The 56482-nt window shown below is 72.4% G+C and carries 52 protein-coding genes and 1 pseudogene (1 of these 53 cut by a window edge); 31 read left to right on the top strand and 22 right to left on the bottom strand.

Annotated features, from left to right (window positions below):
• On the top strand, nucleotides 1-531 hold the 3' end of the coding sequence (locus ACFW6B_RS19770; RefSeq protein WP_386597737.1) for a hypothetical protein. Its footprint begins 879 nt before the window's first position; 531 of the gene's 1410 nt are visible here — the last part of the coding sequence; its start codon lies off the left edge, out of view; its stop codon occupies nucleotides 529-531.
• 70 nt (nucleotides 532-601) lie between these two features.
• On the opposite strand, the gene ACFW6B_RS19765 is transcribed toward ACFW6B_RS19770, so the two are convergent.
• Nucleotides 602-1012, bottom strand: a complete 411-nt coding sequence (locus ACFW6B_RS19765) for a VOC family protein (RefSeq protein ID WP_386597736.1) — start codon at nucleotides 1010-1012, stop codon at nucleotides 602-604.
• A 276-nt stretch (nucleotides 1013-1288) separates the two neighbouring features.
• Here ACFW6B_RS19765 and ACFW6B_RS19760 point away from each other — a divergent pair, with 276 nt between their 5' ends.
• The 3 genes from ACFW6B_RS19760 (at nucleotide 1289) to ACFW6B_RS19750 (ending at nucleotide 4430) form a co-directional block, all read left to right on the top strand.
• Entirely contained in the window at nucleotides 1289-2887 is a 1599-nt protein-coding gene (locus tag ACFW6B_RS19760; RefSeq protein ID WP_386597735.1) for an ABC-F family ATP-binding cassette domain-containing protein, read from the top strand.
• Nucleotides 2888-3259: 372 nt separating this feature from the next.
• Nucleotides 3260-3481: a helix-turn-helix domain-containing protein gene (locus ACFW6B_RS19755; RefSeq protein WP_006123601.1), complete on the top strand. Its 222-nt coding sequence runs from the start codon at nucleotides 3260-3262 to the stop codon at nucleotides 3479-3481.
• 145 nt (nucleotides 3482-3626) lie between these two features.
• Nucleotides 3627-4430 (top strand): enoyl-CoA hydratase/isomerase family protein, encoded by an 804-nt coding sequence (locus tag ACFW6B_RS19750; protein ID WP_386597734.1) that lies wholly within the window; start codon nucleotides 3627-3629, stop codon nucleotides 4428-4430.
• A gap of 260 nt (nucleotides 4431-4690) precedes the next feature.
• Here the strand turns inward: ACFW6B_RS19750 and ACFW6B_RS19745 are convergent, their stop codons facing one another.
• Nucleotides 4691-5542 carry a nucleopolyhedrovirus P10 family protein gene (locus tag ACFW6B_RS19745; protein WP_386597733.1) on the bottom strand — a complete coding sequence of 284 codons (852 nt, stop codon included), beginning with the start codon at nucleotides 5540-5542 and terminating at the stop codon, nucleotides 4691-4693.
• Between the two features lie 87 nt (nucleotides 5543-5629).
• Here ACFW6B_RS19745 and ACFW6B_RS19740 point away from each other — a divergent pair, with 87 nt between their 5' ends.
• The 5 genes from ACFW6B_RS19740 to amaP all read left to right on the top strand — a co-directional run bounded on the left by ACFW6B_RS19740 (nucleotide 5630) and on the right by amaP (nucleotide 8111).
• The gene (locus ACFW6B_RS19740) at nucleotides 5630-6115 is read left to right on the top strand and encodes an Asp23/Gls24 family envelope stress response protein (RefSeq protein WP_386597732.1); all 486 of its coding nucleotides are present in this window, start codon (nucleotides 5630-5632) and stop codon (nucleotides 6113-6115) included.
• Between the two features lie 108 nt (nucleotides 6116-6223).
• The gene (locus ACFW6B_RS19735; RefSeq protein ID WP_386597731.1) at nucleotides 6224-6409 is read left to right on the top strand and encodes a hypothetical protein; all 186 of its coding nucleotides are present in this window, start codon (nucleotides 6224-6226) and stop codon (nucleotides 6407-6409) included.
• A 3-nt stretch (nucleotides 6410-6412) separates the two neighbouring features.
• Nucleotides 6413-6835 (top strand): Asp23/Gls24 family envelope stress response protein, encoded by a 423-nt coding sequence (locus ACFW6B_RS19730; protein ID WP_386597730.1) that lies wholly within the window; start codon nucleotides 6413-6415, stop codon nucleotides 6833-6835.
• Entirely contained in the window at nucleotides 6832-7527 is a 696-nt protein-coding gene (locus tag ACFW6B_RS19725) for a DUF6286 domain-containing protein (protein WP_386597729.1), read from the top strand. The genes ACFW6B_RS19730 and ACFW6B_RS19725 overlap by 4 nt, the downstream gene beginning before the upstream one ends.
• Nucleotides 7524-8111 (top strand): alkaline shock response membrane anchor protein AmaP, encoded by a 588-nt coding sequence (amaP, locus tag ACFW6B_RS19720; RefSeq protein ID WP_386597728.1) that lies wholly within the window; start codon nucleotides 7524-7526, stop codon nucleotides 8109-8111. Before ACFW6B_RS19725 ends, amaP begins: the two co-directional genes overlap by 4 nt.
• 143 nt (nucleotides 8112-8254) lie before the next feature.
• Here the strand turns inward: amaP and ACFW6B_RS19715 are convergent, their stop codons facing one another.
• The 7 genes from ACFW6B_RS19715 to ACFW6B_RS19685 all read right to left on the bottom strand — a co-directional run bounded on the left by ACFW6B_RS19715 (nucleotide 8255) and on the right by ACFW6B_RS19685 (nucleotide 17525).
• Nucleotides 8255-9010, bottom strand: a complete 756-nt coding sequence (locus ACFW6B_RS19715) for an SDR family oxidoreductase (protein ID WP_386597726.1) — start codon at nucleotides 9008-9010, stop codon at nucleotides 8255-8257.
• Nucleotides 9011-9024: 14 nt separating this feature from the next.
• Nucleotides 9025-10842: a glycoside hydrolase family 15 protein gene (locus ACFW6B_RS19710; RefSeq protein ID WP_386597725.1), complete on the bottom strand. Its 1818-nt coding sequence runs from the start codon at nucleotides 10840-10842 to the stop codon at nucleotides 9025-9027.
• A gap of 19 nt (nucleotides 10843-10861) precedes the next feature.
• Nucleotides 10862-12163, bottom strand: a complete 1302-nt coding sequence (locus tag ACFW6B_RS19705) for an RNA-guided endonuclease InsQ/TnpB family protein (RefSeq protein ID WP_386597724.1) — start codon at nucleotides 12161-12163, stop codon at nucleotides 10862-10864.
• A 407-nt stretch (nucleotides 12164-12570) separates the two neighbouring features.
• The gene (locus ACFW6B_RS19700; RefSeq protein ID WP_386597723.1) at nucleotides 12571-13362 is read right to left on the bottom strand and encodes an SURF1 family protein; all 792 of its coding nucleotides are present in this window, start codon (nucleotides 13360-13362) and stop codon (nucleotides 12571-12573) included.
• Between the two features lie 95 nt (nucleotides 13363-13457).
• A complete protein-coding gene (locus ACFW6B_RS19695; protein WP_151470430.1) occupies nucleotides 13458-13691 on the bottom strand; it encodes a hypothetical protein in 234 nt (77 codons plus the stop codon).
• A 78-nt stretch (nucleotides 13692-13769) separates the two neighbouring features.
• Nucleotides 13770-14768 carry a DEDDh family exonuclease gene (locus tag ACFW6B_RS19690; RefSeq protein ID WP_386597722.1) on the bottom strand — a complete coding sequence of 333 codons (999 nt, stop codon included), beginning with the start codon at nucleotides 14766-14768 and terminating at the stop codon, nucleotides 13770-13772.
• 177 nt (nucleotides 14769-14945) lie between these two features.
• Nucleotides 14946-17525 carry an MXAN_6230/SCO0854 family RING domain-containing protein gene (locus ACFW6B_RS19685; RefSeq protein WP_386597721.1) on the bottom strand — a complete coding sequence of 860 codons (2580 nt, stop codon included), beginning with the start codon at nucleotides 17523-17525 and terminating at the stop codon, nucleotides 14946-14948.
• Nucleotides 17526-17925: 400 nt separating this feature from the next.
• Here ACFW6B_RS19685 and ACFW6B_RS19680 point away from each other — a divergent pair, with 400 nt between their 5' ends.
• The 7 genes from ACFW6B_RS19680 to ACFW6B_RS19650 all read left to right on the top strand — a co-directional run bounded on the left by ACFW6B_RS19680 (nucleotide 17926) and on the right by ACFW6B_RS19650 (nucleotide 25014).
• Nucleotides 17926-18723: an acetoacetate decarboxylase family protein gene (locus ACFW6B_RS19680; protein ID WP_386597720.1), complete on the top strand. Its 798-nt coding sequence runs from the start codon at nucleotides 17926-17928 to the stop codon at nucleotides 18721-18723.
• The gene (locus ACFW6B_RS19675) at nucleotides 18723-19607 is read left to right on the top strand and encodes an SDR family NAD(P)-dependent oxidoreductase (protein ID WP_386597719.1); all 885 of its coding nucleotides are present in this window, start codon (nucleotides 18723-18725) and stop codon (nucleotides 19605-19607) included. Before ACFW6B_RS19680 ends, ACFW6B_RS19675 begins: the two co-directional genes overlap by 1 nt.
• Nucleotides 19608-19634: 27 nt before the next feature.
• A complete protein-coding gene (locus ACFW6B_RS19670) occupies nucleotides 19635-20918 on the top strand; it encodes an amidohydrolase family protein (RefSeq protein WP_386597718.1) in 1284 nt (427 codons plus the stop codon).
• Nucleotides 20915-22183, top strand: coding sequence for an amidohydrolase family protein (locus tag ACFW6B_RS19665; RefSeq protein WP_386597716.1), 1269 nt, complete (start codon nucleotides 20915-20917; stop codon nucleotides 22181-22183). Before ACFW6B_RS19670 ends, ACFW6B_RS19665 begins: the two co-directional genes overlap by 4 nt.
• Before the next feature lie 208 nt (nucleotides 22184-22391).
• The gene (locus ACFW6B_RS19660) at nucleotides 22392-23264 is read left to right on the top strand and encodes a sterol desaturase family protein (protein WP_386597713.1); all 873 of its coding nucleotides are present in this window, start codon (nucleotides 22392-22394) and stop codon (nucleotides 23262-23264) included.
• The gene (locus ACFW6B_RS19655; RefSeq protein WP_386597711.1) at nucleotides 23261-23932 is read left to right on the top strand and encodes a lysoplasmalogenase; all 672 of its coding nucleotides are present in this window, start codon (nucleotides 23261-23263) and stop codon (nucleotides 23930-23932) included. The genes ACFW6B_RS19660 and ACFW6B_RS19655 overlap by 4 nt, the downstream gene beginning before the upstream one ends.
• A gap of 38 nt (nucleotides 23933-23970) precedes the next feature.
• Nucleotides 23971-25014: a zinc-dependent alcohol dehydrogenase family protein gene (locus tag ACFW6B_RS19650; RefSeq protein ID WP_386597709.1), complete on the top strand. Its 1044-nt coding sequence runs from the start codon at nucleotides 23971-23973 to the stop codon at nucleotides 25012-25014.
• Nucleotides 25015-25083: 69 nt separating this feature from the next.
• On the opposite strand, the gene ACFW6B_RS19645 is transcribed toward ACFW6B_RS19650, so the two are convergent.
• A complete protein-coding gene (locus ACFW6B_RS19645) occupies nucleotides 25084-26613 on the bottom strand; it encodes a CoA transferase (RefSeq protein WP_386597816.1) in 1530 nt (509 codons plus the stop codon).
• 117 nt (nucleotides 26614-26730) lie between these two features.
• Nucleotides 26731-28248: pseudogene (locus ACFW6B_RS19640) on the bottom strand (S8 family serine peptidase); the annotation flags it as partial.
• 375 nt (nucleotides 28249-28623) lie between these two features.
• On the opposite strand from ACFW6B_RS19640, the gene ACFW6B_RS19635 reads away from it, so the two are divergent.
• The 3 genes from ACFW6B_RS19635 (at nucleotide 28624) to moaA (ending at nucleotide 31772) form a co-directional block, all read left to right on the top strand.
• Entirely contained in the window at nucleotides 28624-28980 is a 357-nt protein-coding gene (locus ACFW6B_RS19635) for a DUF485 domain-containing protein (RefSeq protein WP_386597706.1), read from the top strand.
• Nucleotides 28977-30614, top strand: a complete 1638-nt coding sequence (locus ACFW6B_RS19630; RefSeq protein ID WP_386597704.1) for a cation acetate symporter — start codon at nucleotides 28977-28979, stop codon at nucleotides 30612-30614. Before ACFW6B_RS19635 ends, ACFW6B_RS19630 begins: the two co-directional genes overlap by 4 nt.
• A gap of 168 nt (nucleotides 30615-30782) precedes the next feature.
• Complete coding sequence (gene moaA / locus ACFW6B_RS19625) at nucleotides 30783-31772, top strand: GTP 3',8-cyclase MoaA (RefSeq protein WP_386597702.1); 990 nt, start codon at nucleotides 30783-30785, stop codon at nucleotides 31770-31772.
• A 98-nt stretch (nucleotides 31773-31870) separates the two neighbouring features.
• Here the strand turns inward: moaA and ACFW6B_RS19620 are convergent, their stop codons facing one another.
• Nucleotides 31871-32125, bottom strand: coding sequence for a hypothetical protein (locus ACFW6B_RS19620; RefSeq protein ID WP_386597700.1), 255 nt, complete (start codon nucleotides 32123-32125; stop codon nucleotides 31871-31873).
• A gap of 351 nt (nucleotides 32126-32476) precedes the next feature.
• Nucleotides 32477-32866 (bottom strand): DUF3099 domain-containing protein, encoded by a 390-nt coding sequence (locus tag ACFW6B_RS19615; RefSeq protein ID WP_386597698.1) that lies wholly within the window; start codon nucleotides 32864-32866, stop codon nucleotides 32477-32479.
• Between the two features lie 240 nt (nucleotides 32867-33106).
• On the opposite strand from ACFW6B_RS19615, the gene ACFW6B_RS19610 reads away from it, so the two are divergent.
• Complete coding sequence (locus ACFW6B_RS19610; protein ID WP_386597696.1) at nucleotides 33107-33382, top strand: GlsB/YeaQ/YmgE family stress response membrane protein; 276 nt, start codon at nucleotides 33107-33109, stop codon at nucleotides 33380-33382.
• Between the two features lie 107 nt (nucleotides 33383-33489).
• Here ACFW6B_RS19610 and tyrS read toward each other — a convergent pair whose 3' ends face one another.
• From tyrS to ACFW6B_RS19595, 3 genes are read right to left on the bottom strand one after another with little or no spacing between them, the layout of a single operon-like run.
• Nucleotides 33490-34758 carry a tyrosine--tRNA ligase gene (gene tyrS / locus ACFW6B_RS19605; protein ID WP_386597695.1) on the bottom strand — a complete coding sequence of 423 codons (1269 nt, stop codon included), beginning with the start codon at nucleotides 34756-34758 and terminating at the stop codon, nucleotides 33490-33492.
• Nucleotides 34759-34802: 44 nt separating this feature from the next.
• Complete coding sequence (locus ACFW6B_RS19600; RefSeq protein ID WP_386597693.1) at nucleotides 34803-36197, bottom strand: metallopeptidase TldD-related protein; 1395 nt, start codon at nucleotides 36195-36197, stop codon at nucleotides 34803-34805.
• Nucleotides 36194-37717, bottom strand: coding sequence for a TldD/PmbA family protein (locus tag ACFW6B_RS19595; protein WP_386597690.1), 1524 nt, complete (start codon nucleotides 37715-37717; stop codon nucleotides 36194-36196). Before ACFW6B_RS19595 ends, ACFW6B_RS19600 begins: the two co-directional genes overlap by 4 nt.
• Before the next feature lie 272 nt (nucleotides 37718-37989).
• Between ACFW6B_RS19595 and fabG the strand changes: the two genes are divergently transcribed.
• From fabG to ACFW6B_RS19580, 3 genes are all read left to right on the top strand, one after another.
• Nucleotides 37990-38709, top strand: a complete 720-nt coding sequence (gene fabG / locus ACFW6B_RS19590; protein WP_386597688.1) for a 3-oxoacyl-[acyl-carrier-protein] reductase — start codon at nucleotides 37990-37992, stop codon at nucleotides 38707-38709.
• A 5-nt stretch (nucleotides 38710-38714) separates the two neighbouring features.
• Complete coding sequence (gene fabI / locus ACFW6B_RS19585; RefSeq protein WP_386597686.1) at nucleotides 38715-39482, top strand: enoyl-ACP reductase FabI; 768 nt, start codon at nucleotides 38715-38717, stop codon at nucleotides 39480-39482.
• 158 nt (nucleotides 39483-39640) lie between these two features.
• A complete protein-coding gene (locus tag ACFW6B_RS19580; protein ID WP_386597684.1) occupies nucleotides 39641-40027 on the top strand; it encodes a hypothetical protein in 387 nt (128 codons plus the stop codon).
• A gap of 46 nt (nucleotides 40028-40073) precedes the next feature.
• Here the strand turns inward: ACFW6B_RS19580 and ACFW6B_RS19575 are convergent, their stop codons facing one another.
• Nucleotides 40074-40760 (bottom strand): FadR/GntR family transcriptional regulator, encoded by a 687-nt coding sequence (locus ACFW6B_RS19575; protein WP_386597683.1) that lies wholly within the window; start codon nucleotides 40758-40760, stop codon nucleotides 40074-40076.
• 112 nt (nucleotides 40761-40872) lie between these two features.
• Here ACFW6B_RS19575 and ACFW6B_RS19570 point away from each other — a divergent pair, with 112 nt between their 5' ends.
• From ACFW6B_RS19570 to ACFW6B_RS19560, 3 genes are all read left to right on the top strand, one after another.
• On the top strand, nucleotides 40873-42714 hold the full coding sequence (locus tag ACFW6B_RS19570) for an SGM_5486 family transporter-associated protein (RefSeq protein WP_386597682.1): 1842 nt from the start codon (nucleotides 40873-40875) through the stop codon (nucleotides 42712-42714).
• 404 nt (nucleotides 42715-43118) lie between these two features.
• Nucleotides 43119-43334: a hypothetical protein gene (locus ACFW6B_RS19565; RefSeq protein ID WP_386597680.1), complete on the top strand. Its 216-nt coding sequence runs from the start codon at nucleotides 43119-43121 to the stop codon at nucleotides 43332-43334.
• A gap of 164 nt (nucleotides 43335-43498) precedes the next feature.
• Nucleotides 43499-44017, top strand: coding sequence for a SixA phosphatase family protein (locus ACFW6B_RS19560; protein ID WP_386597678.1), 519 nt, complete (start codon nucleotides 43499-43501; stop codon nucleotides 44015-44017).
• A 25-nt stretch (nucleotides 44018-44042) separates the two neighbouring features.
• On the opposite strand, the gene serB is transcribed toward ACFW6B_RS19560, so the two are convergent.
• Both serB and ACFW6B_RS19550 read right to left on the bottom strand, forming a co-directional pair.
• Complete coding sequence (gene serB, locus ACFW6B_RS19555) at nucleotides 44043-45260, bottom strand: phosphoserine phosphatase SerB (RefSeq protein ID WP_386597676.1); 1218 nt, start codon at nucleotides 45258-45260, stop codon at nucleotides 44043-44045.
• A gap of 554 nt (nucleotides 45261-45814) precedes the next feature.
• Nucleotides 45815-47623, bottom strand: a complete 1809-nt coding sequence (locus ACFW6B_RS19550) for a streptophobe family protein (protein ID WP_386597674.1) — start codon at nucleotides 47621-47623, stop codon at nucleotides 45815-45817.
• Between the two features lie 239 nt (nucleotides 47624-47862).
• On the opposite strand from ACFW6B_RS19550, the gene ACFW6B_RS19545 reads away from it, so the two are divergent.
• Nucleotides 47863-50322, top strand: coding sequence for an FHA domain-containing protein (locus ACFW6B_RS19545; RefSeq protein WP_386597670.1), 2460 nt, complete (start codon nucleotides 47863-47865; stop codon nucleotides 50320-50322).
• Between the two features lie 81 nt (nucleotides 50323-50403).
• On the opposite strand, the gene ACFW6B_RS19540 is transcribed toward ACFW6B_RS19545, so the two are convergent.
• From ACFW6B_RS19540 to ACFW6B_RS19530, 3 genes are all read right to left on the bottom strand, one after another.
• Nucleotides 50404-51216, bottom strand: a complete 813-nt coding sequence (locus tag ACFW6B_RS19540; protein ID WP_386597668.1) for a transglycosylase SLT domain-containing protein — start codon at nucleotides 51214-51216, stop codon at nucleotides 50404-50406.
• 323 nt (nucleotides 51217-51539) lie between these two features.
• Nucleotides 51540-52634, bottom strand: a complete 1095-nt coding sequence (locus tag ACFW6B_RS19535) for an S-adenosylmethionine:tRNA ribosyltransferase-isomerase (protein ID WP_386597815.1) — start codon at nucleotides 52632-52634, stop codon at nucleotides 51540-51542.
• An 8-nt stretch (nucleotides 52635-52642) separates the two neighbouring features.
• Entirely contained in the window at nucleotides 52643-53338 is a 696-nt protein-coding gene (locus ACFW6B_RS19530; RefSeq protein WP_386597666.1) for an SDR family NAD(P)-dependent oxidoreductase, read from the bottom strand.
• Nucleotides 53339-53522: 184 nt separating this feature from the next.
• Here ACFW6B_RS19530 and ACFW6B_RS19525 point away from each other — a divergent pair, with 184 nt between their 5' ends.
• The 4 genes from ACFW6B_RS19525 (at nucleotide 53523) to ACFW6B_RS19510 (ending at nucleotide 56150) form a co-directional block, all read left to right on the top strand.
• Entirely contained in the window at nucleotides 53523-54689 is a 1167-nt protein-coding gene (locus ACFW6B_RS19525; RefSeq protein WP_386597664.1) for a GAF domain-containing sensor histidine kinase, read from the top strand.
• Entirely contained in the window at nucleotides 54682-55323 is a 642-nt protein-coding gene (locus ACFW6B_RS19520) for a response regulator (protein WP_386597662.1), read from the top strand. The genes ACFW6B_RS19525 and ACFW6B_RS19520 overlap by 8 nt, the downstream gene beginning before the upstream one ends.
• 145 nt (nucleotides 55324-55468) lie before the next feature.
• Nucleotides 55469-55714, top strand: a complete 246-nt coding sequence (locus ACFW6B_RS19515; protein WP_386597660.1) for a chaplin family protein — start codon at nucleotides 55469-55471, stop codon at nucleotides 55712-55714.
• Nucleotides 55715-55910: 196 nt separating this feature from the next.
• The gene (locus tag ACFW6B_RS19510; RefSeq protein WP_386597658.1) at nucleotides 55911-56150 is read left to right on the top strand and encodes a chaplin family protein; all 240 of its coding nucleotides are present in this window, start codon (nucleotides 55911-55913) and stop codon (nucleotides 56148-56150) included.
• Nucleotides 56151-56482: the final 332 nt, after the last annotated feature.

Below are 56482 nucleotides of genomic sequence, written 5' to 3'. Positions count from 1 at the left end.
GGCTGCGCCCAGCTCCGCCCCAACGCCGCCCGCGCCGAGTACCGCGCCTGGCTCGCCGCCCGCCCGGTCGGCGCCGCCGTCACCGAACTCATCGGGGCGGCCCGCGGCGAGGACGCCCTCACCCGCGGTCTCGCCTTCGAGGCGCTGCGCGTGGTCGGTGCCCCCGCGGAACCGGACGTCCGCGCCGTGGTCGAGGAGACCCCGCTGCGGCCCTACGCCCTGCTGTGGCTCGCCGAGCACGACGGCTACGACCCCGAGGACGCCCACGAGGTCCTCACCCGCGCCGAGTCCACCTGGCTGTGGGTCGACACCGCGGCCGCCGTCGCCGACCACGGCGAGGCCCCGCTCCTGGTCCGCCACCTGGAGTCCGCGGTGCAGCCCACCGTGCCCGCGCTGCTCGACGAGGTGCGCTCGGTCGGGCACCCGCGCACGGTGCAGGTGCTGGTCGCGCTCGCCGCCGCCCACCCGGACCCGGCGCTCGCCAAGGCCGTACGCAGGGCCGCCTTCCAGGTGCACACCGGAGGGAGCTGACCGGCCCGGCCGGGACCCGCCGAGGGCCGGCCCCTGCGGGCCGGCCCCGGAACTCCGTCCCGGAGCGGTGCTACCCGCCTATCTCCGGGGCGTAGGTGCCGAAGCTCCAGATGTTGCCCTCCAGGTCGCGGGCCATGTAGTCCCGTGAGCCGTAGTCCTGGTCGGTCGGGGCCATCAGGATCTCCGCGCCGTGCTCCACGGCCCGCCGGTGGTGCGCGTCGACGTCGTCCACGACGACGTACACCCCGCACGGGCCGGCGCTCTTCATCGCCTCGTCGAAGCGGCCGCCGCGGCCCTTGGAACCGAGCATCACCGCGCCGTTGCCCTGCACCAGCTCGGCGTGCGTCACCGAGCCGTCCTCCCCTTCGTAGACGGCCAGTTCGGTGAAGCCGAAGGCCTCCGTGAGCTGTCTGATCGCCGCCTTCGCGTCGCCGTACAGCACGGAGGGGTAGATGCTGGGACGCTCGTTCGTGCCGGCCATGCCGATCACTCCGTCTCGTCGTGAACCGCCGGATTCCGATCCGCTGCCCAGTCTGGCACCGGCCACTGACAACGCCCCCGGCCGCCGGACCGCGTGATCCGGACGTCCGGCGCATCCCGCGAGGGGGCGAGCGTCACAGTGCCGGACGTCCGCACACCGGAAAAGTGCTTGCACCGCCCCGTTAGACTTGGCCCATGGCCATACTCCTCGCGCATTAGACGGCGTGAACGTCCTCGGCCGTCCACCCCGCCATCAATCCCGCTCTGGAGTCTGACCGTGATCTCCGCCTCCGGTATCGAGCTGCGCGCCGGCGCCCGCATCCTCATCGAGTCCGCCACCTTCCGCATCACCAAGGGCGACCGCATCGGCCTGGTCGGCCGCAACGGCGCGGGCAAGACGACCCTGACCAAGGTGCTCGCGGGCGAGGGCCAGCCCGCCGGCGGAACCGTCGCCCGCTCCGGCGAGGTCGGCTACCTCCCGCAGGACCCGCGCACCGGCGACCTCGACGTCCTCGCCCGCGACCGCGTCCTGTCGGCCCGCGGCCTGGACGTGCTGATCCGCAAGATGCGCGAGAACGAACAGCGCATCGCCAACGGCTCCGGCGCCACCCGCGAGAAGGCCCTGCGCCAGTACGAGCGCCAGGAGACGGAGTTCCTCACCAAGGGCGGGTACTCCGCCGAGGCCGAGGCCGCGACCATCGCCGCCGCGCTCAACCTGCCCGACCGCGTGCTCGGCCAGCCCCTGCACACGCTCTCCGGCGGTCAGCGCCGCCGCATCGAGCTGGCCCGCATCCTCTTCTCGGACGCCGACACCCTGCTGCTCGACGAGCCGACGAACCACCTCGACGCCGACTCCATCGTCTGGCTCCGCGATTACCTGAAGACCTACCGCGGCGGCTTCATCGTGATCTCCCACGATGTCGACCTCGTCGAGACGGTCGTCAACAAGGTGTTCTACCTGGACGCCAACCGCGCCACGATCGACGTCTACAACATGGGCTGGAAGCTCTACCAGCAGCAGCGCGAGGCCGACGAGAAGCGCCGCAAGCGCGAGCGCCAGAACGCCGAGAAGAAGGCCGCCGCCCTCAACGCCCAGGCCGACAAGATGCGCGCCAAGGCCACCAAGACGGTCGCCGCGCAGAACATGGCCAAGCGCGCCGACCGGCTGCTCTCCGGCCTGGAGTCCGTCCGCGTCTCCGACAAGGTCGCCAAGCTGCGCTTCCCCGAGCCCGCGCCCTGCGGCAAGACGCCGCTCATGGCCGAGGGCCTGTCGAAGTCGTACGGCTCGCTGGAGATCTTCACCGACGTCGACCTGGCCATCGACAAGGGCTCCCGCGTCGTCATCCTCGGCCTGAACGGCGCCGGCAAGACGACCCTCCTGCGTCTCCTCGGCGGTGCCGAGAAGCCCGACACCGGAGAGGTCGTCGAGGGCCACGGACTCAAGCTCGGCTACTACGCGCAGGAGCACGAGACCCTCGACCCCGAGCGCACGGTCCTGGAGAACATGCGCTCCGCCGCCCCCGACCTGGACCTGGTCGAGGTCCGCAAGACGCTCGGCTCGTTCCTGTTCTCCGGCGACGACGTCGACAAGCCCGCCGGTGTGCTCTCCGGCGGAGAGAAGACCCGTCTCGCGCTCGCGACCCTCGTGGTCTCCTCCGCGAACGTGCTGCTGCTCGACGAGCCGACGAACAACCTCGACCCGGCCAGCCGTGAGGAGATCCTCGGCGCGCTGCGCACCTACAAGGGCGCCGTCGTCCTCGTCACCCACGACGAGGGCGCCGTCGAGGCGCTCCAGCCGGAGCGGATCATCCTGCTGCCGGACGGCGTCGAGGACCTGTGGGGCGCCGACTACGCCGACCTGGTGGCCCTCGCCTGAGCCCGGCGCGGGCTCCTGGAGGGCCCCGCGCCGCTTGATCGACTGACTGATCCACCGCCTATGGATCATTCGGCCGATCCGTGATCCACCATCTGTGTGAGATCTCCTCGTACCGAGGTGTGTCGTACATCGATTTCACGGCCGAGCCCTTTGTTCTCAAGGGCTCGGCCGTCTTGCGTCGCTGACCAGGTACTTCGCGGAAGAACTCGTTCGGAGGCGCGGGCGGCACCGGCCGGAATGGTTGATTCCGTTCGTGGGGACGGGCTCCTGTCGTCAAAACCTTGTCTTACGGACCTTGCCGAATGGGTGGCCATGACGCCCGAAAGGGGTGATCATGAGAGTCCAGAGCGCACTTCCCATGAGGAGGACCGGGTGGCCGAGACTCTGAAGAAGGGCAGCCGGGTTACCGGCGCCGCGCGCGACAAGCTCGCGGCAGACCTGAAGAAGAAGTACGACTCCGGTGCGAGCATCCGAGCGCTGGCCGAAGAGACCGGCCGCTCGTATGGCTTCGTGCACCGGATGCTCAGCGAGTCGGGTGTCACGCTCCGAGGGCGTGGCGGTGCGACGCGGGGCAAGAAGGCCGCCTCGGCCTGAGGCCGGGCGTCCCCATCGGCTTCGGTGGTGACCACCCGGTCGGTCGGGTGACCGACCGGGTGGTTACTGTGCAGTCACTTAGGTGCGTTCCTCGTGTCTTCGCGAGGTACGTGTCTGATCCGACCGCACCCATCGGAGGCAGCCCATGGCTTCGCTCGACAAGGACCTCGACCCGGTACTCGACAAGGACGGCGTACGGCTCACCGTCGACGGCGCGATCGCCACGGTGACGCTGACCAATCCGGCCAAGCGCAATGCCCAGAGTCCTGCTCTCTGGCGGGCCTTGACGCAGGCCGGGCGGTCACTGCCGGGCTCCGTCCGGGTGGTCGTCCTGCGGGCCGAGGGCCAGTCCTTCTCCGCGGGGCTCGACCGGCAGGCGTTCACGCCCGAGGGTTTCGACGGGGAACCGTCGTTCATCGACCTCGCGCGCGGCTCCGACGCCGACCTCGACGCGACCATCGCCGAGTACCAGGAGGCGTTCACCTGGTGGCGGCGCAGCGACATCGTGTCCATCGCGGCCGTCCAGGGGCATGCCATCGGCGCGGGCTTCCAGCTCGCCCTCGCCTGTGACCTGCGCGTCGTCGCCGACGACGTGCAGTTCGCCATGCGCGAGACCAGCCTCGGCCTGGTGCCCGACCTCACGGGGACGCACCCGCTGGTCGGCCTCGTCGGATACGCCCGTGCGCTCGAGATCTGTGCCACGGGCCGCTTCGTCCTGGCCGAGGAGGCCGAGCGCACCGGGCTCGCCAACCTCGCCGTGCCGGGCGGGCAGCTCGACGCGGCGGTCGCCGACCTGGCCGCGGCGCTGCTGGCCGCGCCGCGCGACGCCGTGATCGAGACGAAGGCGCTGCTGCGCGGGGCCCAGGAGCGGTCGTACGAGGAGCAGCGCACCGCCGAACGCGCCTCCCAGGCCCGCAGGCTCCGCGACCTCGCGGGCGCGGGCGACTAGGTCCTGTCGTCAAATTCCCGCCTGCCTCGCGACGCCTGGCACGTACTCTCGCCGCACCGGGCGAAAGCCCCAGTACGTCCAGTACGAGGACTTCCGCCCGGCACGCCGAGAGCACGCACCAGACGCCGCGAGGCCGCCCTTCGGGCGACGACGGGAATTTGCCGACAGGCCCTAGGCCCTGTCGGCGCGCACCGGCTTCTTTGCCCCGTCCTCTCCGGGACGGGGCACCCGGTGGTGCCGGGCGTTCCGGCGCGCGGCGGTCAAGCTCCCGGGGTCACGGACGTCACCAGGACCGCCACGGACGGGTCGTTTCGTGCGGCCCCGGCGACCGCGGCCCTGACCGCCCGTGCCACGTCCACCGCCCGTTCGTCCCCGGAGACCTCCAGCTCCACCCGGACGTGGCGGCGCGGCAGGGCCGGTTCCGTGGCGGGCACGCTCTCGACGTGGACCGGACGGCCCAGGGCGTCCGTCAGACGGGTGACACCCGGGACGGCCAGGACCGTAGCCGCGATCCGGACCTCCTCGGGGTCCTCCGGCACGGGCGCCGTCCTCACGCCGTCGGCCGCCCCGGCCCCCCGCGCGTTCCGGGCCCCGTCGGCAGGCCCGGCGCCGGGCCTGTCCCGTACCCCGTCGGCGGGTACCGCCCCGGGCGCGCCCCGTTCCGTGTCCGCCGGGCCGTCCGCGGACACGTCGTCCCCGTCCTCCAGCAGGTCCGTCACCCGCAGGTCCACCTCCGTGACGTCGAGGCCCAGGAGCCGTGTCGCGGCGGACACCACGGTCAGTCGCAGCCGGGCCGCGACGGCCGGAAGGGGCTCCACGCCCGGGGACGTGGGATCCACCAGGACCCGGAACTCCGCCGTGACCCGCAGCGGACCGGGCGGCAGCGCACCGGGCGGGGGCGGCACGGCCGGTGCGCCGGCCCGGTCCGGGTCGGCGAGCCCGATCCGCACCGTCCCGAGCCGCACCCCCCGCACCGCCGCCGCCTCACGCCGCAGCACCGACCTCGCCGCCTCCTCCGTGATCCACGCCCCGTCGAGGGCCGGGCCCAGCGGCAGGAGCCTGCCGAGCCCGAGCCGCTGCCGTACCGCCTGCGTCCACCGGTCCGCCGTCATTGCTCCAGCCTGCCCCATCCACGGCGCGCGACCGCACGACCCGACCTACTGTGAGCAGAGGAGGACGACCGAAAGGGACGTACGGCGATGACCGACATGACCGAGCGGAACCGGACGGACAGCCCCGACACGGAGAAGGAGCCCCAGCAGACCCGCAAGCCCGCCAGGCGTGGCGGCGGAGATCCCGCCACGCGGGGAAGGACCACGATCGCCGACGGCGTCGTGGAGAAGATCGCCGGGCTCGCCGCCCGTGACGTGGTCGGTGTCCACACGATGGGCAGCGGCCTGAGCCGGACCTTCGGAGCGGTACGGGACCGGGTGCCGGGCGGTTCCACCAAATCCGTGACGCGCGGTGTCAAGGCCGAGGTCGGAGAGCTGCAGACGGCACTCGACCTGGAGATCGTCGTCGACTACGGCGTGTCGATCTCCGACGTGGCGCACGCGGTGCGCGAGAACGTCATCGCCGCCGTCGAACGCATGACGGGCCTCGAAGTGGTGGAAGTCAACATCGCGGTGAGTGACGTGAAGCTTCCCGAGGAAGAGGAAGAGGAGTCGGAGACGCGGCTCCAGTGACCCCGGGTCACCGGAACACCGCGGACACCCCGGCCCCGCACCATGAGTGATCAGGCGGCCCCGACTGCCGAGGAGCGCGGGCGGCCCCCGACTGCTGAGGAGCGCACCATGAGCTTGGCCGTGATCGGCATGATCGCCGGAATGGCGCTGGGCTTCGCCGGATACTTCGGCGGCTTCGGCGCGTTCCTCCTGGTGGCCGCCCTGGGGGCCGTCGGGTTCGTCGTCGGACGGCTCTTGGAGGGGGACCTGGACGTCGGCGACTTCTTCCGCGCCCGCGACGGCCGGCGGCGGTGACGCGTGCCAGGCCATGTCGACCGGCTCGGCGAGATCCGGCCGGGCCTCGCGACCGTCCCGCCCGCCGAGCGGGGCGCCACCCGGATCGCCGACCGCGTCGTCGCGAAGATCGCGGCGCGCGCGGCGCGCGAGGCGCTGCCCCCGCCGCCCGGTGACGCCGCGGTCCCGCACGCGACGGTCGTCGTGCGCCGCCGGGCGCCGGGCTCCGGAGGGACGGACGGCACCCCGGAGCACAGCGCCCGGGTCCGGGTCAGCCTCGAACTCGGCTACCCCGCCGACATCGGCGCCCTGTGCGGCGAGGTGCGTCGTCATGTCGCCGAGCGGGTAGAGGCGTTGGCGGGGATGGAAGTGCCCGAGGTGGCCGTCCAGGTGGAGCGGCTGCATCTGACCTCCGGGCCCGGCACGGCACAGGGGAGGACGCGATGAGCGAGCCCCAGGGCTCCGAGGACACCCGGAAGACGCCCGTACTGGAGAAGCCGGACCGGCCGGAGGAGGGAGACGACGCGGGCGCCCTCGGACAGTCCGCCTCCTCCGCCGCCTACGAACCGCTGGGGACCGCCGGGGACGAGGACGGCCGTCAGGGCCGGTTCTGGTCGGCGCGCCGTGTCCCCGCGGGCGTCCTCGCGCTCGTGCTCCTCGTCGCGGCGGGCGCCTTCCTGTACGACGTCGTGGCCGTGCGCGCCGGACGGTCGGCGCTGCGCTGGCGGACCTGGCTGGCCGAGCAGCTCGCCGAACGGCCGCTCGACGACACCGCGGTCCTCGCCGGCGCCGGGATCGCCGCCGCGCTGGGGCTCTGGCTGATCGTCCTCGCGGCCACGCCGGGACTGCGGGACGTGCTGCCGATGCGGCGCACCCACGCCGACGTCCGGGCCGGTCTGCACCGGGGCGCCGCCGCGACGGCGCTCCGCGACCGGGCGATGGAGGTCGCCGGTGTGCGGTCGGTCCGGGTGCGCGTCAAGCGCCGGAAGGTCGACGTCCGCGCGATGGCGCACTTCCGGGAACTCGACGACGTCCGCGCCGACCTCGACACCACCCTCGCCGACGGCATCAAGGGGCTGGGGCTGTCCCGTCCGCCCGCCCTGTCGGTGCACGTCGCGCGTCCCGGACGGAAGAGGTGAGGTCCGTGCTGAGGATCGTCAACCGCGTGCTGATCGGCTTCGTCGGGCTCGTGCTGCTCGTCCTCGGCGGTTCCGTGCTCGCCGTCGGACTCGGCGTGCGGCCCCCCGCGTGGTGGATCCACGACGGGCGGCACGACGTGCTGCTCAGTACCGCCGAACGGACCGAGTGGCGCGACCGGGGCTGGTGGTGGCCCGTCGTCATCGCCGCGCTCGCGGTGCTCCTGCTGCTCGCCCTGTGGTGGCTGGTCGCCGTCGTGCGGCGCAGGCGGCTCGCCGAGGTGCTCGTCGACACCGGCGACGGCGCGGGCGCGCTGCTGCGCGGACGGGCCCTGGAGGGGGTGCTGGCCGCCGAGTCGGCCCGGCTGGGCGGCGTGGACCGCGCCGACGTCCTCCTGACCGGCCGGCGCAGCCTGCCCGAGGCGCGGGTGCGGCTCCGGCTGGAACCGCATGTGGACCCGGGGCAGGCGCTGCGTCTGCTGACCGTGGAGGCGCTCGCGCACGCACGGGACTCGGCCGGCCTGGCCGCGCTCCCGGCGGAGGTGCGGCTGCGCGGCGTCAAGCACCGCGCCGAACGGGTGACCTGACCACCCCGCCCGGCGGAGGACCCCGGCCCCGGCCCCGTGCTTTCCACGCCTCGCGGAGGGTTCTGGCGGCCCCGCCCCGTGCCTTCCACGTTCCGTGGAGGGTTCTGGCCCCGCCCCGCACCCTCCACGCCCCGCGGCGGGTCCTAGAACCCGCCCCGCATCCCGCCGTCCACCGGGAGCATGATGCCCGTCAGGTACGACGCGGCGGGGGAGAGCAGGAACGCGGCCGTGCGGCCGAACTCCTCCGGGGTGCCGTAGCGGCGCAGCGGGATGCGGGACTCGTTGGCCGCGCGGGTGGCCTCGGGGTCGGCGGACAGACCGTCGAGCTGGCGGACGCGGTCCGTGTCGATGCGGGACGGCAGCAGCCCGACGACGCGGACGCCGCGCGGGCCCAGCTCGTTCGCGAGGGACTTGGCGAAGCCGGCGAGGCCCGGACGCAGACCGTTGGAGATGGTGAGCCCGGGGATCGGCTCGTGCACCGAGCCGGAGAGCACGAAGCCGATGACACCGCCCTCCCCGAGTTCCTCCGCGGCCGCGCGGGCCAGCCGCACCGCGCCGAGGAAGACCGACTCGAACGCCACCATCCACTGTTCGTCGGTGTTGTCCGCGGCGAACCCGGGCGGCGGTCCGCCGACGCTGATCAGGATGCCGTCGAAGCCGCCGAAGTGCTGCCTGGCACCGGCGATCAGCCGGGCCGGGGTCTCGGCGGCCCCGTTGTCGGCCGCGACGCCGACCGCGTTCGGGCCGAGGGAGGAGGCGGCGTCGGCCGCGCTCTTCTCGTCGCGTCCGGTGACGACCACCTTGGCGCCGTCGGCGACGAGTTCGCGCGCGGCGGCGTTGCCCAGGCCCCGGGTGGCTCCCGTGACGACGTACACACGATCCTTCAGTCCAAGATCCATGGCCTCATCCTCCCCTATTCCGGGGGAACGGCCCCGTCCGCCTGCTCCGCCCCGTCGACGCCGAAGAGGCTGAGGGCGGACACCACCAGGCCGATGTGGCTGAAGGCCTGCGGGAAGTTGCCGAGCTGGCGGCCCGCGACCGGGTCGTACTCCTCGGAGAGCAGTCCCAGGTCGTTGGTGAGGCCGACCAGCCGCTCGAACAGCTCGCGCGCCTCCCGCGTACGGCCCGTCATGTGCAGCGCGTCCGCGAGCCAGAACGAGCAGACGACGAAGGTGCCCTCGTCGCCCGGGAGCCCGTCGACGCCGGTCGTCGCCGCGGTGCTGTAGCGGCGCACCAGGAAACCGTCGGGGGCGAGTTCCGCGCGGACCGCGTCGACCGTCCCGGCCACCCGCGGATCGTCGGGCGGCAGGAAACCCACGCGCGGGATGAGCAGCAGGGAGGCGTCCAGTTCGGACGAGCCGTAGGACTGCGTGAAGGTGTTCCGGACGGGGTCGAAGCCGCGCTCGCAGACCTCCCGGTGCACCTCGTCGCGCATCGCCCGCCAGCCCTCGATGTCACCGTCGAGCGCCGGTTCGTCCTCCAGGGTGCGTACGGCGCGGTCGGCGGCCACCCAGGCCATCACCTTGGAGTACACGAAGTGCCGACGCGGGCCGCGCACCTCCCAGATCCCCTCGTCCGGCTGCTTCCAGGCCACCCGGAGGAACTCCATCATGGCGCACTCCACCCGCCACATGTGGGGCCGGGACGGCAGGCCGGAGCGCCGGGCGAGCGACAGCGAGTCGATGACCTCGCCGTACACGTCGAGCTGCAGCTGCTCGACCGCGCTGTTGCCGACCCGCACGGGCGAGGAGCCCGCGTAGCCGGACAGCCACGGGACCTCGTACTCCGGCAGCCGGCGCTCCCCCGAGAGGCCGTACATGATCTGCAGGTCCGCCGGGTCGCCCGCGACCGCGCGCAGCAGCCAGTCGCGCCAGGCCTCGGCCTCCTCGTGGTAGCCGGCCGACAGGAGCGCGCCGAGGGTGAGGGTGGAGTCGCGCAGCCAGCAGTAGCGGTAGTCCCAGTTGCGGACGCCGCCGAGCTCCTCGGGCAGCGAGGTGGTGGGGGCGGCCACGATGCCGCCGGTCGGCGCGTAGGTGAGGGCCTTGAGGGTGATCAGGGAGCGGACGACGGCGTCCCGGTGCGGTCCGTCGTAGCGGCAGCGCGCCGCCCACGCCCTCCAGTCCTGGACGCTGGTCTCCAGTGCCTCGAAGGGGTCGCACAGGGGCGGCCGGGGCCGGTGCGAGGGGTGCCAGGTCAGGACGAAGGCGACCTTCTGGCCCGCTTCCACGGTGAACTCCGAGTGCGTGCGGAAGTCCTTGCCCCAGGTGTGGACGGGCGGCTCGCTGCGCAGCCACACCGAGTCCGGCCCCGCGACGGCGACCCGGTGGCCGTCCGAGCGGCGCATCCACGGCACGACCGAGCCGTAGTCGAACCGCAGCCGCAGCAGACTGCGCATGCGGACCCGTCCGCCGAGGCCCTCGACGATGCGTACGACGTCGGGGGCGTGCTCGCGCTGCGGCATCAGGTCGGTCACCCGGACCGAGCCCTCGGCGGTGTCCCACTCGGTGTCGAGCACCAGGGTGTCCGGGCGGTAGGCGCGCCGGGTGCACACGTCCGCGCCCTCGGGCGCGATCCGCCAGTGGCCGTTGTCCTCGTCGCCCAGCAGGGCCGCGAAGCAGGCTGCGGAGTCGAAGCGGGGCAGGCACAGCCAGTCGACGGAGCCGTCGCGGCCCACCAGGGCGGCGGTCTGTTCGTCCCCGATGAGCGCGTAGTCCTCGATGCGTCGGTGCACGTTGACATCCTCCCCGCTCTTAAAAGAGGGGGATTCCAGCCCGTACGGGTTGGGGTTCACGGGCGCTCGGATGGCCGCTGGCCGTTGTCACCCCTCCGGCACCGGCTGTTCGCCGGGGGCGGGGGATCCCGCCCTGTCCTGCCGCGACGTTGACTGCTGCGTTGGTGTCGGCGTTGCAGGTGAAGCCGCAGGAGGAGCAGACGAACCCGGCTTGGCTCTTGCGCGAGTTCTTGTCGATCCAACCGCAGGCGCTGCAGCGCAGACTGGTGTAGGGGGCGGGGACGTCCTCGGTGCGGCCCGGGGCCTTGTGTCCGGTGCGTTGCCGGAGCAGGCCCCAGCCCTGGGCGAGGATCGCCCGGTTCAGGCCGGCCTTCTGGGCGACCTTCCGGCCGGGCTGTTCGGCCGTGCCCCTGGCCGAGCGGGTCATGTTCTTGATGTTCAGTTTCTCGAACCGCACCAGGTCACAGGTGCGGGCGAGCATCGTGCTGGTCTTCTCGCACCAGTCCCTGCGCCGGTCCGCCTCACGCGCCTTGATACGGGCGGCCTTCGCGTACTCGGCGGCCTTGCGCTCACTTCCCTTCGGGGCGCGGGCGGCGCGGCGCTGATGCTTGCGGATCCGGGCGCGTTCCCTGACGGTCAGCTGCGGGCAGTTCAGTTTCCGCCCGTCGGAGAGGGCGGCGGTGACGGCCACGCCCCGGTCGATGCCGATGACCTCACCCGTGCCGGGCCCGTCGATCGACGCAGGGATGACGGCGAAGGCGATGTGCCACTGGTTGTTGCGGAAGGTGACGCGGAACGTCTTCGCCTGCGGCAGCCGGGAGCCCTTGCCGTTGCGGCTGAGCCGGAAGCGGACCCAGCCGCAGCCGGGTACCTTCACCCGCGCCCACCGGCGGTTGAGTTTCTGCACCACGACCGAGCGGCCCATGACCTGTCTGCCGGTCTTCGCGTTCAGCTTCGGCGAGCCGTCCGCCTCGAACTCTCCGATGCGGTCGGTGCCGATGACGCGAAAGCCCTCGTGCACGTGCTTCCGGCGCCAGGTGGGCTCACCGAAACCGGAGGTGAAGCGGGCGCTCTTGGCCGTGGCGAAGTCCTTCAGCGCCTGCTGCTGCACATCGGCGTTGCCCGAGGCCAGCCACTCGTTGTCGCGCCGGGCCTCGGTGAGCTGACGGCACTGCTCGGCAAAACCGGGCGCCGCCCCGCGGCCCTTGTACCAGTGCGCGTGCTGCTCGACGGCCAGGTTCCAGACGTACCGGGCGTGCGCGCAGTGGCCGAGCATCACGCCCGCCTGCTCACCCGTCGGGTACATCCGAAACCGTGCCATGACCGTGAACCTAGCCCGCACGTTCCCCGACCGCCCACACCATCGACCAACACCACCCGCGCGAGTGAACAATCCGGCCACCAGCCAGTCGGCCACCGTCAAGCGACCACCGTCGACTCCGAGCTGCCACACCTGCTCGAGGCCCGCCTCATCGCAGTCTCGCCCGAGAAGCCGCACCTCCCTGGTGGCGATTCCGCTTCCCCTGCCCCGCTCCGCGGGAGCGGGCATTCACCCCGGCCCCGAAGGACCGGGCACCCTGCCCGAAAACAAGGTGGACGGGTCCCCGACCGGGGCGGACGTCAATCGAGCCGCCGGAGTGGCGTGGACGCCCATGACGTGGCGGTACGGGCGCGGGGAGAGGCGAGGGGCAGGGACAGGGGCGGGGGAGGCGGGACAGAGCGCGTTCGCTACACGCCCGCCGGCTCCGCCTCGGGGGAGGTCTTCGCGGCGGCGGCCTCCGCCCGGTCGCGGCGCTCGCGGCGGACCAGGACCACCCAGCCGACGGGGACGCCCAGGGAGAAGAGCCACCACTGGATCGCGTACGCCATGTGCGGGCCGATGTCGCCGTGCTCGGGGTCCGGGATCAGCTCGGGGGAGCCGCCCCGGGGCGCCGGCGCGGTCTGCTCGACGTAGCCGCCGAAGACCTGCCTGCCGAGCCGCTCCGCCTCCTGCCCGCTGCTGATCAGCATGACCTGGCGGTCGGGCAGGCCCCGGACGTTCTTGATGCCGCTGTCGGCGGTCGTCTGGTCGGCCATCAGCCGGCCGGTGACGGTGATCTCGCCCGGGGCGGGGGCCGGGATCTTCGGGAAGGCGGTCTGCGCGCCGTCCGCCGGGACCCAGCCCCGGTTGACCATGAGGACGCGGCCGTCGGTCAGGACGAACGGGGTCAGGACGTGGTAGCCGATCGCGCCGTCGGCGTTGGTGCGGCGGCGGACGACCTCTTCGCGCGCGGTGTCGAAGTGCCCCTTCGCGGTCACCCGGCGGAACCGGTCGTCGTCCCGGATCTGCCGTCCCGGCGCGGTGACGGTCTCCACGGGCACCGGTTTCGCGGCGAGCGAGCCGGAGATCACGCCGTTCAGGGCGACCCTGTGCTCGTGCCGGTGGAACTGCCAGAAGCCCAGTTCGATCATCGTCGGGATGAGCGCGAGGGCTACGAGGGTGAGGATCACCCACTGGCGGGACAACAGGAAGCGGTACACCCCATTGACGGTACTCGGCATGATTCGGCCCCCGGCGGGAGGGTCCCGCCGGGGGCCGCGCGATGCACCCGTCCGGGGGAACGGCGGGCCGGGACTCAGACCCTGTCGACGATCCCCGCCTTCCCCTCCGCGCGGGCGCAGTGAGCGCCGCAGTACCAGTGGCCCTCGACCTCGACGCCCTGGCCGATGACCTGGACGCGACAGTGCTCGCAGATCGGGGCCATCCGGTGGATCGCGCAGGAGAAGCAGTCGAAGACGTGCACGGCACCCTGTGCGTGCACCTCGAAGGTCATTCCGTAGTCGTTGCCGCATACTTCGCATCTCGCCATGCGCCACAGGGTGGGGTGCCCGGGCGGTGCGGGCGAGCGGGTGAGGGGCGAGTCGCCCGTCAATCACCCGTACGCCCGTCACCCTTCCGACGCGGGTTCGACGTCACGCAGGAGCTGTCCGAACGCGGCCTCGTCGACCACCGGTGTCCCGAACTGCCTGGCCTTGACCACCTTCGAGGTGCCGGAGTCCGGGTCGTTGGTCACCAGCAGGCTGGTGAGCCGGGACAGACTCGTCGCGACGTGCAGCCCCGCCTCGACGGCCCGGTCCTCCAGCAGCTCGCGATCGACGGACGTGTCCCCGGAGAACGCCACCCGCATGCCCTGCTTGAGCGGCTTGTCCGCCGTGTACCGACCGGGGTTGGGATAGGGGCACGCGGGGCGCTTGCGGGAAGGGCGCCAGCTCCCCGACGGGTAACCGCCGGACGCGTAGCCCCCGGACTGCCGTCCGCTCCGCGGGGCCGCGGCGCTGTCGGACCACTCCCTGAGCGGCAGGCATTCGAGGAGCGGCAGCCGCACCCCGCCCTCCGCGGCGGCCCGCAGGCTCGGCCGGAACGCCTCGGCCAGCACGCGCGCGTCGTCCAGCGCGTGGTGCGCCCGCTGCTGTACGACACCGAAGTGCGCGGCCAGCGACTCCAGCTTGTGGTTGGGCAGCGGCAGGCCCAGCTCCTTGGAGAGCGCGATGGTGCACAGGCGCTGGCGCACCGGCGCCTCGCGCTCCGCGCGGGCGTACTCCCGCGCGATCATCGACCAGTCGAAGACCGCGTTGTGCGCGACCAGCACACGCCCCGCCAGCCGGGCGGCGAACTCCTCGGCCACGTCCCGGAAGAGCGGCGCCCCTTCGAGCATCTCGCTCGTCAGACCGTGGATCCACACCGGGCCGGGGTCCCGCTCCGGATTGACCATCGTGTACCAGTGGTCCTCGACCTCGCCGCGCGCGTCCAGCCGGTAGACGGCGGCGGAGATTATCCGGTCGTCGCGGGCCAGTCCCGTCGTCTCCACGTCGACGACCGCGTATCCCTGCGGATACGCGGCCGGCCAGGGGGCGGGGGACGCCGCGGTCGTGAGGTCTTCGAGCATGGTCAATGAGGATACGGGCCCCCGCCGACATGCCGGGCCCCGCCTTCCGGATCGAACCCCTTCGAGCGGCCCGCCCCCGGGCCCCGCGCCTTCCGGATCGGATACCTCCCGGCGGCCCGCCACCGGGACCCGCGCGCGGGCTCCTCGACCGGACCGGGCGGGCCCGGTGCGACGCCCTCAGCCCAGTGCCGCCACGAGGTCTCCCGCCGCCAGGGGATCGAGGCCGCAGCCGTCGGCCGGGCCGGGCAGCAGCCGGTACACGGACCCGCTCGCGCCCTCGGGGGCCACGCCGCCGTGCACCAGGGCGAGCAGGACGTGCTTCCGCGCGGCCGCCTCGGAGGCCGCCCCGTCCGCGTCCGCCGCAGGGCACCGCCGCTCGGGGGACTCCAGCGCGCGTACGCGGGCGGCGAAGGCGGGGGCGCTCTCGCCCCTCCCGCGCGCGTAGTGCCACAGTTCGCCGCCCGAGCGTGCCCGCCGGACCACCACGACCTCGTCCGTACGGGCCGCCGCGTGCCACACCGCCAGGTCCCACAGCGACGTACGGCCGCTCGTGAAGTACTGGAACAGGTCCCTGCCGACGCGGCCGAGGTCGGCGCCGTGCCGGTGCACGCTGTGGAAGCCCTCGGAGGACGGCAGGTGCAGGTCCGTCCACAGGAACGTGCGGTGCTCCAGGTCGACCAGCAGGGGGACGTGGATGCGTGAGTCGCCCTCCAGGTCGTAGCGCTGGCGCACCGTGCGGGGGTCGTACGACGCGTCCCGCCCGTTCGTCGAGGGCAGTGCCATGAAGCCGGCGAAGGCGTCGAGGAGCTGCTCGAAGGCGATGTCGTTGAAGCTGAACACGACGGGCACCGCGAAGCGCACCGGGCCGTCGGCGAGCGCCGCCAGGTCCAGGTCCACGTACTCGGTGGCGCCGTCGGGTGCCGGGGCCGAGGTCAGGTCGCCGGAGTGGACGACCGCCCGCTCCCCGTGGACGAGGTTGGTGTAGTCGCACACACCGACGAACGCCCAGTCCTCGTCGTACAGCGCGACGGACAGGTCGAGGTCCACGCGGATCTTCGCGGGCTGCGTCCAGTGCAGGAACAGGCGCAGCACATCCCCCTCGGGGAGCGGCTGGCTGCTGCCGCGCGGCACCGACACCAGCGCCTTCGAGGACGCCCGCTCGACGGAGGGCACGGCCAGGCCCGTGAGGTCCGCGTCGAGGACGGCGAGGTCGAAGCGCGGGGCGGCCTCCAGGCGGCGTACCGCCTCGGCCTCCAGGAGCGCGCGGACGCCGTCGGTGACCGCCTTGGCCAGTGGGGCTCGGGTGTCGTCCACGGTGAAGGAGCGGGTGACCCTGCCGCGTGGGAAGAACACCCGCCGCTCTCCCGGGAGGTGACGGATCCTCAGCCTTCCGAGCGCCGCCAGCAGCGGGCCGGGACCGGCCTGCGGGAGCACCCGCCGCAGCGTGTCTGCGAACCCGTCGGGCAGCTCCTTCAGGTCGTGCAGGCGCAACAAGTGGTCGAGCCTGCGCAGCAGTTCGCCCGGCCGCCGGGCGAGCAGGTCCAGTGCGCGGGGGAAGTCCTTGTCGCGCAGGGCCTGTTCGGTGTGCGCGCCCCAGGAGTCGGGTTTGATGCGGGTGCCGTCGATCCGCACCGCCTCCGGGTGCTCGGCCGCGGTGCGCAGCAGGGCCTCGCCCAGGGGTGTGGCCGAGGTGTCGGTGGCGCGCAGCACGGCGAAGGCGAGGGCGGCCTTCGGGTGCCGCTCGTGCCGCTCGTAGGGGTGCAGGATCTCGGCGGCGCGCTTCCACAGGGGCGGATGCCGCAGTACGTCCTCGACCAGCGACGCGGCCCCGAACCCGTCGAGCACGGCGAGGAGTTCGCGGCGCAGCGGGCGGGGCAGCGAACGCAGGCGGCGCGGCTCGACGAGATCGGCCTCGCCGCCCGACCAGACCTGGAGCAGTCGCAGCACGTCCGTCGCCGTCGTGAGGTGCGCGGAGAGCAGCGGGCGCACGGCCGCGCGCGTGCGCCGGTCCAGCAGGAGGTTCCCGAGCACCAGGGCCTTCGTCTCGCGGACGGGGATGTCCGCGGGCAGCCAGTCCAGCTCCGCGGGCGCGTTCCCCAGCAGCAGTTTCACGTCGTCCCGGTCCTGCGGCGGCAGCGGCGTCCGCCGGGCCAGCAGCTGGAGCAGCGCCCTCGTCGCGTCCGCCCGCTGGTCGGTGCCGAGCGCCAGCAACTTCAGCGGTCCGACGGGCAGTTCACGCTCGACCCGGGGCGGGGCGGGCTTCAGGAAGGGGTCGGAGCCGTCGATCCGGCGGTGGCACAGCGGGCAGCCGGCGTAGTCGCCGCCGTCCCAGCAGACGCGGCACACCAGGTGGGCGCACGGGGACACGGGATGCACGCTGCCGACCGTGCCGCACAGCACGCACGGCTGGGCGGGCCACTGGAGCAGCAGGGTGAAGACACGGTCGACGTAGAGCCGGAAGGTGTCGTCGGGCACCGACACCGGGAAGCTGCGGAACAGCGGCATGTGGGTGCGGTCCGCGCCCAGCTCCCTGTCGATCTGCCGGATCAGGGCGGTGCCGGCGTCCGCGAGCCCCGCGGGGCCGAGCCAGGCGAGGGCGGCGCGCAGCGGTGCCGCCGGGGCGAATCCCCGGTCGAGCAGTTCGGCCTCCAGGGCGACCAGACCCTCGGTCGTCGCCGGGTCTCCCGGCCGTGGCCCGGCCTGGTCGACGTAGACGGTACGCAGGCGGCGGAGCAGCACGGACGACAGCACGGACAAGCGGAGATCCCCCGGGGTCGGAAGTGGGTGAGGCGGGGGCGGAGAGTGAGCGCGCTACGGGTGTCGTGGAAAAGAGAGAAGGAAGCACGCTTGCGGAGCCGCCCCCGCGCTTGCGGAGTCTAGGAGGGCGCCGACTTTCGGTGCCACTGATTATTTCCGCCTCCCGGGGGCGAGGTGCCGCCCGCTCCCGAACGCGCCCCGGACGACCGGGTGTTCGACTCCCGGGCTGCAGGGCTGCAGGGCTGCAGGGCTGCAGGGCTGCGGGGCTGCGGGGCCCCAGGATTCCGGGCCCGCGGAACTCCCGGGCCTCCGGACGACGCACGGCTATGGACCTTTCACCCGTGCGGTGCAAGCGTGCTCCGCGCCCCAGCAGGTAGCGCCTACGAAGGGCGGTACGGACATGGCACGAGTGAGGTACGGCGCGCGGACCGAGGCGGAGATCGAGGCCGGACGCGCCGCGAGCTCCGCACTCCCCGACATCTGGTCGACCGGCGTCGTGGCCCTCTGGGAGAGCGACCCGGACGCGGTCGCGGCGGTCCTGCCGCCCCCGCTGAAACCCACCGCGCGTCCTCTGGTGCGGGTCAACATCAGCAAGGTCGAGCTGCCCGGATACCCGCTGGGCGCCGGCTCGTTCGCCGTCGCCGCCGCGCACGAGGACGTCGAGGGCTGGTATCCGCTGGTCATGCCGATGACCCACGAGCGGGCCCTCGTCGGCGGCCGGGAGGTCTTCGGGGAGCCCAAGAAGCTCGGCGAGGTGACCGTCGAGCGCGACGGGCTCGTCGTACGGGCCGTGCTCGCCCGGCACGGCATCGCCTTCGTCGAGGTGCGCGGCGCGGTGAGCGGCCCCCTGCCGCTGCCCGCACCCGCGCGGAAGACCGACTTCTACTTCAAGTTCCTTCCCGCCGTGGACGGTTCGGGCTTCGACGCCGACCCGGTACTCGTGCACTGCGTGCGCGAGGAGAAGGTCCGCAGCCTGGAGCGCGTCACCGGGGACGTCGTCCTGCGCGAGTCGATGTACGACCCGGTCGCCGATCTGCCCGTACGCAGACTGCTGGAGATCACCCTCGGGGAGAAGACCACCGACCAGAAGGGCCGGGTCGCCGAACGTGTCAGCGCGCGGGCCCTGCTGCCGTACGTCCACCAGCGCTACGACGATCCGCGGCAGATCCTCGACGGACCGCCCGAGGGGAGCGTCTGATGGAACTGCGCGCGGGACAGGTCGCCGTCGTCACCGGCGCGGCGAGCGGCATCGGGCTCGCGATGGCCCGGCGGTTCGCGGCGGACGGCCTGAGGGTGGTCCTCGCCGACGTGGAGGAGGCCGCGCTGGAGAAGGCGGCCGGAGAGCTGCGCGAGGACGGCGCCGACGTCCACGCGCGCGTGGTGGACGTCTCGGAGCGCTCCGAGGTCCTCGCGCTCGCCGAGGACGTGTACGGCACGTACGGCGCGGTGCACGTCCTGTGCAACAACGCCGGTGTCGGCTCCGGCGCCGAGGGCCGGATGTGGGAGCACGACCCGAACGACTGGAAGTGGGCCTTCGCCGTCAACGTGTGGGGCGTCTTCCACGGCGTCCAGGCGTTCGTGCCCAGGATGCTCGCCGGCGGCGAGCCCGGCCACGTCGTCAACACCTCGTCCGGCGACGGCGGGATCGCCCCGCTGCCCACCGCCTCTGTGTACGCCGTCACCAAGGCGGCCGTGGTGACGCTGACCGAGTCGCTGTACGCGCACCTGAGGGCGGAGCACGCGCGCGTGGGCGCCTCCGTGCTGTTCCCCGGACCGCACATGCTGCGCACGGGCCTGTGGGAGTCGCACCGCAACCGGCCCGAGCGGTACGCGAAGGAGCGGCCCCGCAGGACCCCGTACCGCAGCCTCGCCCAGTGGGAGGCCGCGATGAACGAGGCCGGCCACGAGGTGCGGTTCACCCCCGTCGAGGAGGTCGCCGACCTCGTCGCCGAGGGGATCCGCGCGGGCCGCTTCTGGCTGCTGCCCGAGAGCGAGCACAGCGACCGGCAGATCCGGGCGCGGTCGCGGTCGATGCTGGAGCGGGCAGATCCGTCGTACCTGGAAAGTTTCATCCTCGACTGACTCGACCGACTCGCCTGAGGGGGCGCGGTGAGCGAACAGGACCCGTATCTGATCATCTCCTCCGACTGCCACGCCGGACTCCCCACCGAGGAGTACCGGCCCTATCTGGACTCCCGGTTCCACCGGGACTTCGACGAGTTCCTCGCGGGCCAGGGCCGGCGCCGCGAGGAGATGAACCGCCTGGGCATCCGCAACGAGGCGTTCGCGGACAAGTGGTTCCAGGACAACGAGGAGGGCCTGCGCGGCGGCTGGGACACCGCGCAGCGCCTCAAGGAGCTGGACGGCGACGGTGTGGCGGCCGAGGTCGTCTTCCCCGACGCGGACGCCGTGGACAGCCGCACCGCGGCCCCGTTCGGCGTGGGCCTCGGCCTCTCCGGCGACCAGGACCCCGAACTCGGCATGGCGGGCGCGCGGGCCCACAACCGCTGGCTCGCCGACTTCGTCTCCGAACACCCCGAACGGCACTGCGGAGTCGCCCTGCTGCCGGTCACCGGGGAGACCGGGAAGGTCGTCGCCGAGGTGTACCGCGCCAAGGAGGCGGGCCTCGGCGCGCTGATGATCCCCTCCATGTGGGTCGACAAGGAGCCCTACCACGACCGCCGTTACGACCCCGTGTGGGCTGCGGCCGCCGAGTGCGCGATGCCCGTGCTCACCCACTCCGGCGCCGCGCCCCGCCACGAGTACGGCGACCACCTGGGGATCTACGTCTCCGAGGTGACCTGGTGGCCCGCGCGCCCCCTGTGGTTCCTGCTCTGGTCGGGCGCCTTCGAGCGGCACCCGGGGCTGCGGTTCGGTGTCGCCGAGTCCGGCTGCTGGTGGCTGCCCAACCTGCTGTGGTTCATGGACCGGCTGTACCTCGGCGCGCACGGCGGCAAGAAGCTGTCGCCCTTCGCGGAGCTGAAGCGGCCCCCGCACGAGTACCTGGACCGGCAGGTCTTCGTCTGCGCCACCAACACCAAGCGCCGTGAGCTGGCCCAGCGTTACGAGATCGGCGTCGACAACATCCTCTGGGGCAGCGACTTCCCGCACCCCGAGGGCACCTGGCCCGACACCCGGGCGTGGCTGGCGAGGACCTTCCACGACATCCCCGTGGCGGAGACCCGCCGCATGCTCGGCCTCGCGGCGGCCGAGGTGTTCGGCTTCGACGTCGGTGAACTGGCCCCGATCGCCCGGCGGATCGGACCGACCCCGGCCGAACTGGGCCAGGACGAGGACCAGTCGGCGGTCGAGGCGTCCTGGGCGCGCTCGCGCGAGGTGGGCCGCCACTGGCTGACGGACCACGACTTCCCCGTCCTGGGAGTGAGCCCGTGACGGCCGGGGACCGCGCCGGCGCAGAGGGCGGCACGGGCGCCGAGGACCGCTACACCGTCATCTCCGCCGACTGCCACGCGGGCGCCGACCTCCTCGACTACAAGCCGTACCTGGAGCGCCGGTACCACGACGACTTCGACGCCTGGGCCGCCGTCTACGTCAACCCGTACGAGGACCTGCTCGCCGACACCGCCGACCGGAACTGGAACTCCGCGCGGCGGCTCGCGGAGCTGGAGGAGGACGGCATCGTCGCGGAGGTGGTCTTCCCGAACACCATCCCGCCGTTCTTCCCGTCGGCCTCCCTCATGGCACCGGCCCCGACGGCGGCGGAGTTCGAGCTGCGGTGGGCCGGGCTGCGGGCCCACAACCGCTGGCTCGCCGACTTCTGCGCGGCGGCGCCCGGCCGGCGCGCGGGTGTCTTCCAGATCCTCCTGAACGACGTCGACGCGGCGGTCGAGGAGATCCACCGGTCGGCGGGCGCCGGACTCGGGGGCGGGCTGCTGCTGCCCGGCACACCCCCCGGCTCGGGCCTGCCCGAGCTGTACTCACGGGCGTACGACCCGGTCTGGGCGGCCTGCGCCGAGCTGGGCGTCCCGGTGAACCACCACGCGGGCTCCGCCTCGCCGCCGCTCGGGGACGAACCGGCGGCCCGCGCGGTCTTCATGGTGGAGACGACCTGGTTCTCGCACCGGGCGCTGTGGCACCTGGTGTTCGGCGGCGCGTTCCGCCGGCACCCCGGCCTGAGGCTGGTGCTCACCGAGCAGGGCTCGGGCTGGATCCCCGGGGTGCTCGACATGCTGGACTACTACCACGGCCGGCTGGTCGCGGCGGCGGGCAGGGCGTCGACGGCCGAGTCGAAGTTCGGCGCCGGGCTGGCCACGGCGATGGGCGAACGCCCTTCCGAGGTCTGGCGCGAGAACTGCTTCGTCGGGGCCAGTTTCATGCGTCCCCACGAGGTCCCGCTGCGCGACCGCATCGGCCTCGACAAGATCATGTGGGGCAGCGACTACCCGCACGACGAGGGCACCCACCCCTACACCCGCGAGGGACTGCGCTTCGCCTACGCGGGCCTGCCGCGCGAGGAGGTCGCCGCCATGGTCGGCGGCAACGCGGCCCGCGTCTACGGCTTCGACCTCGCCCACCTCGACGAGATCGCCGCCAAGGCCGGCCCCACGGTGGCCGAGATCGCCGAACCCCTGGACACCCCGCCCGCCGACGCGACGAGCCCGGTGTTCGCGAGAGGAGGCTCGGTGCGCGTGTGGTGAGCACGGGGTCCGCGCGGGCGCGGCGACCGCCGGCGCCGCGCCCGGAGCGGCGGGCGGGGGGCGTACGGCCCCCGCGGTACGGCCCCCGCGGTACGGCCCCGCGTGAACGCTCTTGGCGGAGACCGCCGGGAAATCGGCGCGTACCGCCGGTAATACTTGTTGGTAACAGCCTCTGTACGCGGCCGACCAGCGCATCTACGGTTCACCCATGCCGAACCTGCCCGATGTCGTGCTCTGGTCGATACCCGCGTTCGTCCTCCTCGCCGTGATCGAGATGGTGAGCGTCCGCGTCCATCCGGACGAGGACGCCGCCGGGTACGAGACGAAGGACGCCGCGACGAGCCTCGGCATGGGACTCGGCAGCCTGTTCTTCGACTTCCTGTGGAAGATCCCGATCGTCGCGGTCTACACGGCGCTCTACGAACTGACGCCGCTGCGGGTGCCGGTCCTGTGGTGGACGATCCCGCTGATGCTGCTCGCCCAGGACTTCTTCTACTACTGGTCCCACCGCGGCCACCACGTGATCCGCCTCCTGTGGGCCTGCCACGTCGTGCACCACTCCAGCCGGAAGTTCAACCTCACCACCGCGCTGCGCCAGCCCTGGACCGGCTGGACGTCGTGGCCGTTCTACCTCCCGATGGTCGCGCTCGGGGTGCACCCGGCCGCGCTCGCGTTCTGCTCGTCGGTGAGCCTCGTCTACCAGTTCTGGATCCACACCGAGCGCATCGACAAGATGCCCCGCTGGTTCGAGTCCGTCCTCAACACGCCCTCCCACCACCGCGTCCACCACGCCTCCCAGGGCGGCTACCTGGACCGCAACTTCGGCGGCATCCTCATCGTCTGGGACCGGCTCTTCGGATCGTTCGTCGCGGAGACCGAACGGCCCGTCTACGGGCTCACCAAGAACATCTCCATGTACAACCCGCTGCGCGTGGCCACCCACGAGTACACCGCCATCGCCCGCGACCTGAGGGCGGCGGCGAACTGGCGCGAGCGCGCCGGACGGCTCCTCGGCGGGCCCGGCTGGCAGCCCGCCCCGCCGGCCGCCGCGCAGGCCCCGGCCGCGGAACCCGTCGCGTGAGCCCGCGCACCGCGCGCGTCCTGCTCGTCTGCTTCGCGCTGGCGGCGGCCGCCGACCTCCTCTCGCTGCTCGCCGGATACGGTGCCGGGCACCGGATCGCCAAGCCGCTCCTGATGCCGCTGCTCGCCGCGTACGCCGGCGCACGCGGCGCACCACGGCTGCTCCTCGCGGCCCTGTTCCTCGGCTGGTGCGGCGACCTCGCGCTCATGTCCGACGCCGACCCCGCCTTCCTCGCCGGCATGGCCTCCTTCGCGGCGGGGCACGTGTACTACCTCGTGCTTTTCCGCAGGACGGCACGCGTACGGGACGTACGGCTCGTCCTCGCGTACGCCACGGCCCTGGTCGCCCTCGTCGTCCTGCTGTGGCCCGGCCTGCCGGCCGGCCTGCGCGTCCCCGTCGCCGGTTACAGCCTGCTGCTGACCGCGATGGCCTACGGGGCCACGCGCCTCGGGCCCGTCGCGGCGCTCGGCGGCGCCCTCTTCATGCTCTCGGACACGCTGATCGCCACCGGCGCGGCCGACTGGCCACAGCTCCCGAAGGCGGCCTTCTGGGTCATGCTCACGTACATCGCGGCCCAGTTCCTGCTGGTCCGCGGGGTGCTCGACCCCCTCGGCGCGCGACGCGCGTCCGCGGCGGCGTACGGTGAGGTGCGCTCGACCACCCCCTGAGCGCATCCCCCCCGCTTCGCACGAGAAGGATCCTCGCCATGCGCGCCACCACCATCCACGCCCCGTTCGACATGCGTGTGGAGGAGGTGCCCGAGCCCATGGTGCAGCTTCCCACCGACGCGATCGTGCGGGTGCTGCGTTCCTGCATCTGCGGCAGCGACCTGTGGGCGTACCGGGGCGAGGCGGCCCGGCAGCCGGGCCAGCGGATCGGGCACGAGTTCCTCGGCGTCGTGGAGGAGACGGGCTCCGCGGTGACCGGCGTCCGGCGCGGCGACCTGGTCGTGGCGCCCTTCATGTGGTCCGACGGCGTGTGCGAGTACTGCCGGGACGGGCTCACCACCTCGTGCGTGCACGGCGGCTTCTGGGGCTCCGTCGGCTACGACGGCGGCCAGGGCGAGGCCGTGCGCGTCCCCTTCGCCGACGGCACCCTCGTGCAGCTGCCCAAGGAGGCGGCCTCCGACGACCACCTGCTGTCCGCGCTGCTGACGCTCTCCGACGTCCTCGGCACCGGCCACCACGCGGCCCTCGGCGCCGGTGTCCGCAAGGGCGCGACCGTCGCCGTCGTGGGCGACGGGGCCGTCGGCCTGTGCGCCGTCCTCGCGGCCAAGCGGCTCGGCGCCGAGCGGATCATCGCACTCGGCCGCCACCAGGTCCGCACCGACATCGCCCGCCGCTTCGGCGCCACGGACGTCGTCGCCGAGCGCGGCGAGGCGGCCGTCGAGGCCGTCCGCGAGCTGACCGGGGGCCAGGGCGCGATGTGCGTCGTCGAGGCGGTCGGCACCGAGCAGTCCATGAGCACGGCCGTGAACATCACCCGCGACGGCGGCGCGATCGGCTTCGTCGGAGTGCCCCACGGCAGTGGTACGGGCCTCGACCTGGGCGTCATGTTCGACCGGAACATCGCCCTGCGCGGCGGGGTCGCCCCGGTGCGCGCGTACATCCCCGAGCTGCTGCCCGACGTCCTCGACGGCACCATCGACCCGTCGCCGGTCTTCGACATGACCGTCGGCCTGGAGGGCGTGCCCGAGGGCTACAAGGCGATGGACGAGCGGACGGCGCTGAAGGTCCTCGTCACCGGCTGACACGGTCCCCGAACCCGGGCACCGGCCGGGTCACCGGCCCGTGCCCGTACCCGTCGGGCACCGGTGCCCTCAGGCCCAGCGCGCGGGGTCCGTCCCCCAGCGGCCCGGCGGGCGCGACCAGTCGGTGGGGCCGCCGGTGAAGGAGACCGGGGGCAGGGCGTGGCGGAGACGGCCGACGGGGCCGGTCCGCTCGGCCAGCCAGGCGTCGGGGTGGTCGTACGGTTCCCCCACCGTGGCGTCCGGTACGGCACCGGGTTCCTCCGACGAGGGGGCGGGCGCCGTACGCGCCGAGGGGGCGGGCGCCGCGCCGGGTTCCCCCTTCGAGGGGGCCGGTGCCGTGCCGGGTGCCCCCGCTCGCCCGGTCCCGTCCGTCAGCCACATCGCCGTGCGCGCCAGTGCCAGCCGTACGACGCGGCCGTGGCCCCGCTCCAGCCGTTCGGTCAGCGCCCGCAGGACCGCGGCCGCCAGCAGGTAGCCGGTGCCGTGGTCGAGCGCCTGTGCCGGCAGCGCGCCCGGCCGCCCGGCCGATCCCTCCGTCACCGCGATCCCGGTGGCCACCTGCACCAGGCTGTCGAAGCCCCGCCGTCCGCCCCAGGGCCCGTACGTCCCCCACGCCGACACCTGCGCCACCACGAGCCCGGGACGACGCTCGGCCAGTGCTTCGGGGGAGAGGCCGAAGCGGTCCAGGGCGCCGGGCCGGTACCCGGTGACGACCACGTCCGCCGAGGCCAGCAGCTCGTCGAGGGCGCGGCGGTCCGCCGCCAGGTCCAGCAGGGCCGAGCGCTTGCCGAAGCCCGTGTCCGCGTGCGCGTCCGGGTCCTCGGGCAGCCCGGGCGCGTCCACGCGCAGCACGTCGGCGCCCAGCAGGGCGAGGGTACGGGTGGCGACCGGGCCCGCGATGACCCGGGTCAGGTCCAGGACGCGCACGCCGGCGGCGGGCAGCAGCGGACCGCCGGCGGACAGCGGGGCGAGGCCCCCCGCCCTCGTCCCGGCGGACCCGCCCGGCCCGGCCGGAGCGTCCCGGTCGGCAGGCGGGTTCCGCTCGATCAGCGGGTGCTCCGCCAGGGCGAGGCCCTGAGCGTGTGCGGCCCACTCCCGTGGCGTGCGCAGCGCGACGGCGAGGCCGCCGGCGGCGTACACCGTCTCCTCGGTCTCCCGCGCGGAACGCCCGGCGAGCAGGGCGGCCACCTCCTCGGGGCCGGCGTCGTCCGGCGCGCCCAGCGCGTCCAGCAGCCGGGCCCGGTGGTGCGGATAGTTCGCGTGCGTCCGCACCCAGCCGTCCGCGGTCCGCCAGAACCGGGACAGCGGGGCGAAGTTCAGCGGCGCGCGTCCGTCGATCCGCAGGTGCCGTTCGCTGACGAAGGCCGTGGCGACGGCGCCGTCGTCCACGCTCACCCCGGGGACCCGCGCGAGCCCGGCCCGCCGGGCCCCCAGCTCGGCGGCCGCGAGCGCGCAGACCCCCACGCAGGCACGTGCCGACTCGCGTACGGGCAGGGCCGATTCCAGCGCCCCCGCCCGTGCCACGGTCGACACCCCAAAGAGCAGCGCCGGGTCTCCGCCCAGTTCCTCCCACACAGCGGCCATCGGTGTACGCGTCATACCGGCACTATGCGGTGTGGACGCGATCAACACGGGAGGCGGCCCCGACGGCGTGGCCCCGGCCGCCGTCCTGTGCGGCGGGCGGGGGCAGGGGGGGTTGGGGGGGGGGGTGGTGTGGGCCCGCAGGGGGGGGTGGCTGGCGGGTCCGTAGAAGCCGTTCACGTGCTTGCCGCCGACGCAGGTCGCGTCGACGACGCCGTCTCCGTTGCCGTCGTACGGTTCGGCCGGGCAACCCGGGTTGTCGGCCTCGGCCTTGAGGAGGAGCTGGAGCTGGGCGGCCGTCGCCCAGGGGTACCTGGACTTCAGGAGCGCGGCCACGCCGGCGACGTGCGGGGTCGCCATCGAGGTGCCCTGCAGGAAGCCGTACGCGTTGTTCGGCAGCGTGGAGAGGATGCGGCCGTTCTTCGAGGGCGTGTCCGGGATCTGGTAGCGGTCGCCGCCAGGGGCCGCGACGTCGACGACGCCCTTCCCGTAACTGGAGAAGTAGGACTTGGCGCCCTTGACGCCGGTCGAGGAGACCGTGACGACACCGGGCAGCTGGGTCGGGACGTCGAAGCACTCGTGCGGGTCGACCGTCCGCGTCGTGGGGGTCGAGTCGTCGGGGCTGGAGTCGTCGGTCAGGGCGTCCGAGTCGAGGTCGTCGTTGGAGTTGCCCGCCGCGGCGACGTTCAGCGTGCCCTTCCGCTGGGCGTAGAGCTGGGCGCGGTTGACGGCGTCGACGATGGCCTTCTGGTCGGGGTCGTCGAGGCAGTTGTACAGCCACGGGTCCACGTAGTAGCTGTTGTTGGTGATCTCGACGCCGTGGTCGGCGGCGAACACGAAGGCGCACACGACGCTCTCCGGGAAGAAGAGCTGGGTGGAGTCGGGCTCGGCGACGGTGATGCCGGCGACCTTCACGCCCGGCGCGACACCCGCGACACCGATGCCGTTGCGGGCGGCCGCGATCTCTCCCGCGACGTGCGTGCCGTGGTAGTGGTCGGCGTCCGCCGGGCGCCAGGAACCGGACGTCGTGTCCGGCTTGCCGCCCACGCAGTTCGCCGACTGCGACGCGGAGAAGTTGGGCGCGATGTCGGGGTGCGTGTCGTCGACGCCGGTGTCGATCACCGCGACGGTCACCTTCCTGCTGCCGGGGTTGACCGCGGCGGCCTTGTCGGCGCCTATCGCGCGCAGGTCCCACTGGTCGGCCTCGAGGGGCTCCTGGCCCGCGTCGGCGCTCTTCGCGACCTCGGCGGCCTCGGTGGCGGACAGCACCTGCACCGCGCCCTCGTCCGTCGTGCCCGCGGGCTTCAGCGGCGAGGTGCGGGTGGCACCGGCCGACTGCACTCCGCGCACCGTCCGGATCTGCCGGCCGAAGTCCGGGTTCGTGGAGTGGACGACGATCACGCCGATCTGCTCGTACGCGATGACGACACTGCCGCCGGCCGCGCCGATCGCCCGCTTCACCGCCGCGACCGTGCGGTGGTCCGTCGCCGTGTTGACCACGTACGAGAGGTTCGGCCCCTCCGCGGTCGTCGCGGCGGGCGTGCCGAGAGGGGCGGCCGACGCGACGCCCGGCAGGAAGCCGAGCGAGGCGGTGAGCGACAGAACGACCGGCACGGCGAGGGCGAGACGGTGCCTGGAACGCAGATGAGCCATGGGATCTCCACATCATCCGGAAAACGGAGATGCCCGAACACGGATGGTGCTCGGGCAGGTACATGACGGAATGGTGCAGGCAGAAGCTATCCCGTCGCCGACCGGGCCAGCAATGACTTCCGGTGACGACTTCCGAAAGAAGCCGGGCGGGTTGAACCGGTCCACGCGTGGCGCCGTGACCTTGGGCAGGGAGCCCGTGGACGATCGATTCCCCTACGTGGATCACGGAAAGGATGCGAACGGTTTCATTCCGTCACGAGACGCACGCCGAGGTGAGGTCGAAGTCCCATGTCCGTACCCGAACCGTCCCCGTCCGCCGGCCCCGACCCGTCCCCGTTCCCCGTCGCAACCACACCCGCAACGCGAGGAGACACCGTGGCCACCGACGCACCACCACCCGCGCGGACCGGAGCCCAACTCCCGTCCACGGAGAAGTTCGTCGAGATGCAGGAGAGCACCGAATTCGGTGAACTCCGCAGCTCCTACCGCTCGTTCGCCTTCCCGCTGACCGTCGGATTCATCTTCTGGTACCTGCTGTACGTCCTGCTCTCGAACTACGCGGGCGACTTCATGGGCACCAAGCTGTTCGGCAACGTCAACGTCGCCCTGGTGCTCGGCCTCGCCCAGTTCCTCACCACCTTCCTCATCGCCTGGTGGTACTCACGGCACGCGGCCGCCCAGCTCGACCCCAAGGCCGAGGCCATCAAGTCCCGGATGGAGGGCGGCGCATGAGCCCCGTACGGACCACCGCGCACCAGACCGTGCTGGCCGCGGGCGAGGCGAGCGAGCACCGCCCGCTGATCATCACCCTGTTCGCGGTGTTCGTCGCCGCGACCCTCGTCATCACCGTCTGGGCCGGCCGCCAGACCAAGGACGCCGCCGACTTCTACGCGGGCGGACGCCAGTTCACCGGATTCCAGAACGGACTCGCCGTCTCCGGCGACTACATGTCCGCCGCCTCCTTCCTCGGCATCGCCGGCGCGATCGCCCTCTTCGGCTACGACGGCTTCCTGTACTCCATCGGCTTCCTGGTCGCCTGGCTGGTCGCCCTGCTCCTGGTCGCCGAACCCCTGCGCAACTCCGGCCGCTACACGATGGGCGACGTCCTCGCCTACCGCATGCGCCAGCGCCCGGTGCGCACCGCCGCGGGCACCTCCACCATCGTCGTGTCGATCTTCTACCTGCTGGCCCAGATGGCGGGCGCGGGCGTCCTCGTCTCGCTGCTCCTCGGCATCACCAGCGACGGCGGCAAGATCGGCATCGTCGCGCTCGTCGGCGTCCTGATGATCGTGTACGTCACCATCGGCGGCATGAAGGGCACCACCTGGGTGCAGATGGTCAAGGCGGTCCTGCTCATCGCCGGCGCCCTGCTGCTCACCTTCCTCGTCCTGCTGAAGTTCCACTTCAACATCTCCGATCTGCTGGGCAGTGCGGCCGAGAACAGCGGCAAGGGCTCGCCCTTCCTGGAACCCGGCCTCAAGTACGGGGCCACGTCCACCACCAAGCTGGACTTCATCTCCCTCGGCATGGCGCTGGTCCTCGGCACCGCCGGCCTGCCGCACATCCTGATCCGTTTCTACACCGTGCCCACGGCCAAGACCGCGCGGAAGTCGGTCAACTGGGCGATCGGCCTCATCGGAGCCTTCTACCTGATGACCCTCGCCCTCGGCTTCGGCGCCGCCGCGCTGATCAAGCCGGACGAGATCGTCGCCTCCAACAAGGCGGGCAACACCGCCGCACCCCTGCTCGCCCTCCATCTCGGTGGCGTGGACTCCAACTGGGGCGCGATCCTGCTCGCCACCATCTCCGCCGTCGCCTTCGCCACGATCCTCGCGGTCGTCGCGGGACTGACGCTCGCCTCGTCCTCCTCCTTCGCGCACGACATCTACGCGAACGTGATCAAGAAGGGGCAGGCGTCGGAGAAGGAGGAGATGAAGGCCGCCAGGTACGCGACGGTCGGCATCGGTGCCGTGTCCATCCTGCTGGGCGCCCTCGCCCGCGACCTCAACGTCGCCGGCCTCGTCGCCCTCGCCTTCGCGGTCGCCGCCTCCGCCAACCTGCCGACGATCCTCTACAGCCTGTTCTGGAAGAGGTTCACCACCGCGGGCGCCCTCTGGTCGATCTACGGCGGCCTGGCCACGGCGGTCGGCCTGGTGCTGTTCTCCCCGGTCGTCTCCGGCAAGCCCAGCTCGATGTTCCCGGACGTCGACTTCCACTGGTTCCCGCTGGAGAACCCCGGCCTCATCTCCATCCCCGTCGGCTTCCTGCTGGGCTGGCTGGGCACCCTGCTCTCCAAGGAAGAACCCGACGCCGGCAAGTTCGCGGAGCTGGAGGTCCGCTCCCTGACCGGCACCGGGGCGCACTAGCCACCGGCATCGCGCGGGCCCGTCGGGGCCACCGGCGGACCACCGCCGGCGGGTACCCACGACGGGCCCGCGCCGCGTTCCGGGGGATCGGCCGCTGTTCCTGTCGGTGCCGTCGCGTAGGCTCACAGGTATCCCGAGAAAGAGATCGGTACCGAGGGAGGGGGCCACGTGCTCATCGACACCTACGGCCGGGTCGCCACCGACCTGCGTGTCTCACTGACGGACCGGTGCAACCTCCGCTGCACGTACTGCATGCCCGAGGAGGGACTGCAGTGGCTCGCCAAGCCCGACCTGCTCACCGACGACGAGATCGTCCGCCTGATAGGGATCGCGGTCACCCTCCTCGGCATCGAAGAGGTCCGCTTCACCGGCGGTGAGCCCCTGCTGCGCCCCGGACTGCCCGGCATCGTCGAGCGGGTCGCGGCCCTCGCCCCCCGCCCGCAGATGTCCCTCACCACCAACGGCATCGGCCTCAAGCGCACCGCGAACGCCCTGAAGGCCGCCGGCCTTGACCGGGTGAACGTCTCGCTGGACACCCTGCGGCCCGACGTCTTCAAGATCCTCACCCGCCGGGACCGTCACAAGGACGTCGTCGAGGGGCTCGAAGCCGCCCGCGAGGCCGGCCTGACCCCCGTCAAGATCAACTCGGTGCTGATGCCGGGCCTGAACGCCGACGAGGCCCCGGACCTGCTGGCCTGGGCCATGGAGCACGACTACGAACTCCGCTTCATCGAGCAGATGCCCCTGGACGCCCAGCACGGCTGGAAGCGCGAGGGCATGGTCACCGCCGGCGACATCCTCGCCTCGCTGCGCACCCGCTTCCACCTGGCCGAGGAAGGCGCGAAGGAGCGGGGCTCCGCGCCCGCCGAGCGCTGGATCGTCGACGGCGGCCCGCACCGCGTCGGGGTGATCGCCTCGGTCACCCGCCCGTTCTGCGCGGCCTGCGACCGCACCCGCCTCACCGCCGACGGCCAGGTGCGCACCTGCCTGTTCGCCGCGGAGGAGACCGACCTGCGGGGCGCGCTGCGCTCGGGCGCGCCCGACGAGGAGATCGCCCGCCTCTGGCGGGTCGCGATGTGGGGCAAGAAGGCGGGAGCGGGCCTGGACGACCCGTCGTTCGTGCAGCCCGACCGCCCGATGTCCGCGATCGGCGGCTAGGGCGACCGCCCGATCCGGGGCCGGCGGCCGGACCGACCGCGCGCCGCCGGTGACCGGTGGCTGACGGGAGTGGCGGCTGACGGGATGGGCGGGAGCGGCTATGCCTGCCCGCCCTCCGCGGGCCGGGAGGACTCCCACTCGGCGAGGGGCACGACGTCCTTCAGGAACCCGCGCACCCCGAGGAACTGCGACAGGTGCTCGCGGTGCTCCTCGCACGCGAGCCAGGTCTTGCGGCGCTCGGGCGTGTGCAGCTTCGGGTTGTTCCAGGCGATCACCCACACGGCGTCCGCGCGACAGGCCTTGGCCGAGCAGACGGGGGAGGCGGGACCGGAGCCGGGGGCGTTCGAGATCACCCTGCCGACCCTAGCCGAGGCCTCGTGGCACGCGCTCCGCGCGGTGGGCGGAAGCGCCCGGCGGCCGGCTCCGAAGGCCGCCCACGGGCCGCGCTCCGAGGGGTCGCAAAGGCGACGCCGAGCAGCCACGGGGGGAGCTGCCCGGCGTCGGTCCGTCGCTCCGACGGGGGATGCGGAGCGCGTACGAAGTATGTCACGGGTAACCCGCCGCCCGGCACCGGAACAACATGATTGATCTGAGCTTTTCTTGAGCTTGCCCGCGCGGGGACATTCCGTTTCCGGATGATCCGCCGACGTCAGTCCGAAGCCGAACAGGCCTTTTTCCGGGGCGAGTTCGGCTCCGGCCCGGTCTCAGCCCCGGTCGTGCGGCTCGGCCCCCGGACGCGCCTCGGGACCGGTCGCGGCGCCCTCGGAGGCCCCCTCCCCGGAGCCGTCCTGGCGGGGCGGCGCGATCATCGGACGCGACGGAGCGCCGACGAAGGTCGAGGGGAGCGAGGGCGCGTTCTCACGTCCGGCGTTGGCGACGACCACGGCGATGTACGGGAGGAGGATCCCGAGGACCAGAGCGACCAGAGCGACGGGCCGCTCGACGTTCCACAGGGTCGCCGCCAGGATCACCGCCACCGTACGGACGGACATCGAGATGACATAGCGGCGCTGCCGGCCGCGCACATCGTCGTCCAGGCTCTGTCTGGCCCCGGTGATCCGGAAGACCTGGACGTTGCTCTGCTTCCTGATCACGCTCCACCACCTGCCTGTGTCGGACACTCCCCGGTCCGTACCCGGCACGAACCCGTTCGGGAAGCGGACCGGACTGCGTCCACGGTACGCCGCGTCTGCGCAGCCTTCGAGACCGGGGCACGTCCCGTCCGCCCGGACACGGTGCGCCGTAGCGCGTACGGCTCCGCCCGGCATGCGCCGTATGGCGGACAGCCGGAGACTGGCCGTACCGCTCGCGGAGAGCGGCACGAGGAGGCGGACATGGGCTGGCTGTGGGCGATCATCGTCGGGTTCGTGCTGGGCCTGATCGCCAAGGCGATCATTCCGGGCAAGCAGCACAGCCCCCTCTGGCTGACCACCGTCTTCGGCATCCTCGGAGCGATCGTCGGCAACGCGATCGCCCGGGGCATCGGCATCGCCGAGACCAGGGGCATCGACTGGGGACGGCACGCGCTGCAGCTCGCCGCCGCGATCGTGATCGTCTTCCTCGGCGACATGCTCTACATCGCCCTGCGGGGCGACAAGGTCAGGGCCTGAGACCGGCGCACCGCCGCCCGGCCCGTCCGTGAGCGGCGGAACGACGGAGGGGCGGCCCCGCCGGGGAGCCGCCCCTCCGTACCGCGCGGACGCCGCCGCGGGAGGCCTCAGCCGCCCGTGACCTCGACCGCGGCCAGGCTCTTCTTGCCCCGGCGCAGCACCAGCCAGCGCCCGTGCAGCAGGTCCTCCTTCGCCGGGACCGCGTCCTCGGCGCCGACCTTCACGTTGTTCACGTAGGCGCCGCCCTCCTTGACCGTGCGGCGCGCGGCCGACTTGCTGGCCACCAGGCCGACCTCCGCGAACAGGTCCACGACCAGACCCGCCTCGGCGACCTGGATGTGCGGCACCTCGGACAGGGCCGCGGCGAGCGTGCGCTCGTCGAGGTCGGTCAGCTCGCCCTGCCCGAAGAGGGCCTTGGACGCGGCGATCACGGCGGCCGTCTGGTCGGCGCCGTGCACCAGCGTCGTCAGCTCCTCGGCCAGCGCGCGCTGGGCGGCACGGGCCTGCGGACGCTCCTCGGTCTGCTTCTCCAGCTCCTCCAGCTCCTCGGGGGACCTGAAGGACAGGATGCGCATGTACGTCGAGACGTCACGGTCGTCCACGTTCAGCCAGAACTGGTAGAACGCGTACGGCGTCGTCATCTCGGGGTCGAGCCAGACGGCGCCGCCCTCGGTCTTGCCGAACTTGGTGCCGTCCGCCTTGACCATCAGCGGCGTCGCCAGCGCGTGCACGTGCGCCGTCGGCTCCAGGCGGTGGATCAGGTCCAGGCCCGCCGTGAGGTTGCCCCACTGGTCGCTGCCGCCCTGCTGGAGGGTGCAGCCGTACCGGCGGTACAGCTCCAGGAAGTCCATGCCCTGGAGCAGCTGGTAGCTGAACTCCGTGTAGCTGATGCCCTCCTCGGACTCCAGGCGACGGGCCACGGAGTCCTTGGTCAGCATCTTGTTGACGCGGAAGTGCTTGCCGATGTCCCGCAGGAACTCGATGGCCGACAGCCCGGCCGTCCAGTCCAGGTTGTTCACCATGACCGCGGGGTTCTCGCCCTCGAAGGACAGGAACGGCTCGATCTGCGAACGCAGCCGCGTCACCCAGTTCGCGACCGTCTCCGGGTCGTTCAGGGTGCGCTCGGCCGTCGGGCGGGGGTCGCCGATCTGGCCCGTCGCCCCGCCCACCAGGGCGAGCGGCCGCAGCCCGGCCCGCTGGAGCCGGCGCATCGTGAGCACCTGCACGAGGTGGCCGACGTGCAGGCTGGGCGCGGTCGGGTCGAAGCCGCAATAGAACGTGACGGGACCGTCCGCGAGCGCCTTGCGCAAAGCATCTTCGTCGGTGGACAGGGAGAACAGGCCCCGCCACTTCAGCTCGTCGACGATGTCCGTCACGGTTCTCGTATCTCCTCGGGTGGTCTCGTGAATCAGGTACGAGGTTATACGCCCTGGCTGACAGAACTCATATTGAAATCCGGCACCCGCAGCGCGGGCATCGCGGCCCGGGTGAACCAGTCGCTCCACTCGCGGGGCAGCGTCTTCTCCGTCCGTCCCGCCTCCACGGCCCGGCCCAGCAGGTCCACCGGGGACTCGTTGAACCGGAAGTTGTTCACCTCGCCCACGACCTCGCCGTCCTCGACGAGGTAGACGCCGTCACGGGTGAGCCCGGTCAGCAGCAGCGTCGCCGGGTCGACCTCGCGGATGTACCAGAGACAGGTCAGCAGCAGACCGCGCTCGGTGGCGGCGACCATCTCCTCCAGGGAGCGGTCCTCCCCGCCGTCCAGGACGAGGTTCCCGATCGACGGCGTCACCGGCAGCCCGGTCAGGTCCGCGCTGTGCCGGGTGGTGGACAGGTGCCGCAGCTCGCCCTCCCGGATCCAGTCGGTGGCCCCCAGCGGCAGCCCGTTGTCGAACACGGAGGCGTCGTCGCCCGAGGAGTGCGCGAGCACGAAGGGAGCGGACTCCAGCCCCGGCTCGTTCGGGTCGCTGCGCAGCGTCAGCGGCAGATCCGTCAGCCGCTCGCCGATCCGCGTGCCGCCGCCGGGCTTGCTGAAGACGGTCCGGCCCTCGGCGGCGTCCCGGGCGGCGGCCGACCACATCTGGTAGATCAGCAGGTCCGCGACCGCGGTCGGCGGCAGCAGGGTCTCGTAGCGTCCGGCGGGCAGCTCGACGCGCCGCTCCGCCCAGCCGAGCCGCACCGCCAGCTCCGCGTCCATCGAGGCGGGGTCGACGTCCTTGAAGTCCCGCGTCGAGCGTCCCGCCCAGGCCGAACGCGTACGGTCCGGGGACTTGGCGTTGACCTCCAGCGTCCCGTTCGGCTGGTCGTGCCGCAGCCGCAGCCCCGTCGACGTGCCGAGGTAGCTGGAGACCAGCTCGTGGTTGGCGAAGCCGTACAGCTCACGGCCGCCCGCCCGCGCGCGGGCGAACGCCTCGCCGAGCGCCGGCGCGAAGTCGGCGAAGACGGTGGAGGACGTCTCGGCGGGCGCGTCCGTGAAGTCGGGGGACTCCGGCACGCCCGTCACCAGCGGCCGGCCGTCCTCGGCGGGACCGGCGCCGCGCGCCGCCGCCTCGGCCGCCCGCACCAGGGGCTCCAGCTCGTCGGCGGTCACGGCCGAACGCGAGACCACGCCGGACGCGGTGCCCTCGCGCCCGTCGACGGTGGCGATCACGGTGAGCGTGCGCCCGCGCGTGACCCCGTTCGTGGTGAGCGCGTTCCCCGCCCATCGGAGGTTGGCGGTGGACTGCTCGTCCGCGATCACCACACAGCCGTCGGCCCGGGACAGTTCGAGGGCGCGCTCGACGATCTCGTGCGGCTTGTTCGTACGGGCGCTCATCGACCGGCCTCCTGGGTGGTGTTGAGGATGTTGACACCCTTGAAGAGGGCGGAGGGGCAGCCGTGCGAGACCGCGGCGACCTGGCCCGGCTGGGCCTTGCCGCAGTTGAAGGCACCGCCGAGGACGTACGTCTGGGGGCCGCCGACCGCGGCCATCGAACCCCAGAAGTCTGTGGTCGTCGCCTGGTACGCGACATCACGGAGCTGACCCGTGATCCGGCCGTTCTCGATCCTGAAGAAGCGCTGGCCGGTGAACTGGAAGTTGTAGCGCTGCATGTCGATGGACCAGGACCGGTCGCCGACGACGTAGATGCCGCGGTCGACGCCGCCGATCAGGTCCTCGGTGGACAGCCCGCCGGGATCGGGGCGCAGCGAGACGTTGGCCATGCGCTGCACGGGAACGTGCCGGGGGGAGTCGGCGTACGCGCATCCGTTGGAGCGCTCGAAGCCGGTCAGGTTCGCGATCCGCCGGTCGAGCTGGTAGCCGACGAGCGTGCCCTTCTTCACCAGGTCCCAGGACTGGCCCTCGACGCCCTCGTCGTCGTACCCGATGGTCGCCAGACCGTGCTCGGCGGTGCGGTCACCGGTCACGTTCATCAGGTCGGAGCCGTACTTGAGCCTGCCGAGCTGGTCGAAGGTGGCGAAGGAGGTCCCGGCGTACGCCGCCTCGTACCCGAGCGCGCGGTCCAGCTCGGTCGCGTGCCCGATGGACTCGTGGATGGTCAGCCACAGGTTGGACGGGTCGACGACGAGGTCGTACACCCCCGCCTCCACGCTCGGCGCCCGCATCTTCTCCGCGAGCAGCCCGGGGATCCGCTCCAGCTCGCCGTCCCAGTCCCAGCCGGTGCCCTGGAGGTACTCCCAGCCCCGCCCGACCGGGGGCGCGATCGTCCGCATCGAGTCGAACTCGCCGCTGGACTCGTCGACGGCCACCGCCGTGAACTGCGGGTGCAGCCGCACCCGCTGCTGCGTGGTGACGGTCCCGGCCGTGTCCGCGTAGAACTTGTTCTCGTGCACGGTCAGCAGGGACGCGTCGACGTGACTGACGCCGTCGGCCGCCAGCAGCCGCGCGCTCCAGTCGGCCAGCAGCCCCGCCTTCTCCTCGTCCGGCACGGAGAAGGGATCGATCTCGTACGACGAGACCCACGTCTTCTCGGCGTGCACCGGCTCCCGGGCCAGCTCCACCCTCTCGTCCGACCCGGCCGCCTTGATCACCTGGGCCGACAGCTTCGCCATCGCCACGGCCTGCGAGGCGACCTTCGCGGCCGCGTCCATCGTCAGGTCCACACCCGAGGCGAACCCCCAGGTCCCGCCGTGCACGACCCGTACCGCGTACCCCAGGTCCGTGGTGTCCGACGATCCGGCCGGCTTGGCGTCGCGCAGCCGCCAGGCCGCGCTGCGCACCCGCTCGAACCGGAAGTCCGCGTGATCGGCGCCCAGCGCCCGCGCCCGCGCGAGCGCGGCGTCGGCGAGTGCGCGCAGCGGTAGCGCCGTGAAGGCTTCGTCGATCGAATGAGGCACCGAGGTCTCCCTGCTGTCGTGGCCCGTCGGGTCCGATCATGTCGCGCGGGCGGGTGCGGCGGCCACGCCTTTGCCCGGACCGGGCGCGTCTTTCGGCCGCGGGCCGTCCGTCTTCCGGCCGTACGGCCCCCGTTTTCTGTAGGGATCCGACAGCAGTCACCCGAAGCCACTGTCGGTGCCCGATTCCCTGGGAGGCCGGACGGACCGATAGGTTTTCGAGGGAAGGCGCCTGTGCTGCAGGGGTTTCAGTCCGCTAACGAAAGGGTGATCCGTTGAGCCGCTCGGTTCTCGTCACCGGAGGCAACCGGGGCATCGGCCTCGCCATCGCCCGCGCATTCGCCGACGCAGGCGACAAGGTCGCCATCACGTACCGGTCCGGTGAGCCGCCGGCCGCCCTGATGGAACTGGGGTGCCTGGCGGTCAAGTGCGACATCACCGACAGCGAGCAGGTGGAGCAGGCCTACAAGGAGATCGAGGCCGAGCACGGCCCGGTCGAGGTCCTGATCGCCAACGCCGGCGTCACCAAGGACCAGTTGCTGATGCGCATGTCCGAGGAGGACTTCACCTCGGTCGTCGACACCAACCTCACCGGTACCTTCCGCGTGGTCAAGCGTGCCAACCGCGGCATGCTGCGCGCCAAGAAGGGCCGCGTCGTGCTGGTCTCCTCGGTCGTCGGACTGCTCGGCTCGGCGGGGCAGGCGAACTACGCCGCCTCCAAGGCCGCCCTTGTAGGCTTCGCACGCTCGCTCGCCCGTGAGCTCGGCTCGCGCAACATCACCTTCAACGTCGTCGCGCCCGGCTTCGTCGACACCGACATGACCAAGGTGCTCACCGACGAGCAGCGCGCCGGAATCGTGTCGCAGGTGCCGCTCGGCCGTTACGCGCAGCCGGAGGAGATCGCCGCGACGGTGCGGTTCCTCGCCTCGGACGACGCCTCGTACATCACTGGAGCCGTCATCCCCGTTGACGGCGGACTGGGAATGGGTCACTGATCACCATGAGCGGAATTCTCGAGGGCAAGCGCGTCCTGATCACCGGTGTGCTGATGGAGTCCTCCATCGCGTTCCACACCGCCAAGCTGGCCCAGGAGCAGGGCGCCGAGATCATCCTGACCGCGTTCCCGCGGCCCACGCTGACCGAGCGCATCGCCAAGAAGCTCCCCAAGCCCACCAAGGTCATCGAGCTCGACGTCACCAACGAGGAGCACCTCGGGCGTCTGGCCGACATCGTCGGCGAGGAGCTCGGCGGACTCGACGGCGTCGTGCACTCCATCGGCTTCGCGCCGCAGGACGCCCTCGGCGGCAACTTCCTCAACACGCCGTTCGAGTCGGTCGCCACGGCCATGCACGTCTCGGCGTACTCCCTGAAGTCGCTGACCATGGCCTGCCTGCCGCTGATGCAGAACGGCGGCTCGGTCGTCGGCCTCACCTTCGACGCCCAGTACGCCTGGCCGCAGTACGACTGGATGGGCCCGGCCAAGGCCGCCCTGGAGGCCACCAGCCGCTACATGGCGCGTGACCTGGGCAAGCAGAACATCCGCTGCAACCTCATCTCCGCCGGCCCCATCGGCTCCATGGCCGCCAAGTCCATCCCGGGCTTCGGCGAGCTGGCCGCCGTCTGGGACAGCCGTTCCCCGCTGGAGTGGGACCTGAAGGACCCGGAGCCGGCCGGCAAGGGTGTCGTCGCCCTCCTGAGCGACTGGTTCCCGAAGACCACGGGCGAGATCATCCACGTGGACGGCGGTCTGCACGCCGTCGGCGCGTAAGCGCCCGCACGCGGCCTCGACGCCCCGTTCCCCGCAGCGCGCGGGGAGCGGGGCGTCCCCCGTTCGGCCCATTCGGCCGGGCGGTCGGGACCCCGGGACCGGCACGCTGGGAGGACGCACCGCCCGCCCCGCAGCCGTACGGCCGAGGAGGTCCCCTTGTGCGCCTGTCCCGCCGCTTTGCTCCGGTGTCCGCCGCTGTCGCCCTGGTCCTGGCCGTCCCGTACGACGCGATGTCCCTCCCGCGCGCGGAGGGTGCGGGCGAAGGGTCCCGGCAGGCCGCCGTGGACGTGGGGGCGCGGCGGCCCGCCGTACCCCAGCCGTTCGGCGCCGAGTGCCGGATCACCGTCACCGGCTCCCGTGCCGTCGCGTACTGCCACAACCCCTATGTGGGCACCGACCGCGTCGCTCTGCACGTCGAGTGCGCCCGCTGGTGGGACATCGACAGCGACAGCGCCCCGGCCGAGGTCGGACCGGCGATGACGGTCCGGCTGGCCGGCCGCTGCTGGAAGGAGATCCGCGCGGTCTGGATCACGCACGAGGAGTGAGGTCCGCCGGACCCGGGCACACGCGGCCCGGGTCCGGCACCCGCGCCTACTCCCGGCCGTCCTGCGGGCCGGGCCGGCACTGGAAGGGATAGCTCGCGGCCTCGGCGGCCGCCGCCTCCGCGTCGCCCGCCCTGATCGCGTCGACGAGCAGGGCGTGGTCCATGTACGTCTCCGGCGTCAGCTCCTTGCCGACGTCCACCCGCAGCCAGTCGCGCAGCACCTCGCCCAGATCCGCGTACATCGCCGTCATGACGTCGTTGCGGGACGCCGCCACCACCGCCAGGTGGAAGGTCGCGTCGGCGGCCACGAACGCCTCCGCGTCACCCGACTCCCAGGCCTCCTCACGGCGTACGAGGAGCGCTTCCAGCTGCTTGAGATCGCGCTCGGTGCGCCGCTCGGCGGCCAGTCTCGCCGCGCTCGACTCCAGCGTGGACCGCAGTTCGGCGATGTGCCGCGGGTCGGCGTCCGCGAACCGGCGGTGCATCACGCCCGCCAGCTCGCTGGTCGCCACGACGTAGGTGCCCGAACCCTGCCGGATGTCCAGCAGCCCGTTGTGCGCGAGCGCCCGGACCGCCTCGCGCACGGTGTTGCGGGCGACGCCGAGCTGGTCGACGAGCTCCGGCTCGGTGGGGATGCGGGAGCCCACCGGCCACTCGCCCGAGGTGATCTGGTTCCGCAGCTCGGCGATGACCTGCTCGGACAGGGCCGAACGGCGTGGATGGCTCAGCGGCATGACGGTCCTTCGTACGGGCCCGGGTGTGATCGTTCGCGCGGGGCCGGAGGCTCCGGAGATTAACGCAGCGGGATTGGACACCCAATCATCCCATGATTCTATGATGGGCCTCATGGTCCCCGAGGAAACCCGCACGCCGACGCGGCGCCCCGCGATACGCCGTCCCGCCGGGAGCACGGCACCGGTGGCACCCCTCCCGCGCGCGTGGACGACACGGCTCGTGGTCGCCGGCATCGTCCTCGCCGCCCTCAACCTGCGCCCGGCCATCACCAGCCTCGGCGCCCTCCTCGAAGAGGTGCGCGGCGGTCTCGGTATGAGCGGCAGCGTCGCCGGACTGCTCACCTCCGTACCGCCCCTGTGCTTCGCCGTCTTCGGCGTGACGGCACCGCGCCTCGCCCGCCGTTTCGGGCCCGCCGTCGTCGTCTGCGCGGGCATGGCCGCCGTGGCCACGGGACTGGCCGTGCGTCCGTACGCCGGGGGGACGGCCGGCTTCCTGGCCGCCAGCGCGCTCGCGCTCATGGGCATCGCCGTCGGCAACGTCCTGATGCCGGTGATCGTCAAGCGCTGGTTCCCCGACAGGGTCGGCTCCATGACGGGCCTGTACTCGATGGCCCTCGCCCTCGGCACGTCGGCCGCCGCGGCGGTGACCGTCCCCCTGACCGACGCCCTCGGAGGCGACTGGCACATCGGCCTGGTGGTGTGGGCGGGCCTCGCGGCGGCGGCCGTCCTGCCGTGGCTCCTGCTGGCACGGGCGCGGGGCACCGGCCCCGGCACGGGCGACCACGAACCGGCCGCCGGGACCGGTGCTCCAGGGGCGGGCGCCGCGACCGGGGCCGGCCCCGGCGACCGCTCGCCCACTGCCGCCGACCCCGCCCCCGCGACCGCGGCCCGCGCCGGTGCCGCGGAGTCGGTCGCCGTGCCCGCGGCACGCACTGGTGGCGGCGTACCCGCCGCAGCCGCAGGGTCCACCACCGGCACTACCGGCACTACCGGAACTACTGGCACCACCGGAACTACTGGCACCACCGCAGCCCGCTTCGGCGTTTCCGGGCCCGCTGCCGCCGTCGTCACCGGCCCTGCGCCGGACGGACCGCGCGTCACCCGGCACGGGGTCGCCGGACCGCGTGTCAGCCACCCCGCGCCCATAGGTCCCGCGAGCGGCGGGCTGCGCGTCACCCGCAGTCGTACCGCCTGGGCCCTGGCCGTCTTCTTCGGCCTCCAGGCCACCGCCGCGTACATCACGATGGGCTGGATGGCCCAGATCTTCCGCGACGCGGGCGTCACCGCGGGCACCGCGGGACTGCTCCTCGCCGTCACGATGGTGATGGGCGTGCCGCTGGCCTTCGTCATCCCGCGCCTCGCCACCCGCCTGCCCCGGCAGGGGCCCATCGTGGTCGTCCTCGGCCTCTGCGGACTCGCCGGGTACGCGGGCCTCTATCTGGCCCCGGCGGCGGGCGCCTGGGCCTGGGCCCTGCTGCTCGGCATCTCCAACTGTGCCTTCCCGCTGGCCCTGACCATGGTCGGCATGCGCGCCCGGACCGGCACCGGTGTCGCCGAACTGTCGGCGTTCGCCCAGAGCACCGGCTACCTGATCTCGATCCCGGGCCCGCTGCTCGTGGGCGTGCTCTACCAGCACAGCGGCGGCTGGGGCCTGCCGCTGGCGCTGATGGCCGGGCTGATGATCCCGCAGATCGGTGCCGGAATCCTGGCGGGCCGCGACCGCACGGTGGAGGACGAGGCCGCCGGACGACCCCGGCGCGCGGAGACCGGACGACCCCGGCGCGCGGAGAAGGGCCCCGGCGGCGGCACACCGGACGAAGGGTGCGAGACTGGCCGCATGCCTGTGCTCGACCCGAACCCCCAGAACGGCCAGAAGAAGCTGCTGCTCGTGCTCGGCGCGATGCTGGCCATCACGGTGATCATCGGCGTCATCGCGTCCATCGCCTCCCCGTGACCGGCGGGTCCCCGTGACCGGCGGGTCCCCGTGAGACCGGCGGGTCCCCGTGAGACCGGCGGGTCCCCGTGAGACCGGCGGGTCCCCGTGAGACCGGCGGGTCCCCGTGACCGGCGGACCCCGTGACCGGCGGACCCCCGGGCCCGCCGGCGCCGCACTGACCGGCACGGCGTCGGCGCCGACACCGCACCAGTGCCGCGACACCTCCGTAGGCCCGTCCCTTCGGAACGTGCCGTCGGCCGGCTTCCGGGCCGGAGGTGGGGATAACCCCCCATCCCCTAGGGGGTGAGTGTCAGGGTCAAGTGGGTGGACCGCCGGATGGGCCGACGGCGGCGGATTCCGTAGCTTCGAACCATGACCGCGAACCGCGGTCCAGGGACCACTCGAAGACTCACGGAGGCGGCATGCCGGCCCCTACGCACACCCGGACCCACCCGGCGGCCCCGGGCCGCGTCGACATCCGGCTGCCCTGGTGGGCCCTCGCCCTGCCCACGCTCGCCTTCGTCACCCTGCTGCTCATGATCCTCAACCCGGTGGACGCGCACGCCGCGACCGGCGACCCGGCGATCACCCACCTGTTCGAGCGCGTCCAGCAAGCGGTCATGCACAACGCCTCCTGAGCGGCGGACGCCGGGTCCGCCGCACACCCGGAAGCCCCTCCCACCGCACCCCGCTCCCTCGGCGGAGACGGCCATCACCCCTGACGGGGCAGGGCGTCACCCTCCCAGGGGGAGCACATCAACTCCCTGCGCCCCATGGCATGTTTCGTGCGAAGCTGGGACGCATGAGCGTCGCAGAACCCCGCAGGATCATCCTCTTCCGGCATGCGAAAGCCGACTGGCCGCAGGTGTCCGACCATGAGCGGCCGCTCGCCGACCGGGGCCGCATGGACGCCGCCATCGCCGGACGCAAGCTGGCCGACAGCGGCATCCCCCTGGACCTGGCCCTGTGCTCCACCGCGGTACGGACCCGTGAGACATGGAAGCACGCCGTCCATGAGCTCCCGCACCGGCCGAGAACGGTCTACGAGGAGCGGATCTACGAAGCCTCGCCCGGTGAGCTGATCGCCGTGCTCAACGAAACCGCGGACGACACCCGGAACGCGGTCCTGATCGGCCACAACCCGGGCATGCACGGCCTCGCCGAGATCCTGGCGGGCCGGGCGGAGGGCGACACCCGCGCCCGGATGAACGCCCACGGCTTCCACACCGCCGCGTTCGCGGTCCTCTCCTTCGACGGCCCCTGGAAGTCCCTCGAACCCGGCTCGGCCGCCCTGACCGACTACTGGGCTCCGACGGAGTGAACCCGCCCGTCGTCGGGACCGTCGCTCAGCCGGCGCTCTCGTCCTCGTGCATGTCGGCGGCCTCGACCTCTTCACGGGTGACGCCCAGCAGATAGAGGACCGTGTCGAGGAACGGGAAGTTCACCGCGGTGTGCGCGGCCTGCCGTACGACCGGCTTCGCGTTGAAGGCGACCCCGAGACCGGCGGCGTTGAGCATGTCGAGGTCGTTGGCGCCGTCGCCGATCGCCACGGTCTGGGCCAGCGGAACCCCGGCCTCGGAGGCGAACCGGCGCAGCAGCCGCGCCTTGCCCGCCCGGTCCACGATCTCGCCGGTGACCCGGCCGGTCAGCTTCCCGTCGACGATCTCCAGCGTGTTGGCCTGGGCGAAGTCGAGTCCGAGCCGTTCCTTCAGGTCGTCGGTGACCTGGGTGAACCCGCCGGAGACGACGCCGACTTGGAAGCCGAGCCGCTTCAGCGTACGGATCAGGGTCCGCGCGCCCGGCGTCAGCCGCACCTCCTCGCGCACCTTGTCCACCACGGAGGCGTCCAGCCCTTCGAGGAGCGCCACCCGCGCGTGCAGGGACTGCTCGAAGTCCAGCTCACCGCGCATCGCGGCGGCCGTGACCTCGGCGACCTCGGCCTCGCACCCGGCGTGCGCGGCGAAGAGCTCGATCACCTCGTCCTGGATGAGCGTGGAGTCCACGTCCATCACGACGAGACGCTGGGCCCGCCGGTGCAGGCCCGCGGCCACGACCGCGATGTCGACACCGAGTGCCGAGGCCTCGGTCACCAGGGCGGTGCGCAGTTCCTCGGGCTCCGTACCGGACACCGCGAACTCGACCGCGGTGACGGGGTACTTGGCCAGCCGGAAGATACGGTCGATGTTGCCGCCGGTCTTCGTGATCCGCGCGGCGATGGCGGCCGTCGACTCCGCGGTGAGCGGATGTCCGAGGACGGTGACCAGCGAACGTCCCAGGCCGCGAGGGCGGTTGTCGCCGAGGCCGGAGATGATCTCCGCCTGCATCTTCATCGACTCGGCCCAGCTGTGGACGGTCGACCGGAGGTCGCCTTCGAGGCCCGCGGACGGCTCGGTCACGAGTGCGCACAGCACGATCCGGCCCCGGGTGACGACCTGCTCGATGTCGACCACGTCGACGGAGTAGGCGGCGAGGGTGTCGAAGAGTCCGGCGGTGATGCCCGGCCGGTCCTTGCCGAAGATCTTGACAAGAAGAGTGGGCACATCAGGGGTATGTGAAGCGCTCATGGTATTTCCCACCGTATCCGGCACCCCGTGCCTCCCGCCCGCCCGGTCCGCCTGGCGGACACGGAACACTGGGTGACACCCCGAAGACCCCCGAGTGACGAACCCCCACCCACCCCCGACCCCTCGCCCCCGCGGCCCCACAACCTTCTTTCGCCCCCTCCGCCCCTGCCCGACCCGACCCGACCCGACTCGACCTGGGGTTCCGCCCCCGCACCCCCGCTCCTCAAACGCCGGAGGGGCTGAAACTTTCCCCGGCCGGAGCTGAAAAGTCACGCCCGCGAGGGGCTGCACCCAAACCACCACGCGCCCACAGCCGGGACCCGGCGGCAGGCACCGGAACGGCCACCACCCGCACCCGCAGCCGGGATCCGGCGTGAGGGGACGTGCCGGTACATCAGATGCCCGCAGGCCGGACGGATCAGCACCCACCCGCGCATCCGAACCCCGCTGGGATCCGTTCGGATGCGGGCGGATGTACCGGCACGGCCCCGACCCACCCACCGGAGCGAACCCGCGACGGCCGGCGCAGCGATCCCGCACACGGCCGCGAGACCTCAACGTCGTGGCCGACGCGGAGGCGGCGGCCCCCCGTCCGACGAGGGCGGAGCAGGCGGCGGCGGAGGAGGCAGCGGCGGCGGCCCGTCCGGCCGCCGCCGCTTCGACGACGGTCCGATCGGCCCCACCATGGTCGGCGCCCCGTACACATCACCCGACGCCTCCGGAGCCGCCCCCCGATCCTCCGGCTCCCGCAACTCGTCCGGCACCTTCAGGTACGGATTGGTGTCAGGGTTGGGCGCCCGGTACGACCCCCGAGGCCGATAAGGCCCAGCCTCCCGGCCCCCCTCGGCCCCCCACCCGCCCCCGGCACTCCCGGCACTCCCGGAGACCCCGGCAACCCCAGCAGCCCCGGTAACTCCGACAGCAGCCCCGGCAACCCCGACGGCCCTCCGCCCCGCAGCCCCGCTCACCCAAGCCAACAACGCCCCCGTCCCCCCGGCCCCCGCCCCCCACAACGCCCCCAGCACCAACGCCACCCCCAAGCGCCCGCGCAACTCGATCCCCGCCCCGAACGCGTCGAACCCGAACACGGACAGGGAGGCGTCCACCGACACCTCCGTCAGCCACGCGAGCAGGGGCAGCGCCAGCGCCGTCACGGCCCCCAGCCGAAGCGCGCAGCGCCCGGCGAACCGAAGCGCACTGTCGCCCCGTACGTCAGGCCCCCCCGGTGCTCCCCCCACCGTCGCACCCCCGGCCCGTACGAATGGCGTACGCGCAGCAGTCAGGACACCGGCGTACAGCATCATCAGGGCGGCGGCGAGCCCCAACAGCCATATGCGCCCGTCGAGTTCGGCGAGGCGCCCGAGGGTGACGGCCCGGCTCGCGTCGGCGGTCAGCAACTCGTCGAGGGGGTCGGGCAGCAGTTTGGCGAGCTCGCCCGAGGCCCTGCCGTCCCAGGGGACGAAGAGCCCGAGGGGGATGCCGAGCCACACGCCGTTGGGCGCGCCGAGCAGCGCGGCTCCCATGACCCGCTTCGGGTGGTCGTCGCCGACCGCCGCGTACGCGGCCGCCGCGAGCCCGGCGAGGACGGCGACCAGCAGGACGGTGACGAGGGAGGAGACGGCCGGCCGCACCGCGCGGTGCACGGCGTCCCAGCCGCGCGGCAGCGGCGTACGCCGGGAGGCCAGCAGCGCGATCAGCAGGACCGCGGCGGCCCACACGGCGCCGCCGAGCAGGGTGGGGACGGTGTCGACGGAGAACCCCACGGCCGCCTTCGCCTTCACGAGGTCGCCGATCCTGCCGGGCAGCAGACCGCCGAGGTCGCCGAGACCGCCCGGGAGGTCGTCCGTGATGGAACCGAGCCCGCCACCGCCCGTGGCCTTGTCGAGCCCGAGCTCACCGCCGTCGATCGTGATGACGTCGTGCCCGGCCCAGGCGAGCCCGCCCAGGGTCGCCACGAACAGGGCGACCACCGAGCCCGCCCGCGCGAGGAGTTCGGCCGGTGAGACGACAACTCCCGCCCCGCGCAAGGAGCGCAGGAAGAGCCACGACAGCAGCAGGGCGCCGACCAGCCCGACACCCAGTGGGGTGATCTGGACGGCGGTGTGCGCCTGGGCCCCCTTCAGACCGAAGGCGGAGACGTCGCCGGACGGTGTCACCGAGCCGCCCGCCCCGAGGGCCACCATCGCGGCGGTCATCGGGCCGAGCGCGGCCGCGGCGTCGGCCCCGAGCAGGTGCAGACCGAGCGCGGCGGTGCCCGCCATGCCGATCAGCGCCCAGCTCACGGAGACGACCGCCGACAGCAGCACGTCCACCCAGGGCACGCCCCTGGTGCTTCCGCCGTGGTGCGTGGTCCCGATGCCCATCGCCAGACCCCCCCGATCAGCGCCGCGGTGATCCCGCGTATGTCCCCCTCGTGTGGGATTACCACTCTCCGGGCCGTTTTCAACCCCGTCAACGGATGTGGACAACCCGCCCGTCACCAACGTTCGCAAGGCCCGACTTTCGGTCAGGGGGCCTGAACTGAAATAGTTCCCCACGATGTTCGACATCCCTAGACTCCCTGTGACGGGGGTAACTCGGGGGACAACTCAGTGGGGCTGGAGTGCCGGAACTCGTACTGGAATTGAATGGACGGACCTGGACGCTCGACGCGTCCAGGCCTCACACCCTCGGACGCGATCCGCAGGGGGACATCGTGCTCGAGGACGCCAGGGTCTCCTGGCGCCACGCCACGATCAGCTGGAACGGCCGTAGTTGGGTCATCGACGACCACGGGAGCACCAACGGCACGTTCGTGCAGGGGCAGCGGATCCACCAGCTGGAGATCGGTCCGGGTTCGGCCGTGCACCTGGGCAACGCGACCGACGGTCCGCGTCTGAGCGTGGCCGGTGCGGCGGCCCCGGTGGCGCAGGGCGCCGGCCCCGGCTGGTCCCAGAAGCCGACGCCGCAGGCGTCGCAGCCCCCGCAGAACGCGCAGGGGGGCATTCCGCAGCAGCAGGGATCCGGCGTCGGCGCGGGGGCGTCGCCGGTCTACGGCGACCGCAGCCCGACGACCTTCTACCAGTTCTCGCTGGGCCGTGTGATGCGCATCGGCCGTGCGCTGGAGAACGAACTGGTGGTCTCCGACCTCCAGGTCTCGCGCCACCACGCCGAGTTCCACGCGACGCCGGACGGCCGCTTCGAGATCCGTGACCTCGGCTCGCACAACGGCACGTACGTCAACGGTATGCCGATCACCAAGGGCGGCTCCGCGCTGCTCGGCCCGAACGACATCGTCGGCGTCGGCCACTCGACGTTCCGGCTGGTCGGCGACCGGCTCGAGGAGTTCGTCGACACCGGTGAGGTCTCCTTCTCGGCCCGCCACCTGACGGTCACCGTCGACGGCGGCAAGCAGATCCTCAAGGACGTCTCCTTCGGTGTGCCCGAGAAGTCGCTCGTGGCGGTCATCGGCCCGTCGGGTTCCGGCAAGTCGACGCTCCTGAAGGCGCTCACGGGCTACCGTCCCGCCAACCAGGGCGATGTCCTCTACGACAACCGGAACCTGTACAAGCAGTTCGCCGAGCTGCGCCAGCGCATCGGTCTGGTCCCGCAGGACGACATCCTGCACAAGGAGCTGACCGTCAAGAAGGCCCTCAAGTACGCGGCCAAGCTGCGCTTCCCCGCCGATACCACGGGCGAGGAGCGCGAGGCGCGCATAGACGAGGTGCTGCGCGAGCTGAAGCTGGACATCCACAAGGAGAAGAAGGTCACCTCGCTCTCCGGTGGCCAGCGCAAGCGTGTCTCGGTGGCCCTGGAGCTGCTCACCAAGCCGTCGCTGATCTTCCTGGACGAGCCGACCTCCGGTCTCGACCCGGGCATGGACCGCGACGTCATGCAGCTCCTGCGCGGCCTCGCCGACGACGGCCGTACGGTCCTCGTCGTCACGCACTCGGTGGCGGAGCTCGCGATCTGCGACAAGCTCCTCGTGATGGCGCCCGGCGGCGCCGTCGCCTACTTCGGTCCCCCGGAGGAGGCGCTGAACTTCTTCGGCTACGAGACCTGGGCCGACGTGTTCTCCGCGTTCGAGAACTACCGCGACTACGACTGGGCGGGCCGCTGGAAGGGCTCGCAGCACTACCAGATGTACGCGGCGGACATCGACGCGGTGGCTCCGCAGTCGACGCAGATCCCGCCCGCGCAGGCGATGAAGCCGCCGAAGCCGCAGGGCTGGGGTTCCCAGCTCGTCACCCTCATCCGGCGGTACGCGTCGGTCATCGCGTCCGACAAGGGCTTCCTCGCGCTGACGGTGATCCTGCCGGCGGTGCTCGGCGCGGTGAGCCTGCTCATCGATCCGGACAAGACGCTGCTGGTCAACCCGGTGAACCCGAAGAGCGGGGTGCCCGTCCCGAACGGCACCGCCACGACCGTGCTGCTGATCCTCGCGGTCGGCGCGTGCTTCGCGGGCGCCGCCAACTCGGTCCGCGAGCTGATCAAGGAACGGGTGATCTACGAGCGGGAGCGCGCGACGGGTCTGTCGCGTTCGGCGTACCTGATGTCCAAGGTGATCGTCCTCGGTGTGATCACGATGCTGCAGGGCGCGCTGGTCGGTGCCATCGGCTTCGGCAGCCGTGAGGTCCCGTCGGAGGGCCTGATCTTCAAGAGCCTGCCCAAGCTCGAACTCACGCTGCCGATCATGGTCCTGGGCTTCGTGTCGATGATGTTCGGCCTGATCATCTCCTCCCTGGTGAAGACGGCCGAGAAGACGATGCCGCTCCTGGTCATGTTCGCGATCGTCCAGGTGGTCTTCACCGGCTGTCTGTTCATCCTGAACGGCACGGTGGGCGTCAACCAGTTCTCGTACCTGATGCCGGCCCGCTGGGCGGTGGCCGCTTCCGGGGCCACGCTGGACCTGAACAACATCTTCCCGAACCAGGACGACCCGACGAGCACGGACCCGCTGTGGGACCACACGGCCGGAGCCTGGACCCTGGACATGATCGCGCTGATCGTCCTCGGTGTCGTCTGCGGCTTCTTCGTGTCCCGCTTCCTGCGCCGCCACGAGCCCGAGGTCATGCGCAAGTAGACGTCCGGGAACGGCGCGAGGGCGGCACCCTGACCGGGGTGCCGCCCTTCGGCGTCTGTGTGGGGACTCCGCGCCGAGTCCTCAGTACGCGCTGTTGACGTTGTCCATGGAGCCGTACTTGTCGGCCGCGTAGTTGCAGGCGGCGGTGATGTTGGCGACCGGGTCGTAGATGTTCCACGAGGTGCCTTCCACGTGGTACGCCTTGAAGGTCGGCGGGATGACCTGGAGAAGCCCCTTCGACGGGATGCCGTTGATGGCGTTGATGTCCCAGTCGTTGATGGCCATCGGGTTGCCCGAGGACTCACGCATGATGTTCTTGTGCAGTCCCTGGTAGCTGCCGGGGATGCCCTTCTTCTTCATGATGTCGAGGGACTCGCGGATCCAGCCGTCGAGGTTGTTGGGGTACGTCTTCGCGGCGACCGTCTCCATCTGGATGCGGTGCGTGGAGCGGCTCGCGGTGGCGGACTCGGCGCGCGACTCGGCGGCCTTCTTCTTGGCGGCGGCCTGGGCGGCAGCCTTCTTCTGGGCGGCGGCCTTCTTCTTCGCGGCGGCCTGGGCCGCGGCCTTCTTCTTGGCGGCCGCCGCCTGGGAGGCGGCCTCCTTCTTCGCGGCGGCCGCGGTGTCGGCCGCCGCCTTGTGCCCGGCCTCGATGCTCCGAGCCTTCAGCTCGGCGCCGCTCGTGCCGGCCACGCCGGACTCGACGCCCTTGATCTGCTGCCCGCTGTAGGCGACCGGCGCCGTGGAGGCGGCGTCGTCCGTGGTGGTGCGGCCGCTGTCCGGAACCAGGGAGAACGCGAGGGCGGCGGCACCGAGCGCGGCCACACCGGCGATCGAAAGCTTGTGGAGCTTGGTCGGCTTCGGACTATGACCACGGGCGGCGATGTTCTTGGGCATTACTGATGGACCTCTTCGAATAGCGCGGAGGTCGCTCGTGGTCCGGTGGGGGACACTGCGTTTCCGGATCAGGCGCTGCCGGGGAGAACCCGAGGCGCTGAGCGACGAGAGCAATTCTTAGCGGTCGCAAAATGCCCTGGCAAAGCTGTGACCTACGAAGCCGGGTAGTGGACCCAGATGGGGCAAATCAGGGCAGAGTGGCACGTCTCCCCTGGTCATCTTGTCCCTTTTATCTCCTATGCTCCTTCGTACGTGACCTGGACCCTATGTGCGGGCTCACAAGGTCCCTCGATCGTTCTGACGTGGAGTTGCGAGAGCAATGCTCAGAGTGAGGCTCGCTCCGGGGGGAGGGAGGGAAGGGTGAGGTGCACGTCCCCGAACTCGTGCCAGAGGTAGCGCCCGCGCAGCGCCTCGTCGTAGGCACGGTCGACCACCGCCGCTCCCGCGACCGCCTCCAGCATCAGCAGGTGCGAGGCCTCCGGCTCGTGCAGCCCGGTCAGCAGCCCGTCCACGGCCCGCACACCGCGCTCCGGAGTCACCACGAGACCGGTCCACCCCTTCGCCGCCCGGACCAGCCCGTCCTCCCCGGTCGCGGACTCCACGGCCCGCACCGCCGTCGTACCGACCGCGATGATCCGGCCTCCGCCGGCCCGCGCGGCGTTGACCAGCCGGGCCGACACCGCCGGAACCTCGTACCGCTCCGGATACGGCGGCTCGTGCGACTCCGCCGAGGCGACCCCCGTGTGCAGGGCGACCGGCGCGAACTGCACACCCCGGCTCACCAGCTCCGCCACCAGACGCGAGGTGAAGGGGCGTGCCGCGCTCGGCATCTCCGCGCTCCCCGCCCCGTCGTCCGACGGCAGCGCGAAGACCGTCTGGTACACGGACAACGGCTGGTCCCGGTCCGTGTAGGAGTAGCGGATGGGCCGCCCGTACCGCCGCAGCAGCCCCGGTACGTCCGTGTCCGGTACCCGCCCCCACCACAGCCGCCGCCCCCGCGGGCTCAGCGGCTCCTCCAGGACGAGACGTACGTCCCCGGGCAGGGACACCGCTGTCCCCGCGGGGCCGCCCGCACGCGCGCGCGTGGTGCCACGCCCGTCGGGATCCCGCAGCTCGACCGCCCACCGCCCGTCGTCGCCGCGCGTGGAGAAGTGCACCACCACGCGCGCGTGCCCGATCCGTCCGTCCACGGCCGCCGCCAGCGTGGCCGAGGTGTTGACGATCAGCAGGTCCCCGGCCTTCAGCAACCGGGGCAGCTCCACGAACGCGTGATGCGACACCTCGGTGCCGCGCGACACCAGCAGCCGTACGGAATCCCGGTCGCGGCCGGAACCGCGCTGCTCCGCGGGAACCCGCGCCGACAACTCCTCCGGAACGCTTCCCCGCGCCCGGCCGCGCCCGGCCGGAGAGACCCCCATCGCCGTCGTCACCGCTCCTCCAGCAGGTCCGAGGCCGCGTAGCGCCCGCTGGCCGGCCGCTCGTCCAGCAGCCGCAGGAAGGCCGGGACCACGTGGTCCGGCGCAGGCCGCGGATCGTCGTCGTCCGGTACGGCCGCCGCGTACAGGTCCGTCCCCATGTCCCCGGGGTCCACCGCCCACACCCGCAGACCGGGCTCCTCCTCGCCGAGCACCGCCGAGAGACGGTCCAGCGCCGCCTTCGAGGCCCCGTAGCCGCCCCACGTCCCGTACGCCTGCACCGCGGCGTCCGAGCTGACGGCCACGACCGCGCCCGCCCCGGCGGCCCTCAGCAGCGGCAGCGCCTCCTGGACCAGGCCGAGCGCGGCGACCACGTTGACCTCCAGGGCCCGCCGCAGCCCCGCGAGGTCCAGCCCCTCCAGGCGCACCAGCGGCTCCGCGCCCAGCGCGCTCGCGTTGTTCACGAGCAGGTCGACACCGCCCAGCCCCCGGGCCGCGGCCACCAGCTCGGCGCGGTGCCCGGCGTCCGCGACGTCCCCGGGCAGGGCCTCCACCCGCGTCCCGTACGCGGACAGCGCCTCCGCGGTCCCCGCCAGCGCTCCGGCCGTCCTGGCGTCGAGAACCAGATCCCAGCCCCGCCCGGCCAGAGCCTCGCCGAGCGCCCTCCCCAGTCCCTTCGAGGCCCCCGTGATGATCGCTACCGGCATGACATCCGTCCCCTCGCTCGAACCGCCTTCCCGGCGGGTGCCCTCACGGTAGGAACGCGCCCCTTCCCGACGCCTCGTACGCGAGCCGCAACGATCAGGGGCCTTTCGGCCTAGGGCCAACGGCCCGGTGGGCGGGGCCGCGGTCCGATACGCGGTGTCACACCCCGCCGGTACTTTTGGGGGCATGAGTCACGGACCCCGGTCGGGCCTGTACGCGGTGAGCTCCGCGCTGCTGGCCATGAGCAGGCACCTCGAAGTGCGCGACGTCCTCAAGACGATCGTCGCTTCGGCCCGCGAACTGCTCGACGCGCAGTACGCGGCGCTGGGCGTGCCCGACGACCACGGCGGCTTCGCCCAGTTCGTCGTCGACGGGGTCAGCGACGCGCAGTGGAGGGCCATCGGGCCGCTGCCGCGCCAGCACGGCATCCTCGCCGCGATGCTGCGCGCGGCCCGCCCCGAACGCCTGGCCGACGTGCGCGAGGACCCCCGCTTCGAGGGCTGGCCCGCGGCCCACCCCGACATGTCCGACTTCCTGGGGCTGCCCATCCGCGACGGGGACGAGATCATCGGCGCCCTCTTCCTCGCGAACAAGCTGCGGCCCGAGGGCGGACCGCCCTGCGCCGGGCCGGACGGCCGCTGCGGCTTCACCGAGGACGACGAGGAACTCCTCGGCATCCTCGCCCAGCACGCGGCGATCGCCCTGACCAACGCCCGGCTCTACGAACGCAGCCGCGAGCTCACCATCGCCGAGGAACGCTCCCGGCTCGCGCACGAACTGCACGACGCCGTCAGCCAGAAGCTGTTCTCGCTGCGCCTGACCGCGCAGGCCGCCGCAGCCCTCGTCGACCGAGACCCCTCCCGCGCCAAGGGCGAACTCCAGCACGTGGCCGCGCTCGCCGCGGAGGCCACCGAAGAACTGCGCGCCGCCGTAGTCGAGTTGCGCCCCGCCGCCCTCGACGAGGACGGTCTCGTCGCCACCCTGCGCACCCAGATCCAGGTCCTCGACCGCGCGCACTCCGCGCGCGTGACCTTCTCCAGCCATGGTGTGCGGGCACTGCCCGCCGCCCAGGAGGAGGCCGTGCTGAGGGTCTCCCAGGAGGCCCTTCACAACGCGCTGCGGCACTCCGGCGCCGCCCGCGTCGACGTCACCCTGGACCGGCGCGGCCCCGGCGCCGTCCTGCACGTCCGCGACGACGGCGGCGGCTTCGACCCGGCCGCGACACGCAGTGCCGGCCGCCATCTCGGCCTGGTGTCGATGAGGGACCGGGCGAGCGGGGTCGGCGGCACACTCACCGTGGAATCGGCGCCCGGGAAGGGCACCGTGATCGAGATGGAGGTCCCTGGTGGCTGACGCAATCAAGGTGCTGCTCGTCGACGACCACCAGGTCGTCCGCCGGGGACTGCGCACCTTCCTCGAAGTGCAGGACGACATCGAGGTCGTCGGCGAGGCGTCCGACGGATCCGAAGGCGTCACCCGCGCCGAGGAACTGAGGCCGGACGTCGTCCTCATGGACGTCAAGATGCCGGGAATGGACGGCATCGACGCGCTGCGAAAGCTCCGCGAACTCGCCAACCCCACCCGCGTACTGATCGTCACCAGCTTCACCGAGCAGCGCACGGTGGTGCCGGCCCTGCGCGCGGGCGCCGCCGGGTACGTGTACAAGGACGTCGACCCCGACGCGCTGGCCGGGGCCATCCGCTCGGTCCACGCGGGACACGTCGTCCTGCAACCCGAGGTCGCGAGCGCCCTGTTGTCCCAGGAGGAGACCGGACCGGGCCAGGGCAGGGGCGTTTCGCTCACCGACCGGGAGCGGGAGGTGCTCGGCCTGATCGCGGACGGCCGCTCCAACCGGGAGATCGCCCGCGCCCTCGTCCTCTCCGAGAAGACGGTCAAGACCCACGTCTCGAACATCCTGATGAAACTGGACCTCGCCGACCGCACCCAGGCCGCGCTGTGGGCCGTGAGGCACGGAATCACGGACTGACCGTCAACTCGGAGGACTCCGCTCCGGGATGAGATTCATACCGTCGTGTGTATGTCACCCGAATGGCGCATCCTCCGTGGGGCCCGGCCGTTCTCCAGTGCGCCGCGGCAGCCTGCCCCGGTGTTCGCGAGGAGGGGTTTCGCAAGTGAAGAAGCTGAAGAAGTTCACGGCTGTCGCGATGGTGGCCGGCGGTCTGGTCGCCGCTGGCGCGGGCATGGCCTCGGCGGCGGACGGCGCGTCGGCGGCCGGCAAGGCCGTGGGCTCCCCGGGCGTCGTCTCCGGCAACCTCGTCCAGGTCCCGGTCGACGTCCCGGTGAACGTGGTCGGCGACAGCGTGAACGTCATCGGCGCCCTGAACCCGGCGTTCGGCAACCTCGGCGTCAACCGCTGAGGTTCCCCGTCGTGGTGACCGTGACCACCGGCCTTCCAGGGAGCCCCTGGGGGGCCGGTCGGCTTGTCGGCTCATCAGTGGACTGAACCGGACGGGGTATTCGCCACGGCCTCCCGTGCCGTCCCCGGCTCCCCGGCGTTCTCAGCGTACGACCCGCGGCAGGGTCGGATCCGTGAACGCAGGAGGAACGCTTCCCATGAACATCGCCAAGAAGGCCGCCCTGGCCGCCACCATCGCCGGTATCGCCACGGGGGCCTGCGCTGGTGCTGCTGTCGCCGACGCGGGTGCCGAAGGCGCTGCCGCGAAGTCGCCGGGTGCCGTCTCGGGCAACGTCGCCCAGGTCCCCGTCCACGTCCCGGTGAACGTGGTCGGCGACAGCGTGAACGTCATCGGCGCCCTGAACCCGGCGTTCGGCAACGCTGGCGTCAACGACTGAGTCGCCCCCGTCCGGAAGGGCCCCGCGAACGAAACGTTTCGCGGGGCCCTTCCGCGTGCCCCGGCCCGACGCGTGCACCACGAATCCCCCGAGACCGGCCCCAAGCGGTCTCTCGCCCCCTCCGCCCCTACCCGTCCCGTACGGAGGCTCCGCCCCGGACCCGGCTCCTCAATCGCCGGAGGGGCTGAAAGCCACGCCGGTGAGGGACTGGGCCCAAGCCACCGCACCCCCGCGGCCGGGATCCGGCGGGAGGGGCCGTGCCGGTACATCAGATGCCCGTCGCCACCGACGGTCACCTCTCCGTCCAACGGCGACGGGCGGATGTACCGGCA

The sequence above is a fragment of the Streptomyces sp. NPDC058751 genome (assembly GCF_042746485.1).
In the GTDB taxonomy this organism is placed as follows: domain Bacteria; phylum Actinomycetota; class Actinomycetes; order Streptomycetales; family Streptomycetaceae; genus Streptomyces.
Note: the sequence above shows the minus strand (reverse complement) of the source record. Positions and strands in the feature narration are given on the sequence as shown.

Bases quoted from the DNA above. Each gene is read 5' to 3' on its own strand.
- ACFW6B_RS19535 (WP_386597815.1), bottom strand. From the start codon at position 52,634: ATGGGGGTCTCTCCGGCCGGGCGCGGCCGGGCGCGGGGAAGCGTTCCG.
- ACFW6B_RS19745 (WP_386597733.1), bottom strand. From the start codon at position 5,542: ATGACGGCGGACCGGTGGACGCAGGCGGTACGGCAGCGGCTCGGGCTC.
- ACFW6B_RS19570 (WP_386597682.1), top strand. From the start codon at position 40,873: ATGGTCCCCGAGGAAACCCGCACGCCGACGCGGCGCCCCGCGATACGC.
- ACFW6B_RS19530 (WP_386597666.1), bottom strand. From the start codon at position 53,338: ATGCCGGTAGCGATCATCACGGGGGCCTCGAAGGGACTGGGGAGGGCG.
- ACFW6B_RS19695 (WP_151470430.1), bottom strand. From the start codon at position 13,691: ATGGCGAGATGCGAAGTATGCGGCAACGACTACGGAATGACCTTCGAG.
- ACFW6B_RS19675 (WP_386597719.1), top strand. From the start codon at position 18,723: ATGGAACTGCGCGCGGGACAGGTCGCCGTCGTCACCGGCGCGGCGAGC.
- ACFW6B_RS19510 (WP_386597658.1), top strand. From the start codon at position 55,911: ATGAACATCGCCAAGAAGGCCGCCCTGGCCGCCACCATCGCCGGTATC.
- ACFW6B_RS19690 (WP_386597722.1), bottom strand. From the start codon at position 14,768: ATGCTCGAAGACCTCACGACCGCGGCGTCCCCCGCCCCCTGGCCGGCC.
- ACFW6B_RS19565 (WP_386597680.1), top strand. From the start codon at position 43,119: ATGCCGGCCCCTACGCACACCCGGACCCACCCGGCGGCCCCGGGCCGC.
- ACFW6B_RS19575 (WP_386597683.1), bottom strand. From the start codon at position 40,760: ATGCCGCTGAGCCATCCACGCCGTTCGGCCCTGTCCGAGCAGGTCATC.
- ACFW6B_RS19550 (WP_386597674.1), bottom strand. From the start codon at position 47,623: ATGGGCATCGGGACCACGCACCACGGCGGAAGCACCAGGGGCGTGCCC.
- ACFW6B_RS19650 (WP_386597709.1), top strand. From the start codon at position 23,971: ATGCGCGCCACCACCATCCACGCCCCGTTCGACATGCGTGTGGAGGAG.
- serB (WP_386597676.1), bottom strand. From the start codon at position 45,260: ATGAGCGCTTCACATACCCCTGATGTGCCCACTCTTCTTGTCAAGATC.
- ACFW6B_RS19735 (WP_386597731.1), top strand. From the start codon at position 6,224: ATGAGCTTGGCCGTGATCGGCATGATCGCCGGAATGGCGCTGGGCTTC.
- ACFW6B_RS19705 (WP_386597724.1), bottom strand. From the start codon at position 12,163: ATGGCACGGTTTCGGATGTACCCGACGGGTGAGCAGGCGGGCGTGATG.
- fabI (WP_386597686.1), top strand. From the start codon at position 38,715: ATGAGCGGAATTCTCGAGGGCAAGCGCGTCCTGATCACCGGTGTGCTG.
- ACFW6B_RS19540 (WP_386597668.1), bottom strand. From the start codon at position 51,216: ATGCCCAAGAACATCGCCGCCCGTGGTCATAGTCCGAAGCCGACCAAG.
- ACFW6B_RS19610 (WP_386597696.1), top strand. From the start codon at position 33,107: ATGGGCTGGCTGTGGGCGATCATCGTCGGGTTCGTGCTGGGCCTGATC.
- ACFW6B_RS19765 (WP_386597736.1), bottom strand. From the start codon at position 1,012: ATGGCCGGCACGAACGAGCGTCCCAGCATCTACCCCTCCGTGCTGTAC.
- ACFW6B_RS19645 (WP_386597816.1), bottom strand. From the start codon at position 26,613: ATGACGCGTACACCGATGGCCGCTGTGTGGGAGGAACTGGGCGGAGAC.
- ACFW6B_RS19660 (WP_386597713.1), top strand. From the start codon at position 22,392: ATGCCGAACCTGCCCGATGTCGTGCTCTGGTCGATACCCGCGTTCGTC.
- ACFW6B_RS19560 (WP_386597678.1), top strand. From the start codon at position 43,499: ATGAGCGTCGCAGAACCCCGCAGGATCATCCTCTTCCGGCATGCGAAA.
- ACFW6B_RS19680 (WP_386597720.1), top strand. From the start codon at position 17,926: ATGGCACGAGTGAGGTACGGCGCGCGGACCGAGGCGGAGATCGAGGCC.
- ACFW6B_RS19630 (WP_386597704.1), top strand. From the start codon at position 28,977: ATGAGCCCCGTACGGACCACCGCGCACCAGACCGTGCTGGCCGCGGGC.
- ACFW6B_RS19740 (WP_386597732.1), top strand. From the start codon at position 5,630: ATGACCGACATGACCGAGCGGAACCGGACGGACAGCCCCGACACGGAG.
- ACFW6B_RS19750 (WP_386597734.1), top strand. From the start codon at position 3,627: ATGGCTTCGCTCGACAAGGACCTCGACCCGGTACTCGACAAGGACGGC.
- ACFW6B_RS19600 (WP_386597693.1), bottom strand. From the start codon at position 36,197: ATGAGCGCCCGTACGAACAAGCCGCACGAGATCGTCGAGCGCGCCCTC.
- ACFW6B_RS19725 (WP_386597729.1), top strand. From the start codon at position 6,832: ATGAGCGAGCCCCAGGGCTCCGAGGACACCCGGAAGACGCCCGTACTG.
- ACFW6B_RS19525 (WP_386597664.1), top strand. From the start codon at position 53,523: ATGAGTCACGGACCCCGGTCGGGCCTGTACGCGGTGAGCTCCGCGCTG.
- ACFW6B_RS19715 (WP_386597726.1), bottom strand. From the start codon at position 9,010: ATGGATCTTGGACTGAAGGATCGTGTGTACGTCGTCACGGGAGCCACC.